The sequence below is a fragment of the Neobacillus terrisolis genome (genome assembly GCF_051233475.1).
Taxonomy (GTDB): Bacteria; Bacillota; Bacilli; order Bacillales; family Cytobacillaceae; genus Bacillus_BU.
On sequence record NZ_JBKFGH010000043.1, the window covers coordinates 1 to 57,671 of the forward strand.

Sequence of the window (57,671 nt, forward strand, 5' to 3'; positions counted from 1 at the left end):
GTCACCATGGACACCCTTGCGTTAAGCTAACCACTACAACTGCCTTCGTGGCTCGGGACTTACACCCTATAGACTGCACCCATGCCGGGCGCACAACAAAATGGGCGGCCAAATCGGCCACCCATTTTTTATTAAAATAATATTCTACTCGTTTTTCCTGATAAAATTTTGCGTATAATCTTTGTGGTATACGCCAACCCCAATATAGGTAAATTTATTATTAAGCAAATTTTTTCGATGCCTTTCGCTGTTCAGCCACCCTTCCATAACTGCAGGAGCATCAATATAATTTGCCGCAATATTTTCATCGGCTATTTCAAATTGAATATTAGCATTGGAAAGACGATAAGATAATTCCTCATTTTGTTTTTCCTGTTCTGGCAGTGTATCTTTTTCATACATAAACTTGCTGTTTACATACGCAATATTTGCAAGATCCTGATCCCATTTTAACCGTTTTAAATTATACCGTTTTCTCATTATATTGGTTATATCAAAAATTTGCTGTTTACTACCTTCATCAATACGAGTCCAACTCTCATCAGGGACGGGTTGCGCCTCCAATAATTCCCCATTATAAACAAGTTCATACGGCCTTTGAGTAATCAGCGTCTTTTTTGTTAAGTACCGGACGCTTGACAAAGCTCCCGTAAATTTATCTATATATAGCTGTAAAAAGATATCGTCCATTTTGATTAAAGGTCTAGAATTCATGTCCTCTTCAGTCATTTCAAATCGATAAGAAGTTCCTTCATATTCAAAATTCATGTCGGTTTCAATTAATACTTTTGAGAAGATTTCTTCAACCGATTGTCCTATTTTAAAGGGAGAAATATCGACATTCTCTCCAATAGCATACAGCGTTTCTATTTTTCCGTTTTCTACACCCACTTGCATATAATGCTTTTCATCATTATTATATATCCACCAATCATAACCATAAGAGGATGGTTCAATACGACTTGGTTCTCCGTAACCCTCTTTAAGAAGATTGACTTGCTTCCCTATTAGAGTAGAGAGACCGTTTTCTGGACGATGTAGATCGGCAAATCCTTGTTCGGCCGATTGTTGCTTATTCCCACCGTTTGGTTGTTGATACGTGCTTTCTTCCATATATAATACATCAGATTGATTGGCGTTTTGATCTATTAAGTAATATCCTACCAATAAAAAAAGGACTACTAAAGATAAGATTCTAATAAGAGCAGCCAGGTCCTACTCCTCCCCTCTAAAAAAAGATTTCTACTATTATATGACAAATAATAAAAGTTATTATAGCACCAATACTATTATACATTTAGAAACAGGAAAAAAGCAGTAACAGTTAATAATGTTGCCAATAAATATTAATCTAGAATAACATTGAAAAGACCCACGCTTCCGTGAGTCTTTTCTTGATGTATTTCTTAAAACGTTTTCTCCGTTTAATGCTGCAACTCACTATGACCTGGTTCAGAGATTTCCGTTAAGGCCACCTTAGCTTGATCGTCCGTAAGTTCATGAACTGCAAAGTCCCCTAAAGAAACAATTCCAACTAAGCGATCACCTTCAACGACTGGCAGGCGGCGGATTTGATGTTGTGCCATAATTTTGGCAGCTTCTTGTGTTGCAGTATCAGGACGAACCGTTACCATTTCCTTACTCATAATGTTCTCTACCTTTGAAGAGCCTGGATGTTTTTCAGCAACACCCCGAATTACGATGTCCCGGTCTGTGATCATCCCTACGAGCTTTTGGTTGTCGACAATTGGTATGGCACCAACATTCCATTCTTTCATCTTTACTGCAACTTCAAAAACATTATCTAGTAAAGAACAAGTCTCTACATTTTTTGTCATGATCTCACTGATTTTTCCCATTTCAATCACTCCTATTTTGTTTCAATCATAATAGTTGTCCAATAATGGCCGTGTAAACCACCTTTTGCATACCCAATACCAACATGAGTTGCATTTTTATCGAGAATATTATTCATGGTAACTTGAGAATTCATCCAAGTCAGAACCATTTCCTCCGCTGTTTTTGGTCCTGCCCCAACGTTTTCAAGAACCTGTTTAAACGGGATCTGAAAAGTTTCTAGCATAGTTGTAGGATTTCCATAAGAAGGTGAAGTATGCGCAACATATTTATTTACCCTCATATCAACCGATTTTTTCTCAGCAATCATAGAAAGGCGAGGATCCAAATATACCGGTGCAAGACCTCGTTTTTTTCTTTCATCATTAAGTAAACTCAGCATTTTTTGCTGTTCTATGTTGATTTGCTTACCTACACCAGGAACAAAAATCATCTGACCAGGATAAATAAGCTCAGGATTATTCACTTGTGGATTGATTCTGATTAGCTCATCAAGTTCTACACTATGTAAAACAGATATCTTCCATAACGTATCACCGGGTTTTATTGTATATTTGGACATAGCCATAAAATCTTTTGCATTGCTAAAACAGATAATAAGCACGGAAAACAAACTGACAAAGCTCCTGATAAACATTTCATTTCCTCCTTAAACAGCTTCTAATAATAGATTTTCCAATTCATAAAATAAAAATCAGAAAATATAGTAAAATACTCTCTTTTCGAATTGCAACTTCCTCTTTTTTCAACTATTATTAGAATGAGAAAAGTTGTTGTGGTTGTTAATATATACCAACTCAACAATAGTTCGTGTATAGTTTGGGGAGGGACAGAAATGAAGTTAGAAAATACTGGTCTTGAAAATGTTAAGGCAGATTTAAATCGCCTCGACGAAGCAATGGAGGAGCAAGGATTTGTTCGTGAAGGTACATGGGATTATGATCGCCTTACATATGACAAAAAGTTCGAGATGAAAGAAGGGGTCTTTTATCTTCGCGTTCAAGGAAATGCTGTGGAAGGGGATATCGGTGCACATAAAGCGGTTATTCAGTTAATGACACCTTTATTAGGAAAATATTATTTTCCTCATGGTGTTGAATATGGGGAAGGAGAAAATTTCCCTAGCTCACTTGTATCTCAGTGCCAGAAAATTTTATCAGACCTACAAAAAACAATTGTTAATTTTGCATTATAGAGAAATTATCGACTATAAAAAGGAAAGACGTATGTTAATCATCATACGTCTTTCCTTTTTTCAATATCATTATTATCTTATAAAGCCCGCTGTCTGACTGTTTACTTTTTTAATTGGTTATTTACTTGATTCCATACTATAATTATAAAGAAAGAATCCACAAAATCTTTTCCTGGTCATATGTGAGGAAAGGGGGCTACCTTTGATTAGGCTCATTACAAAACGAAGATTATTGATTACCATTTGGTTGGTTATTCTTGCTGCAATTGCATACATAATTGTCCCAGTTTCCCTTCCGTTAATCCTTGCATTTATAACGGCGCTTTTACTGGATCCGATTGTAAAGTTTTTTTCAAAAAATTTTAAAACAAAACGTCAGCTTGCAGTTCTTTCCGTATTTATTCTGTTTATTTTATTTATTGGAATGTGTGGTTATTTCATTACTACTAAGGTTATTGCCGAAGTAATAAGAATCATTGACAATTCCCCCTTATATTTTAACGAAATATCAAAAATATGGTTCAAGATTGAGATTGAATTGGTCAATGTCGCCAAAGATTTACCCACAGTGGTTGTAAACCAATTTACCTCTCAGACACAGGAGTTTTTACAAAATGCTAGGGAAAGTATTCTTTCCTACGTTAATATTAATAATTTGAGAGCAATCCTTACCAATATACCTAATTATTTGGTTAGCTTTATTATTTACTTAGTATCATTATTTCTATTTATGCTTGATTTACCCAAAATATCAGAAAAACTTTATCTATATTTAACAGAAACTACCGCCAAAAAAGTAACCCATATGACCTCTCGTCTGTCTTTTGTTATTTTTGGATTCCTTAAAGCTCAGATTTTGATCAGTATCATGATATTTATTATTTCAATCGTATGGCTTCATTTTATTAACCAGGAAATTGCTTTTTATATGTCCATTTTAATTTGGGTCGCTGATTTTATTCCGATTTTTGGCTCTTTAATTGTCCTAGGGCCCTGGGCATTGTTTTATTTACTAACAGGAAAAATCCTTTTGGGCTTAGTATTAGTTATTTTGGCCGTTATTCTACTAGCTGTTAAAAGAACTGTAAAGCCCAAATTATTAGGGAGTCAATTTGGATTATCTCCATTAGCCACTCTAATAGGGATGTATTTAGGCTTTAAAATAATAGGTTTGTTAGGGATTATCATCGGTCCCCTTCTGTTAATTATTTTTTATTCAGCCAAAGATGCAGGGATTCTAAAATTTAAATTTAAGCTATAAAGAAAGAGCGAACTTTGAGAGTCCGCTCTTTTCTTATGTTTAAGTTTCCCTGATCCATGGGGCTGTTAAAAACCTAATATTGCTTTAATAACAGATGTGGTTTCCCCTCCGTGGTAAAAAACGTAAAGCAACAAATAAACAGCCACTCCAGTTATACCGGTGAAAAACCAAATAATACTTGTAATTGGACCTATTTTTCTATGTAATTTCAAATTATTTTTATAACCACTAACTAAAGAAACAATTCCCATCACAGCCCCGACTGTTGCTAAGGTAATATGAAAAATTAAAAAGATCGTATAGTAAATTTTAATATCATCCGGTCCACCAAAAGCTGTATTTCCGATGAAAATTGTTCTGCTTGCATAAATCAAAAAGAAAATGATTGCGAAAATTGCAGCTAAGTTCATCGTTTTTTTATGTGTTTCTTTTTTCCCTTGCTTTATTTGTACCCACCCGATAGCCACGGTAATCGCACTTAGAACGATAAATGCAGTACTAATCGTAGGCAACCATTGCACTGAATTCATAAATTAACCCCTTTTCATTGAAATAACTGTCAAAAACAATTTTATGGTAATACTTCCTATTTTTCAACGAATAACTGCTTTTTCAACAATATTCTCTATTTTTCCACTTTAAAAAAGAGGCATCTTAGTTGATGCCTCTTTTTCGATTAATATTCAGCTAAATTTGGGTATAAAGAAGGGTTTTCTTCTTGCTCAGATTCCGCAGAATCCTTGCGATACCATTTGAAAAATACTTGTGCAAGAACGGTCCCATATACAACTTCTTGAATAATTTTCATTAATACTCCACCAAGCTGCTGGTCTTGAATTAATGGCAATGAATTAAACATTTCCGGCCCACTCAAGTTAAGTGAAGATAATGTTGTAGTTGGAACACATAATCGCAATGCCTCTAACCATGAACTTGGATCTGAGAAGGTTTGATACATTGGGCTGTCAGCAAAAATGATTAAGGCACATGCCGGGGTAATTAAGATCCCATTGGCAAAAATGTAACCGATTTTCTTAATCCCGTTTAAGGATTGCTGTTCTGGTATGTCATTGACTAAAGGCCACCACATAAACACCGAAATAATAAATAAAATCGATGTATAGGACGCATGTAACCACATATCTGTCTTGATAAAATCAAAAATTAGCGGAATATGGTAAAAAGAAAACATTCCATTAAATAAAATCAAGGCAATTAACGGGTTTGTAAAAAAACGAAACACATGCTTTATCATTCGAATGTTTAATACTTTTCTCCAAATCCATTTCGGTATCCCCACAATGAATAATGGAGCAATCACCAAATATAGCATCGCCATCTGAATCATGTGTGCATAAAACATTAGATGACCCATTAAATCGATTGGTGAACCTTTTATAATGTATAAAAGAACAATGGCAACCGTGAACAAGACTGCTTCTTTTTTGGTCAGCTGCTCACTATCCGAGAATTTTCTTTGAAACGTGACCGTTAATAAAAAATATCCGACTAAAACGGCTATTAAAACTAAAAGAAAGTACGGACTCCATAATGCACGAAAGCCAAAAATATCTAGGACAGGCATTTTTGTTTCACCTCTAATTATTTATCCAACATAAGCTGGAATTGGATTGGTTCACATAAAACTGGAGTGCCACAAGAATAATTTCAAAAAGGAAACCGGCTTTAAGCCGATTTCCTCAAACCACAAAAATGTTTTACCACCAAACAACGGTCATAAAAGCTAGTACTGTAACTGCTCCAACAAATGCTCCAGAATAGAGGAAAAGTGATGGGGCTTCATGGCCCTTATGACTCATATGCATGAAATAATACAATTGGAAAATTAATTGAACTACCGCTAAAAGAATGATAAACGGAACCGTAAACCATTTTGAAAATCCATCATATGCAACCGCTCCAAAAGCTACTAAAGTAAGGAAAATCATTAATGCAAATGATGTTACTTGATATTTCATTTCTTCTGCATTTTTCTTGCGACGATATTCAATGTCAACTCTAGGGTTTCCTGAGCTTGTTTGTTGATTTGCCATCAGTTTATCCCACCATTCCCATTAAATATACTACTGTAAAGATAAAGATCCATACAACGTCAATGAAATGCCAGTAAAGGCTTGCTAAATAAAATTTTGGAGCATTGTATAGACTTAATCCTCGATTGGCATTGCGAATCATTAAGGTTGTAATCCACAATAAACCAAACGCGACGTGTCCACCATGGAATCCTACCAGGGTGTAGAAGGCTGAACCAAAAGCACTGCTTGTAAAGGTATGGTGAAATTCATGGACATAATGATTAAATTCATAAATTTCAAGACCTAAGAAACTAGCACCTAGTAAAACAGTAACTCCAAGCCAAAGTTGCATTTTTTTGAAATCAAAATTCTTCATATGATACATTGCGTAAACACTTGTTAACGAACTGAATAATAAGATCATCGTTGCAGCAAATGTTAGTGGAATTTCGAATAAATCTTTTGCTAACGCATGGTCAGCACTTGGAACTTTATCTTTTAATGCTAGATAAGTAGCAAACAGTGATGCAAACAGCACTGTTTCCCCTCCAAGGAAAAACCAAAAGCCTAGGAATTTATTTTTGCCTTCAAGGGTGGCTTTTTCGGGCGAAGCAGGCCAAGTTTCTAACGTCATTTTTTGTTCATGAGCAGCCATTATGCCTTAACCCCCTTATCTTCATTTTCTAATTCTTCTTTATGAATGTGGTAGCCATGGTCATCCTTAATAGAACGGAAGAACATAGAACCTAAGGTTATCACGAATCCACCGATTAATACTGGAAGTCCCCAGCTATAATCAGCGCGGTACATTGCACCGAATGCTGTAACAAACAAACCAAAAGAAATCATAAATGGAATAAATGAATTATTTGGCATGTGAATGTCACCAAGTGGTTCTGCTGGTGTCATTTCAGTTTTCCCATTCATTTTTTCAATCCAGTAAGCATCCAAACCACGAACTAGTGGAAGCTGTTTGAAATTGTAATATGGCGGTGGAGAAGGGATTGCCCATTCAAGCGTACGACCGTCTCCCCATGGATCGTTGCCAACCTTCTTGTTTTTCACTTGAGTAATTACAACATTTACCAACAATAGTGTCACAGCAACAGCCATGAACGCAGCACCAACGGAGCTTACAAAGTTTCCAGTTTCCAGTCCTTGTCCAGGTAGGAATGTGAAGATACGACGTGGCATCCCCATTAACCCTAAGAAATGCTGAATAAAGAATGTTAAATGGAAACCGATTAAGAATAACCAGAAGGTAATTTTACCTAAAGTTTCATTTAAAATAGTACCAAACATTTTTGGCCAGTAAAGGTGTGCACCGCCAAGTAATGCTAATACTACCCCACCAACGATAACGTAGTGGAAGTGAGCAACAACGAAATAAGTATCATGGAATTGATAGTCCTGTGCAGCTGCAGAAAGCATAACTCCAGTTACCCCACCGGCTACAAACGATGGAATAAATGCAACAGCATAGTGCATCGCTGCCGTGAACTTAATGCTACCGCCCCACATCGTAAATAACCAGTTAAAGATTTTAATTCCAGTAGGTACAGCAATCGCCATTGTTGCAACGGCAAAGATTGCATTCGCAATAGGTCCCATACCTGTTGTAAACATGTGGTGAGCCCAAACCATGAATCCTAAGAAACCAATTAGGACAGTGGCAAACACCATGGATGAATAACCGAAAAGTCTTTTTCTTGAGAAGATTGGGATAATTTCTGAGAAAATTCCAAATGCCGGTAAAATAAGAATGTATACTTCAGGATGACCAAAGATCCAGAAGAAGTGTTCCCAAATAATCGTATTACCGCCATTGGCCACATCAAAGAAATTAGCGCCAAATAAACGGTCAAAAATCATTAAGAATAAGCCAATCGTTAAAGGTGGCATTGCAAATAAAATTAATGCTGAAGTTACAAATGTAGTCCAAGTAAATAGTGGCATACGCATGTATGTCATTCCTGGTGCTCTCATAGTAATAATCGTAACAAGGAAATTAATCCCCCCGATAATCGTTCCAGCACCGGAAATTTGTAAGCCAAGTGCATAAAAATCTATTCCGTGACCTTTTGACGCTAATGATAAAGACGCATATGAAGTCCAACCAGCATCAGGCGCACCGCCTAAGAACCATGAAAGGTTCAAGAAAATTCCACCGAATAAAAACAACCAAAAACCTAATGCATTTAAGAATGGAAACGCGACGTCACGCGCACCTATTTGCAACGGCATAACCGCGTTCATAAATGCAAATACTAGTGGCATGGCGGCTAAAAATATCATCGTTGTTCCGTGCATTGTTAATAATTCATTAAACAGCCCGGCACTAACAAAATCATTGTTAGGAACTGCAAGCTGAATGCGGATAAACATAGCTTCTATACCGCCAATAACAAAGAAAATTCCTCCGGCGATTAAATACAAAATCGCAATTTTCTTATGGTCAACAGTTGTTAGAAAGTCCCATACTGTTGCTCCGAACCCCTTTTTCTGAGCATAGGTACTCACATTTTTACCTCCCTTTTCAACCAAAATCCCCTGTTATTCCTGAACCTTTAAGCCCATTAAGTATTCAGCAACAGCATCAATCTGCTCTTCCGTTAATTGTCCGTATGTTCCGGTCATTTTGTTCGCAGGCTTATAGCTTTCAGGATCTCTTATCCAATTTTTTACTTCTTCCTTTTTATGATCTAAGATACCGGCAACTCGTGAACGCTCACCAAAGTTCGTTAAGTTTGGTGCAAGTCTGGCTGCTTCAGGTGTTTTGTTTGATGGAGTAACCGCGTGACATCCAATACAGCTGTTATTAAATACTTCTTGTCCTTGTTGAGCTAATGCTGTATCTGCCTTTGCAGGTTCTTTTACTGCTTGCATATCTTTGACCCATTGATCAAATTCAGCACGTGAAACGGCTTTCACTTTAAAATCCATTAAGGCATGTGACGGACCACATAACTCCGCACACTTACCATAGAATAAATTGTTTGCTTCTTCTGCTTTTTTGCTGTCAAATTCTAGCCAAAACTTATTAACATTATCGACGTTGGTGTCCATTTTCCCACCAGCTGGCGGAATCCAAAATGAATGTTTTACATCTGAAGCTTTCAAATTGAAGTAAACCTTTTCATCTGTTGGCACTACAAGCTCCTGACCAGTAACAATACCTAAGTCAGGGTATTCAAATTCCCACCAATACAAACTAGCTCGAACATTTACAACAAGTTTTCCTTCTGAACCATCATTCTTTTTCTCCATTTGCGTTACATCAGCAAATTTAAATGTTGCCGCAACAGTCGGAACTGCCAATATAAGCAATAGGATAATAGGAATAACTGTCCAAAGAATTTCAAGTGTATGACTTCCTTCAACCTGCTTAGGGATGCTTTCATCCTTTCGACGGAATCGGAACATCACAATTAAGAAAATGATTGTGACAACAATTATGACTCCCACCATGATGAGCGTACTTAGCTTCATCAGGTCAAATTGCGTATCCGCAACCTCACCTGCAGGCTTTAGTGCGGATAAAAATGGTTCTCCACAACCGGAAAGCATGAGTACTAAGACGGAAAATAATGAGATCAGTTGCCATTTCGCAAGTCTTTTCATTGCTTTACCAAACCCCTCTTTCGTAAAATAAAAATTTCAAAAAAAATATGATATACCCTTTCTTCATTTCCCCTTTTAATAAAGAAAGGATTACCTAATAAATTAAATAAGGGTAACAATTACCATTGCAACAAACATAATCGTTAAGTACTGCAAAGAGTAAATAAACATCAGTTTGGCCCATTTCATATCATCCTGCATCTTATATCCTATTAAACCTAGTGCTAGCCATCCTACATTTAGCAAGGTAGCTAAAATGAGAAATGCCATTCCTAAAGATTGTAGGAAGAATGGAAGCGGTAGCAAAGCTACAATCCATAAAATGATATGTTTTTTCGTTGTTTTAAACCCTTTCACAACAGGAAGCATCGGGATTCCAGCAGCCCGATATTCTTCAACTCTTCTCATGGCAAGCGCATAAAAATGCGGTGGCTGCCATGCAAACATAATAAAGAATAAAAGCCAAGCGACAATATCTAGATTTCCATCCACAGCTGCCCAACCGATAAGTGGTGGAACTGCTCCAGAAATACTTCCCACTATTGTATTTGAAACATATAACCTCTTTGACCACATAGTATAGAGACCTACATAGCTAATAACACCTATTAATCCAATAACTGCAGCCGAAACTGTCGTTAAAAGTAAAAATAATAACCCTACGACAATTAAGGAAACTCCTAAGGTAATAACCCAATGAGACTGGATTTTTCCAGTAACAGTCGGTCTATTCTTTGTTCTTTGCATTAGATGATCAATATCACGGTCGTAAACATTATTTATAGCACAAGACCCGGCTATAATTAATGATGAACCTATAAGTGTGAACAATACTAGATCTAAATGATCAAGGAACCGGTTGCCTGTAAAATGGAGTGCAAGCCAAATCCCTGTAAACGTTGTAATAAGGTTTGAATTTACTATGCCAATTTTAATTAGTGCTAAGAAATCCTTCAACATCGTTGTTTGTGGAATATCAGTATGTTTAGAATCAAGTGTTACTTCACCAAAAGCCTTTGGATTCGACATATTCCTTCCTCCTTTTCCCTTTTAACCGGAAAACATTCGAACTATTTATACCAGCACATTGTAAGTTTTTAGATAATCTGAAAACCTATTAAACAGTCTTTTGTTTTAACACCATTTACAACATGCGAATAATATTAATTATTTACCTATATCAAAAATATTTCATTTCTCACTGTATATTAAATCACACTTTTGGTCATTTTTGTGAAGTTTTTTTGAACATTTTTATTTTTTTTGTAAAAACTTAACAAAGATAGCAAAAGATACTCTTTCATTCTATTGAAAAAAATTCGTTTCTTTTCATGTTTTTATTAGTTTTTTGATAGTATTTGAATATAGAACTTTTCTCTATAAAATCTTCTATTATTTAGCTTAGAAAGTTCCTAATAGTTGTAAAAATCTAATTAATTGTGTACTATCAAAACTGCATTCATTTCTTTTTTTTGTGAATTTTCCCGAAATTTGTCTTTTACATTATACATGTCAATCTAATTTTTTGACAATTTTTTAAACTTTATAGGATGTGATTTTTTGTGCGAAGGTCTTTAAAATGGTTAGCGGTTTTAACGACGATAGGAATGTTGTTGGTTCTCCTTGGGGGAGCCTTAGTAACGAAAACAAACTCAGGGTTAGGTTGTGGGAGATCATGGCCTTTATGTAATGGCGAAATCATCCCTAGTGATATTTCCTTCGAACTTATCATTGAACTTTCTCATCGTGTTGTTTCAGGTTCTGTGGGCATTATGGTCCTAGTTTTATCGATTTGGACTTGGCGTTCGATCGGCCATATAAGGGAAACGAAATTCCTTTCCTTTTTATCTTTTTTCTTTCTTGTATTACAAGGCTTGATCGGTGCAGCTGCCGTAATATGGGGACAAAACAGTTTCGTTAGAGCCCTCCATTTTGGGATTTCGCTTATTTCATTTGCAGCTGTTTTATTATTAACGCTCCTTATTTTTGAGGTTGATAAGAAATTTCAGGCAGAAAAGCTTGTCATCGATAAACGAATGCAAAAGCATATGATTGGTGTAACCATTTATAGTTACCTTGTTGTATATACCGGAGCCCTCGTTCGCCATATGAAAGCTAGTCTCGTATGTCCGGACTGGCCATTGTGTAATAATCAGTCATCCTTTTTCCCTACCAATTTGAACGAATGGGTGCAAATGGGACATCGATTTGCAGCTGGTCTCATTTTTTTATGGATAGGTTATATAACTTTTCTAGCCGTTAAACATTATAAACAACAAAAAGTCATTTATTGGGGATGGATTATTTCCTTTATTCTTGTATGCTTACAAGTGATCGCCGGGGCACTCGTCATATTTTCTCAGCTAAATTTATATATTGCCTTAGCCCATGCCTTTTTCATTTCCTGCTTATTTGGTGTTTTATGTTACTTCCTACTGCTGGTATCAAGAAGCAAAAAAAATGCTCTTGAATCTAAAAAAAGTCAACCGCTTACGCCTGAGCAACAAACTACCACAAACATATAAAAAAAAGGTCTGAACCAAGTTCAGACCTTTTTTTTATGTTTTAAACTAACTCATTATGTTTTTTTGTTACTTAACCAATTCAATTAACAAGTCACCTGTTTGAATGGCTTCTCCGTTCTTAACATAAATATCTTTAATGATACCAGAAAACGGAGCTTGGACGGTCGTTTCCATTTTCATTGCTTCTGTAATAATGAGATGGTCACCACGGCTTACCTTTTCACCTTTTTCAACAAGAACTTTTACGACTGTTCCCGGCATGGTCGCAGCGATATGATTTTCATTGCCTGGATCCGCCTTAATTTTTGCCGAAACTGTCACTTTAATACTTTCATCCTTGACGACAATTTCACGTGGCTGTCCATTTAATTCAAAATAAACGATTCTTGTTCCATCAGTTTGTGCTTGACCGATTGAAACAAGCTTAACCATAAGAATTTTTCCTTTTTCAAGCTCAACTTCTATTTCCTCACCAAGACGTAATCCATAGAAGAAGGTTGGTGTATCAAGAACAGAGATATCCCCAAATAATTCAACCTTTTTCGTATAGTCAACAAATACTTTTGGATAAAGAGCATAGGCAAGGACGTCAAAATCTGAAGCTTCTCTGCCAATTTCTAAAGAAAGTTTCTTTTGTAATTCATCAAAATTTACAGGCTCCAAAAGCTCTCCTGGGCGGACAGTAATCGGTTTTTTATCTTTAAGAATGACACGTTGGAGCTCCTCAGGGAATCCTCCATAAGGCTGTCCTAAATACCCCTCAAAAAACTCTACAACAGAATCCGGGAAATCAAGGATACTACCTTTCGTGATTACATCTTCTTCCGTTAATTCATTCTGAACCATGAACAATGCCATATCACCGACAATTTTTGAAGAAGGGGTTACTTTCACAACATCCCCAAACATTGCATTGACGCGGGCATACATTCTCTTTACATCATCCCATTTATCTCCTAAGCCAACTGCCTTTGCCTGTTGTTGTAGGTTACTGTATTGACCACCCGGCATTTCGTGCTGATAAACCTCAGTATGTGGAGCCATCATTCCAGACTCAAAGTCACGGTAGAACTTACGTACATCTTCCCAATAATGAGAAAGTTGTTCGAGCGCTTCAACATTGACATTCGGTTTACGGTCATTACCCTCAAGCGCGTAATAAAGTGAATTTGCACTTGGCTGCGACGTTAGTCCGGCCATCGTTCCTAATGCTACATCCACAATATCAACACCAGCTTCAATTGCCTTTGCATACGTATAAATTCCATTTCCACTTGTATCATGCGTATGAAGATGAATTGGAATATCGACCGTTTCCTTTAATTCGGAAATTAAGCGATAAGCAGCTTGTGGCTTTAACAAACCTGCCATATCCTTAATACCAAGAATATGAGCACCCTGCTGTTCTAATTCCCTTGCTAGGTTTTTATAATATTGGAGATCATATTTCGATCTAGACGGATCATTTATATCACCTGTGTAGCAAATCGCGGCTTCGGCAATTTTTCCATTTTGGCGAACGGCATCGATTGCGACCTCCATACCTTTTACCCAGTTTAAGCTGTCAAAAATTCTAAATACATCAATTCCCGTTTCGGCTGACTTAGCTACAAATTCCCGAATAACATTATCTGGGTAATTCTTATAGCCAACAGCATTGGAGGCACGGAGAAGCATTTGGAATAGGACATTTGGTATTTCTTTTCTTAATTCCTGCAAACGAACCCATGGGTCTTCATTTAAAAAGCGGTAGGCAACATCAAAGGTAGCTCCACCCCACATTTCAAACGAAAACATTTCTGGAAGAAGTTTTGCAGTTGGTTCTGCAATATGTTTGATATCCGTTGATCTTACCCGTGTTGCTAACAGTGATTGATGAGCATCTCTAAACGTTGTATCGGTTAACAATACTTGATTTTGAGCCTTAATCCATTTAACTAATCCTTCTGGCCCTTCTGCATCAAGGATTTGTTTTGTGCCGTTATGATAGTCAAAATCATAATTCAATTTTGGAATTCTTGGCTTATCAAAAACAGGCTGTTTTTTCTTTTCAATCCCCGGGAATCCATTTACTGTTACATTCGCGATGTAAGACAGCATTTTTGTTCCACGGTCCTTACTTGGCGTAAATTGGAACAATTCTGGTGTTGTATCAATAAACGAGGTATCATATTCTCCTGTTTTAAACTTTGGATGCAACACAACATTCTCAAGGAATGGGATATTCGTTTTAATGCCACGAATCCGGAATTCTCTTAGGTTACGGACCATTTTCGATGCTGCCAGCTCAAACGATGGACCAAACGTCGTTAATTTTACCAAAAGCGAATCATAATAAGGAGTAATAACAGCACCTGTATAAGCGTTACCAGCATCCAATCTTACACCAAATCCGCCACCTGAACGGTAAGCCATAATTTTACCTGTGTCCGGCATAAAATTATTCAACGGATCTTCCGTTGTAACACGAGACTGAATCGCATAACCATGAACTTTAATATCCGATTGAGCAGGAATTCCAACTACATCTCCATGAAGTTCATGTCCCTCGGCGAGCAATATTTGCGAAATAACAATATCAACACCTGTTACCATTTCGGTAATCGTATGTTCTACCTGAACACGAGGGTTTACCTCGATAAAGTAAAATTCATTCCCTGAAACTAGAAATTCAACTGTTCCGGCATTTACATAATCAACGTTTTTCATTAATTGAACAGCGGCATCACAAATTCTTTCCCGCAAGTCATTTGAAATGGACACACATGGCGCCACTTCAACGACCTTTTGATGACGTCTCTGAACAGAACAATCGCGCTCGTATAAGTGAACAATATTCCCATGATGGTCACCTAAGATTTGGACCTCAATATGCTTAGGATTAATAATTAATTTCTCAACGTATACTTCATCACTACCGAAAGCAGCTTTCGCTTCAGATTTTGCTCTAGTATAAGCTTCCTGAACTTCTTCTTTATTGTTAACGATCCGCATTCCACGTCCGCCGCCGCCTAATGCAGCTTTAATAATGATCGGATAACCATGCTGTTCTCCAAAAGCGCTGACCTCGCTAACATCTTTAGCCGGCCCATCACTACCTGGAATAATTGGAATATTAGCAAGTTCAGCCTGTGTTCTTGCCTTTACTTTATCTCCAAACATGTCCAAATGTCTTGTTTCTGGTCCAATAAAGATAATGCCCTCTTCCTCACAACGACGAGCGAAATCAATATTTTCAGATAAAAATCCATAACCAGGATGAATCGCATCTACTTCACTATGTTTAGCAATTTCGATTATCCCTTCAATATCTAAATAGGCATCAATCGGTTTCTTACCTTCCCCGACTAAGTATGCCTCATCGGCTTTATAACGATGGTAAGTACTGGAATCTTCTTTGGAATAAATCGCAACAGTCCGAATATTTAGCTCATTACATGCCCGAAACACCCTGATCGCAATCTCGCCACGATTGGCGACCAGCACTTTGCTGATACGTCGCTTCAAAAAAATCACTCCACCTTTGTTTTTTGTTTAGAGAAAAGCGCAAGGAATGACCCTCGCGCTTATGAAGGAAAATTAATAGAACCAGCGATTCTCTTTTTTGAAGGAGCTGCCTGCTTTTCACTTTCCTTATGTTTATATTTTTGTTCGTAATTTACGAACATTGATACATTGACTAAAATCCCCATCGCAAATGACAGTTGAAGAATCGATGAGCCCCCATAGCTTACAAATGGCAGTGGAACCCCTGTTAATGGGATTAATCCGGAAATACCAGCTAGATTTGTAAATGACTGAATTCCGATCATACTGGAAATACCTATTGCCAGCAAAGTCCCAAATGGATCCTTGCACCTTAAAGCAATGTATATCCCCTTTAACACAATGAACCCTAAACAGATAATAACAAACCCTACACCCCATATTCCCAACTCTTCGGCAATTACCGCCATAATAAAGTCCGTGTGGGATTCAGGTAAATAACCAAGCTTTTGAACGCTTTGTCCCAATCCTAAGCCATTAACTCCGCCTGAACCAATTGCTAAATATGAATTAACCAACTGGTAGCCAGACCCTTGTTCCACTGAAAAGGGATCATTAAACGCTTCAAATCGACTAAGCCTAGTTTTAGAAAAAATCTCATCTTTTAACATTAAAACAAATGGTAAGACCAACAAGGAACCAATAATAATTAGCTTTGTTATATTTTTAATATTCATTCCAGAAGAAATAATAATCATCGCTGCTATCGCAAAAATGATGGCTGCCGTTCCAAAATCGGGTTGAATGGCAACTAAAACACAAACAATTACTAAATATACAACTGGAGGGACAACCCCATGATTAAATTCATTAATATAGGATTGTTTCTTTGCGTATACAGCAGATAGATAAATAATGACACCAATTTTTACAAATTCCGAGGGCTGAATACTCCTGCTTCCTACTTGGAACCAGCTTTGAGCATTTCCGGCAACATGTCCAAAAATAAACAAGGATACCAGTCCAAATAAAGAGCCAATTACAATAATGGCAAGTATTTTATTACTTTTCATTATTTTGTAAGGGAAAATTGACATAAAAGTAAAAACAAGGAGTGCACCCATTAAGTGGAGTTTTTGCTTTTGGTAGAAAAAATCACTGCTTACATCATACCGTTGAACAGCAGAAACCATACTTGAACTGTAAATCATGACCAATCCAAATAAAGACAAAAGGATCAAAACAATAATTAAGGAATAATCATACGACTTAATGATTTTTTTTACCATTCAACCTCTTCCTCATCTTCTAGGTTGTTTAAGTTATTCTATCATTCTATTCAATATCCTGCATATGAGGGAAGAAAAGATAGAATTATTTTAGCATAAGAATACTTTACTTCCTATACTATTTATTATTTTTTTGATTAAAATTGTTTTTTAAATTTTAATATTCTAAAATTATAATGGTATAAAAAAACTCAAACATTATTCTGTTTGAGTTTTAACTTACTATTTTTTTTGTGAAGCTTCATGCAGTGCGGAAAGCTCTCTTTCTAATTGATCTATAATATCTTTACCGTCTTTATCTTCAACTAAACCTAGTCGGACTGCAAAGTCAATTTCACGAGATAAACCAAACATTTGTGTATCTAATACCTCTTCATAAAGTGGACACTGAGGCATTGTAAGGTTGTCCATTTGCACCTTAATAAGCTTCAATATCTTATCAGCGTCCGCCTTTAGTAAGGCGTTTGCTTTTTCTCGATGATCAATAATCATTTCTGACGCCAACATTGATCCCCCCGTTTCCGAGCGATTACCTATACTTCTTTAAATTTTACTCGCTTGCACGACAAATTGCAACAATAATCACAAGGTAGTTTATATTTCATTCAAGACTTATTTTTCCAAAGTGAAAAAGTGTCAGAAAAATGACAGTGGTACAAATAATCGTTATACTTAAAATATTGCTAAAAAGGGAGGGCGTTAGAATGGAAAATATCATTCAAATTAGTGGGAAGGTAAAATTCCCAATTACTTTAGACCCAGGTGTTTGGATATTTGACGATCGAAAAATCGATTTAAATACATATTTCCAGCTTAAAAGCGAAGAAAAGCCCGATGAATTAACAGAGTATAAAAAAGCGATCTCTAAACAATGGGACCGTGAAATTGTCGAAGGAGCTGTTGTTCCGCCTACCTTATCTTCTGAGCGGGTATTCGAAAAAGAAAAGCTGCTAAATGGTTCGTTTGCGATTAGCTTAAAACCTTTTTTAACCAATGCAGAACCTTTAGATGACGCAAGCGCCTTGGTTATTGAAATGAATAATCATGAAGTTGAGGTTGCTTTGGATGAGGCATATCAGCTTTTGCTTGGCTTTTCTATGGAAGGAAAACCGCTTAAAGATGACGGCCCTATTCATGTTTATTATGGCGATGGTTCCAATCAGCATCAGCCACTAAAAAATGTTAAAAGACTTATTGTAAAATAAGACTTACCGAAAGGGCTGATCATAATCAGCCCTTTTTCGTCTTTATGGGGATAGCTGATGTTTTATAGGAGATCAGCTGCTAGCTGGGCTAAGCTTGATCTTTCTCCCTTCACCAACTTAACGTGTCCTGAAATATTTTGATCCTTAAACTTTTCAACGACATATGTAAGGCCATTGTTGTATGCATCTAAATACGGATGATCAATTTGTTCAGGATCTCCCATTAATACAATTTTACTCCCCTCTCCAACTCGTGTTAATATCGTTTTTACTTCATGCTTTGTTAAGTTTTGAGCCTCATCAATAATAATATATTGATCAGGTATACTTCTCCCACGTATATATGTGAGCGCCTCTACCTCAATCGATCCCATCCCCGCAAGAATTGCATCAAGTTCCCCGGGTTTTTTTGCGTTAAATAAATACTCTAAATTATCATATATCGGCTGCATCCAAGGCCTCAATTTCTCTTGTTTTTCTCCCGGAAGAAAGCCTAAATCCTTACCAACTGGTACGATTGGTCTGGCCACTAAAAGCTTTTTATAATCACCTAAATCCTCTGTTTGCATTAAGCCCGAGGCAAGGGCAAGAAGGGTTTTTCCCGTTCCTGCTTTTCCTATAAGAGTGACAAGCGGTATGTCTTTCCTTAATAAAAGCTCAATCGCCATTGTTTGTTGAACATTGCGAGGGCGAATCCCCCAAATATGTTCATGATCAAAGATTAATTTTTTTATTTTTTTCCCTTTAGAATCAACTACGCCCACGGCCGAAGCAGAGCTCCCTAATGCATCCTTTAAAACAACAAATTGATGGGGATAATAAGGGTGATTCGATATATCAGAAAGTAATAATTCATTTTTTTCATAAAACTTCCCAATAAGACCAACATCGATATACTTTTCTAAAAATCCGGTATAAATATGGTCAAAATCAACGACGCGGTCACTCAAGAAATCTTCAGCAAATAATCCAATCGCATCTGCCTTGACTCGTACAAGCGCATCTTTGCTCACAAGAATGACTGGTCTCCCTTTTTCTTTCGTTTGTTCTTCCAGAAACAAATTTTTGGCTACAGCAAGGATCCGATTATCATTTGTTTTTTCAACAAAAATTTCTTGTAATTGGTGAAAGGAACGATGGTTTAGTTCAATTCTTAAATTGCCACCGTTCTCAAGCGGAATCTTTTCATGCAGCTTCCCAGATTCTCTTAAGCTGTCAATAAGGCGTGAAACCTGTCTTGCATTCCTCCCAATTTCATCCATATACCTTTTTTTTGAGTCCACTTCTTCAAGAACAACCGCTGGAATAACAACCTCATTGTCCTCAAAGGAGAAAATGGAGAAGGGATCTTGTAACAAGACGTTTGTGTCTAACACGTATATTTTACTCAATCTGATGCCTCCCGCTCTTCTTGATCTACTCGTTCCTATATTGAACGAACCGCTTGTCAGATGAACTTTGATAAAATATATGATTCTTCGCATAAAGATAGAAGAAATTTTGCACAATAATCGTAAAGGGTACTAGTTATTTATTTTTCAACAAAATCACCATTCCCGCTTATTTTAGGAGAAGCTTTTGAATTGTTTTTGGAGGTGACCAATAATCATGATAAAGAATTGTTTAGCAATTGCTTTAATATTTATGTTGGCAGGCTGCGGAGCGCAAAATAAAGCAGTTGATAATGGAAGGGATAATTTAGTCAAAGTTAAAAATAGTACAATACAGGAAGTGGACAGAGAAACAGGCCAGCAAATTTCCAAGCATTTAGTCGATTTAGCCACCGGAGTCCCTAATGTACGGGATGCAACAGCAGTGGTCTTAGGAAACTACGCCATTGTTGGAATTGATGTTGACCAAAATATTGACCGGTCTCAGGTAGGGTCCATAAAATACTCCGTTGCCGAGAGTATGAAAAACGATCCACATGGTGCCAGAGCCATTGTCATAGCCGATCCAGATCTTAACGCCCGCTTAAGGGAGATTGCAGGGGATATTCGTAATGGGCAGCCCGTTTCCGGGATTATGAATGAGCTTTCGGATATAACCGGCCGCTTAATGCCGGAAGTTCCTGCAGATATGTTAAACCCAAAAGGACGAAATGCAACAGAAAATCCAAAAAAAGAAATGAACACCCAAGATTCACGCAAACTCGAAAAAGAACAGGATGACCAGTCAAAAGGACATAAGGATTAACCTTGAAATCGAACCCCTTAAAAAATACAAAAAGTGGCTGACTTTGGGTCAACCACTTTTTTATTATTCATTGCTTGCTGCCTTAATGGCATCCATTACTTGCTTGTCTAACTTTGCTGCAGCATTTTTATCATAAGTCTTGTCATATTGTGGCTCTACCGTAATTTTTGAACCATAAAACATTACATCACGGACTTCATTGATTTTGATTTCAACTAAGGCAAGTTTTAATGGCACACCTTCAAGTTTTTCTTGTTTGACTGAAGCATATCCGCTAATTGCATAAGTTGATTCATTCGCAATCACATTCACAACAACGTGTTTGTTTTTGTTAATATTCTGGATAATTCTTGAGCGATTATCAACCGCAAAGAAAACGGAATCGTCATTAGGTGCTAATACCCAAGAAATCGCGGTAACATTTGGACCGCCTGTTTCAAAATCTACAGTGGCAAGAGTGACAAAACGTTCTTTTTGTAATTCATCATACAAAGGTTTAATTAATTTTGCTTCTACTTGGTTCACCATCACATTACCTCCCTTAAACTACCACCATATTACTACTTTCCTATTTTTTCATCAACTTTAACGTATTAACTAAATGCAACTTAGGTCGACCATTTAACAATGGTATACTATAATATAATAAATTGAATTAATGGATAGGATAATTTAGATTTAGGATAGAGGTGTCTAGATGAGAGTAAAATGTTTCATTTGCGATAAAATAGAATCGATTGAGGATTATTCACCATTGGCAAAACGATTAAGAAATCGGCCAATTCACACATATATGTGTAAACCCTGTGAGGAACGAATCGCCGAGAAAACAAATCTGCGGCATGCGTCAGGGAATTTCCGGCTTTATAAACCTGCATCTGAAGAAGATAATTGGTAAAAAAAAGGTGGCAAATCGGTTCGGTAAAGAACCCATTAGCCACCTTTTCTTATTCATTCGGGTAGATTTTCCATTTATCAGGCTCGGCTTTAATTTGATTTAGCATGACTTCAATATATTCGATTGGGAATTGAGAGATTTTTTCCTCTCCATCCTTTTCGTATTGAACGAAGTACATTCTTTCATCTTTTGAAACATGGATATTGTTAATCCCATGCTCCATTGTCAAGATGGTCTCAAAAAGCTCTGTCGTTTCGATTGCTGACAGATCATCTGGTCTTTCATCGCTGACAACTTTTATCGAAAGCCAGTTATACAAGGCATCCTGTAGTGATTTCACGCCTAGACCTCCAAATTAACCAAGATTTGCGTCTTGTTTTTTTTGTTGGTGCAAACGTACCTTGTAAATGATAAGAATCAGTGCAGCAACCACTAACCCTTCCGTTATTGGTAGAAAGACACCTAGAAATGTAAGAACTGTACAGCCTAAAATCAAAAACAAGTAAATAATGATTGATTTTCCGATAGGCAGTTTTTTTGCAAACCCTAACTTATAAACAAGAATCGATAATCCAACAATTGTTAAATACAAAAGCGGCGTTCCAGTTTCTGGATTCTGATCAACACGGTACAAGGCTGCAAAAAAAGATAAATGCTCCGCTACATCCATTTCCGGTCACTCTCCCTTTTTTTAGCTTAGTTCAGCATATTTCTTTTTCTTTGCAAGTCTTTCACGTTCATTTTTATCAAGGATTTTCTTGCGCAGGCGAATCGATTCCGGTGTAACTTCACAATACTCATCATCATTTAGGTATTCTAACGATTCCTCAAGCGTCATGATTCGAGGCTTTTTAATGACCGAAGTTTGGTCCTTGTTAGCTGAACGAATATTTGTTGCTTGTTTAACCTTAGTAATATTAACGGTAATGTCGTTCTCTCTAGTATGTTCCCCAACAATCATACCTTCATAGATTTCAGTACCTGGATCCACAAAAATGGTTCCTCTATCTTCAACTTGCATAATTCCATAAGTCGATGCTTTCCCTGATTCCATTGAAACAAGGACCCCTTGACGTCTTCCGCCAACTTGACCTGGCTGCATTGGCTGGTAGCTATCAAAGGTGTGGTTGATAATTCCGTAACCACGAGTTAAGGTTAAGAATTCGGTTGTATAACCAATTAAGCCACGTGCTGGGACATTGAATATTAAACGAACCTGTCCTGTCCCATTATTAATCATATCAAGCATTTCACCTTTTCTTGCACCAATCGATTCCATAACTGCACCTGTGTGCTCTTCTGGAACATCGATTTGAACGCGCTCGATAGGCTCACACTGAACACCATCTACTTCTTTTATGATAACCTCTGGCTTTGAAACCTGAAGCTCATAACCCTCACGACGCATATTTTCGATTAAGATAGATAGGTGTAGCTCACCGCGGCCGGAAACAATCCAAGCATCAGGTGAATCGGTGTTGTCGACACGAAGGCTTACATCAGTTTGTAATTGAGAACGAAGACGCTCTTCAATTTTTCTAGAAGTAATAAATTTACCTTCTCTACCGGCAAATGGACTATTATTCACAACAAATGTCATTTGTAAGGTTGGTTCATCAATTCGTAAAACCGGTAAAGCATCTTGATGTTCCACTGGACAAACCGTTTCACCAACGTTAATGTCTTCCATTCCAGATAAAGCAATCAGATCCCCTGCATGTGCCTCTTGAATCTCTTGACGCTTTAATCCAAAGAAACCGAACATTTTTGTAACACGGAATTGTTTTACTGAACCATCAAGCTTCATAAGCGCAACTTGTTGACCGACATTAATGGTTCCGCGGAATACACGGCCAATACCAATTCTTCCAACATAATCATTATAATCTAACAGGGCAACCTGGAATTGAAGCGGTTCTTCACTATTATCAACCGGTGCAGGTATATGTTCGATAACCGCATCATATAATGATTGCATGTTTTCATCTTGGTTGGCAGGATTTGGATCTGTACTTGCTGTTCCGTTAATAGCTGAAGCATAAATTACTGGAAAATCAAGCTGATCTTCATTGGCTTCAAGTTCGATGAACAAATCCAATACTTCATCCACTACTTCTTCTGGTCTTGCAAAATCACGGTCAATTTTATTCACGACAACAATGGGGGTTAAATTTTGTTCCAAAGCTTTCTTTAATACAAAGCGGGTTTGTGGCATACACCCTTCATAAGCATCAACGACTAATAATACACCGTCGACCATTTTCATTATCCGCTCTACTTCTCCACCAAAATCAGCGTGACCTGGTGTATCTAGAATATTAATTTTTGTATCTTTATATTGAATGGCAGTATTTTTCGCTAAGATTGTAATTCCTCGTTCTCTCTCGAGGTCATTTGAATCCATTGCACGCTCTTCTACATGTTCGTTCGACCGGAATGTACCAGCTTGCTTCAACAGCTGATCGACCAATGTCGTTTTCCCATGGTCAACGTGAGCAATAATGGCTATATTGCGAATATCTTCTCTTAATTTCAAAAAATTCACTCCTCATATTTTCGTGAAACCCCATTGTCTTTGGATAACTGAAATATTATAACACAAATGATTAGAAACCAATAATCATTTTGTAGTACAATAGAAAATAACTTAAATTGAAGTGTTAAACAAAGGGGAAAAATCGATGAAACAAATTAAATGGTTATTTTTATTATTTGCTATCATGGCCGCAGCATGTATTGCAGGGATTGGCATATCTATTGCAGAAGGCAGTGTGATTGGCGCACTTGCAAGTACGATTGCGACCGTGGCAGCATTTGGACTAGGGTTTTCATTTAAAAGAAAATTATTAAAATAATCTGTAAAAAAATCCCTTTAAAGAAGGGATTTTTTTACGTACCTTAGTTTTTACCAATTTCCATCGTTAAGATACTTTTTTAAGATCTCTTGGTGAAGGCCTGGCTTAGCTACTAAAACGGTATTTTCTCCAATAAGGTTTAATTCCTTGCCTCTTAAAGTTGTAGCTACCCCTCCTACTTCTTCTAAAAGGACCTTTCCACCTGCAAAGTCCCATGGGGAAAGTCTTAAAGAGATATACGCATCAATTCTTCCGGAAGTAACGTATGAGATTTCCAAAGCGGCCGAACCTAATGATCTAGATCCCCTGGCATCTTTGACAAGCTCTGCTAACAAAGACGGATCTATGCTTCGATTTTCAGTCACCCACGTGGCATTAATCCCAATAATGGCATCCTTCACCTCTACATGATCTAATGGTGCGAGCCTTGTGTCATTTAAATAAGCCCCTTTTCCCTTAATCGCATGATAAAGCTCATCGTGAACCACGTCATAAATTAATCCAATCTGTCCGATTCCATTTTCATAAATTCCGATCGAAATAGCGAAATTGCGCTGCTGATGAACAAAGTTCGTGGTTCCATCAATCGGGTCGATAATCCAAACGACACCGTTTATTTCCTGTATTCTATCACCTAATCCTTCTTCTCCAAGAACCGAGTGATCAGGGAAAGTCGTTTTAATTTTTTCGATAAAAAATTGTTCTGTTTCTTTGTCCATGTTGGTAACAAGGTCATTTCGGTTTGATTTCGTTTGGATATCTAAAACTTTTGAAAAAGAAGCTCTGATCATCGCTCCAGCTTCCTTCACCCATGTCTTTGCGTATGTATCAACATCCTGCCAGCTTGTCATATATTATATCCTCCCAATTAGGGCATATTTTCCAATTAATTCTAGATTGATTAAATTATACTATTTAAATTCGACCTCTTTCAAACAAAAGCGCTTAGTTTTGCACTTTCATTCTCGCCTGAGCCTGAACTCCGTCAACTTGTCCTATCATTAAAAAATAAGGCCTTACTTATATTTGGCTGTTGATTTCCACTCCAGGTGCTCGCTTTCCGCGGGGGAGTCCGGGAGCCTCCTCGGCGCCATTGCGCCTGTGGGGTCTCCCGTGACACCTTCTCCCGCAGGAGTCTCGCACCTTCCGCTCCAATCAACAGAGTGCTCAAAGTCAAAACTGTTCTATAACACATCTAAAAATAATAAACGAACTCCATTTTGGATATTGGAGTTCGTTCTTAAAAAACATTGTATAAACCTAGATTGACATCCATTTTTTTCTTTCATACTCCTTTGGTGTCTAAAAAATATTTCACTTTCTATAATGCCTTAAGTCTTATAAGTTCAGTTCTAATTTTCTCAAGTTTCTGCTTACAGTCTTTTTTCTTTGCATCATTTTGTTCGCCCATAGCTTCAAAAAGAGTTGCAAGTTCATAATCCATCTCCAACCTTAGGACAGCAGCTCTTTCATTTTCAATTGTCTTTTTGCGATTTGAGTTCACTAATTGTTTCAATAGCATGATCTCCCTTCATATTAATTTAATTAAATTTTCTGATTATTTTTACTATTATAATATGAGGAATTTGCTTTTGATGCAACAAATTTGTGCTGAAACCTAGCAGGATAAATATTTTCTAACAACAAGCAACAAATTTCATCTTGTCTGTCATGTATGCTACAATGTTTTACAAATTCCGGCTGGAGGTTTTCTAATGTCGTTTTCTGGATTTACCAATGAGGATTTTGATGTTTTTAAAATTGATGGATTAGAAGAGCGGATGGGAGCTTTAATTAAAACAGTCCGCCCAAAGCTTGAAGATTTAGGGAAACATTTTGCCCCAAGCTTAACAACTTTAACTGGCCAAGAAATGTTTGCTCACGTTGCCAAACATGCTAGAAGAACAAAAAATCCGCCAAAAGATACTTGGGTTGCCTTTGCAAATAATTCCCGAGGGTACAAGATGGTCCCCCATTTCCAAATAGGACTATGGGAAAGCCATTTGTTTATCTGGTTTGCCATCATATATGAATGTCCTCGGAAAGAGGAAATCGGAATGAAATTTAAAGAGAATCTCGATTCCCTTTTCAACAATACTCCTGTAGATTTTGTCTGGTCTATTGACCATACAAAACCTGAAACAATACAACAACAAATGCTTTCAAAGGAGGACCTTGAAGCATTATTTGAACGTCTTACAAAGGTTAAAAAGGCTGAGGTCCTTTGTGGGTTCCAAATTCCCCGTTCAACTGCTGTTGAAATGAATTCTGAATCATTGCTGAATCAAATTGATTTCGTTTTCCGAAAACTGAATACATTATATGAAATTAGTAGTCAATCGTAGAACGCTTTTGAGTTTGATCCTAAAATATTTATGGATCAAACTCTCACGTTTCTATTCACTTTTAATTCATTTTAATTATTTTGGAGCTGTCTGTTTCTTTGGCCTTTTTTACTACCAAATAAGAGGAATAGTTGCTGCTCTCTTCGAAATCATCGAAAATCCGCTTCTCTTGTGCCTTACCGGGAACAATCTCTTTAAAACGACGATATACACTTAATAATTCGTCACGTTCAATTCCAGTTTCATACCCTTTTTCAACACATTCAAAAAATTTGATAACATCAACAATCTCTTCTGTTGACCAGTCAGGGTCAATCGGATATTGATATTCCATGCTTTTTCACCTCCATTTTTTTCATACAACAAGCTACTATTATTTTATCCATTTAGCTGAAGTGTCTTTCGCTTCAAGTACCATTCGATTAATTAGTTCCTCTACTGATGGAATATCCTTTATTAAACCTGCAACCTGACCTGCCCACGCAAAACCTTCATCCATTTTTCCTTCATATATATAACGTTTATTAGAAGTGCCACTAATATAATCCTTTAAGCCTTCATAGCCAACGTTTTCATTTTCTAAGGCCAAAATCTTTTCCGTCCAAGAGTTAGCTAATGCCCTTGCAGGCGCACCAATCGATCGTTTAATAATGACGGTGTCATTTTCAGAACTGTTAACTAAAGCTTGTTTATAAGCTTCATTTGCATGGACACATTCCTTTGTAGCAATAAACCTTGTACCCATCTCAATTCCTTCCGCTCCGAGAGCTAACGCAGCAAGAAGCCCTCTTCCATCACCAATTCCTCCTGAAGCAATTACCGGAATATTGACCGCATCGACCACTTGAGGAATTAACACAAATGTACCAATGTCGTCCCGACCAAGATGCCCGCCACCTTCTTGTCCAACGACCATCACTGCATCCGCTCCTAGCTCTTCGGCTTTTTGTGCTTGACGTTTTGCAGCAACTAATACAAGTTTTTTTATATCGGTTCCCTTTAGCTGTTCAAAAATTGGGGCAGGATTCCCTCCCGTCATGGATACAACAGGAACCTCTTCTTCTATCGCAACTTCGAGCATATGAGAAAAAGGACGTCCATGTTGGCCAATAGCGTAATTGACGCCGAATGGCTTTGAGGTCAACGAACGAACCTTGCGGATTTCTTCACGTAGCTGTTCAGGCGTTTCTAAAGACATCGCAGTAATCTGCCCTAAACCTCCTGCATTAGATACAGCTGCAGCTAGTTCAGAATAGGCTAAATAGGCTAGTCCTCCCTGGATGATGGGATATTCAATCTTTAAGCTTTCTGTCACTCTTGTCTTGAATTTCATCATTCACACTCCCCTTATAAAATTATCTTTAAAACTTCTATTTTTCTCGGTTATAATCCTGTTTTTTTAGAAAACTAATTAATGACACGTGCAAACTCTTGTCTCGTTTATAATAATTACTATGCAAAGAGAATGAATAATGCTATAATTCATGTGTTTTTAATTTTTTACCTTATTATCATATTTTCAGTAAAGAGGTGTGGGAAAAAGTTGTCTCAATACGATACACCGTTATTTAGCGGGCTCATTAAACATGCCCAAAAAAATCCAGTCCAATTTCACATTCCTGGTCACAAAAAAGGGGCAGGAATTGATCCAGAATTTAGAAACTTTATCGGTGATAATGCTCTTTCAATTGATTTAATTAATATTGGACCATTAGATGATCTTCACTCTCCAAAGGGAATCATTAAACAAGCTCAAGATTTAGCGGCAGAGGCTTTTGGCGCAGATCATACCTTTTTTTCAGTGCAGGGGACAAGTGGAGCAATCATGACAATGATTATGGCTGTTTGTGGACCAGGTGAAAAAATCATCGTTCCAAGAAATGTTCACAAGTCAGTTATGTCGGCAATTGTCTTATCTGGTGCAATCCCAATTTTTATTCACCCAGAAATTGATAAATATTTAGGGATTTCCCATGGAATTACCGTCGAATCGGTGGAGCATGCCCTTGAACAACATCCGGATGCAAAAGGTCTTCTTGTTATAAACCCGACTTATTTTGGAATTGCTGCCGATTTAAAGAAAATAGTAGAATTAGCCCATTCTTATCATGTACCGGTTCTTGTAGATGAGGCGCACGGAGTTCATATTCATTTTCATGAAGCACTCCCTATGTCAGCGATGCAAGCAGGGGCAGATTTAGCGGCAACCAGTGTTCACAAGCTAGGAGGCTCGATGACGCAAAGCTCGATCCTTAATATGAAGGAAGGACTTGTCTCAGTAAAACGAGTTCAATCGATTTTAAGCATGTTGACTACCACATCAACCTCATATCTATTGCTCGCCTCTTTAGATGTTGCTCGCAAAAGATTAGCAACAGAAGGAAAAGAGCTGATTGGCAGAACGATTGCTTTAGCGCAAAAAATCAGATCAGAAGTTAATGCCATTGAGCACCTTCATTGTGTTGGAGAAGAAATTCTTAATGCGAAAGCAGCGTTTGGCTATGACCCGACTAAGATGATTATTTCCGTTAAAGATTTAGGTCTTACTGGTTATGAAGTAGAAAAATGGTTGCGCGAAAACTATAATGTCGAAGTAGAAATGTCAGATTTATATAATATTCTTTGTATTATTACACCTGGAGATACGGAAGAAGAAGGAAAAATTCTTGTAGAAGCACTTAAACATTTATCAAAGGATTTTCACCATATGGCAGAGAAAGTCCATACAAAAGTTCTGCTTCCTGACATCCCATTGTTATCGTTAACACCAAGAGATGCATTTTATGCAGATACTGAATCGGTGCCTGTGGAGCAGGCTGTAGGCAGAATCATTGCAGAATTTGTTATGGTCTACCCACCAGGGATTCCAATCTTTATCCCGGGCGAAATTATTACCGAAGAGAACATAACCTATATTACAAAAAATCTCGAGGCTGGGTTACCAGTACAAGGTGCCGAAGACGATGAATTAAAATCATTCCGTGTGATTAAAGAACATCGAGCGATAAAATAAATAGAAACGAGGCCTAACGTCTTGTGGCCTCGTTCTTGTTTTTTAAACCAATTGGAAAAAGCATGCCTTTGCATGCTTTTTTATTAGGATCTATTAATGTGGCTGTTCTTCTTTTTTGTCTTCATTACAACATTGGCACTTGGCATAGAGAACCGTTACTTTTTCATCTTCGAAATGATCAATAGTCATATCACATGATTGACAAACGATTGTACCCATTTAAGGATCTCCCTTCCTTCCGGAACATTTTCACCAATTTTTTGAAAGCGTTTTAAATTCACTTCCTAATTAAATAATAATATAACACTTTTCTAATTTCAACCCCAATTTGTATAACACATTAACTTTTTTTAAAGTAAATTATGGAAACGACTGATAATTCCAGCCGCGCCCATTCTAATTAGTATAACACATTTAAAAGGATGCAAAAAAACAGACCTTTAAATAAGGTCTGTTCTCTCACTATGTTTAAGTATTTATTCATATTGTGGTTCAAATGGAGTTCCAGGCAATGCATCTAGGAAGAATTCCACTAAATCGGCAGCTTGTTGTTCATCGGTAATTTTAAAAGCAGTCTTTAAATATTCAGTGTCTTCAAGGTCTTTAGGGTCGAGGAGAGCTGAGCGGCCAGTCTGCATGCAGACTACGAGGGGCTTGCCAAAAAACAAATTGGTGTAGATAATCCCAAAATCAAAGCGGGTTTGTTCCGTGGTAAAACCAATAAATCTAACCTTCACTTTTTCAGATTCATCATAAAGCTTTCCAAAGATCTCCATAAATTACCTCCCTTTTGTTTGAATATTTAGAATTTTATTATAACTCAACTTTATTGTTTTAGCAAGAGCGATTTTGTCTATCGAAGAACGTTCCTTTCGTAATAAATTATCGACACATGATATAATAGAAACGAAAAAATTTACAGAACAGAGAAATTGGGGGATATAGCATGACACAAAACGCTTATATTAAGCTGGTATCTGCGTCTACACAGCAAAATATTACAACTGATGAGCTTATAAACTTATTTAATTATTATAAGGAAATTACTACAAAAGCTGGTGAACAATTAAAATGGGATTATAACCATTCCGCATTTCCATATGAAATTAAGGAGCAAGCAAATAGTGAAGGAAAATGGTTTTACTTATCTGCGATCAACGATGGTTACTTTGCTATTTTAATCGGTATTGACAAGGAACAAGTAAAAAATGAAGATGGCACTGAAACAGAACAAATGTATATTCAAATGACATTACCCGAAAAATCTACCGCTGGTGATAAGGGTAAAGCAAATGAATTTTGTAAATTCATCGCTAAAAAGCTTCAAGGAGAACTTCATTTATTTAATGGTAGGGTAATGTATTACTATCCAAGAAAATAGGGATTAGAGGATATTTGCATACATAAAACACCCCCTCTTTTTTGGGGAATTTAAATAATTTACTGGCGACCGTAATATGGTCGTCTTTTATTTTGTCTATGTTTAACTTGCCTGTTGATTTCCGTTACAGGTGCTCGCGCACCTTAGGGGGAGTCCGGGAGCCTCCTCGGCGCCATAGCGCCTGCGGGGTCTCCCGTGACACCTTCTCCCGCAGGAGTCTCGCACCTTCCACTCCAATCAACAGAGTGCAAACCAACATTTTTCTTTATCTCAGCGTTTATTCTAAGTCCATTCCCCTTAAAAAGGAACTCTATTTTGCATGGAGGATGGTTAAGGTAAAATGCACAGAGCTGTATAGTATGAGACTAAAAAAGGTAATGGCTACCGTTTTTTTTGTTGATTTTAATAAGGTGTTTCCGATCATAAAAGCGATATATATAAAAATAACAAACATTAACCCGTTATAAAGTGGATGATCGTGTTTTGAAAGCCATTCAATCACTGTATATCCACTCCAAATAATTAACTGTAACATAATCACAACGTATCCTTTCATCCTCATCCCCATTACCTGCCTAGATTATTTATCTCTCTTATTGTCATTATATGTACTCTATCTTAAGGATATTTTTCATTTGTGTTTCATTTAAATGACAAGTCCTTTTTTTTATTTCCATTATGATAAAATATGGCTACTACTCAATAGGTCGTGTGACCTAGCATTAACCGTTAAGTCATTGTTTAAGAATAATAAAAAAAGTGAGGCTGCCCGTGATGAAAGGTCTGCCATTGATATTTCTTGCTTCATTTATGGTGATGACTGGTTCCTGCAGTAAAGCCGATGATGAAGGGATCGAGTTAAAACAGAATGTTAAACAAATCCTATTTTTCTCAGATGACACTGATTATTCTGAGGAAGCAGCCTACTATGATGCTTTAATAGAATTAAAAGAAAATTTTCCAAAGGAAATTAAAAATATGCTGGTCCTTTCACCTACCAATGCAAAGCAATATTTCAAAGCTTATCAAATAAAAGCATGCCCTGCCCTACTGGTGGTTTATAATGAGACTGTTGTCGTAAAAATTACCGGTAATGTCTCAAAAGACGAAATTATTCATCCTATTTCTGAAGTTCTTTCCAATGATTTAGCAATAAAAAAATAAAAAGTCCTTTTCCGAAAATGAAAAGGACTTTTTTATTAGGCTCTGTTAAATTGGGCTGTTGATTTCCGCTCCAGGTGCTCCAATCAACAGAGTGCTTAAAATCAACATTGTTCTTTAACACTGCCTTTTATTAAAAAAATAAAAATGTAGTGTTGTGTTACTTAACGATATGAATTGGGTGACCTAGTGCTACTTCAGCAGCCTCCATCGTAATTTCTCCAAGAGTAGGGTGGGCATGAATGGTCATAGCTAAATCCTCTGCTGTCATTCCAGCTTCGATGGCTAAACCTAATTCAGCAATCATATCAGAAGCACTTGGCCCTGCGATCTGTGCCCCAATGACAAGTCCATCTTCTTTACGAGTAACGAGTTTCAAGAAGCCATCCGTTGCATCTAATGCCAATGCGCGGCCATTTGCAGCAAATGGGAATTTTGCAGCCGTAACATCAATACCCTCTTCTTTAGCTTGTTTTTCCGTGTAGCCAACAGAAGCAAGTTCCGGATCTGAGAAGACTACCGCTGGAATAGCCAAATAATCGATTTCCGATGGAAGTCCAGCAATGGCCTCTGCAGCAATTTTCCCTTCATATGAAGCCTTGTGGGCAAGCGGCGGACCTGGCACAACATCACCAATTGCATAAATATTGCCTACACTTGTGCGGCATTGTTTATCAATTTTGACAACACCGCGATCGGTCATTTCGATACCCACTTGTTCTAATCCAATCTCATCACTATTCGGACGGCGTCCGACCATTACAAAAACATAGTCTGCCTCAACCGTTTTCGCTTCACCGTTTACTTCGTATTTTACGGTGACACCTGTTTCAGTTTCCTCCACACCTTTAGCGAAAGCCTTCGTAATGATTTCTGCGCCCTTTTTCTTAAGGTTCTTTTTGACAATCGCAGACATTTGTTTTTCAAATCCGTTAAGAATTTCATCCATACCTTCTAAAATGGTAACTTGAGTTCCAAAGTTTGCATAAGCTCCACCAAGTTCTGTCCCGATGTAACCACCGCCGATTACAACAATTTTATTCGGAATTTCAGTTAAGGCTAAAGCACCAGTTGAATCAAGTACTCGTTTAGAATATTTAAACGCAGGAAGCTCAATTGGGCGAGAGCCTGTTGCGATAATTGCATGTTTAAAAGTATAGGTTTGCGAAGAATTTTCATCCATTACTTTAAGTGTATTAGCATCAACAAAGTATGCTTCACCACGAACAATATCAACCTTGTTCGCCTTTAATAATCCCTCAACACCGCCAGTTAATTTATTCACAACACTAGCTTTCCATGCCTGTACCTTTGTAAAGTCAACTCTTACATTTTCAGCTGTAATTCCAATTGACTCAGAGTGTTTTGCTGTTTCATATTTATGACCAGCCGCAATTAAGGCCTTTGAAGGAATGCAACCGACATTTAAACAAACGCCACCTAAATGTTCCTTCTCTACAATGGTTACTTTTTGTCCTAGCTGTGCAGCTCGTATAGCAGCAACATAACCGCCAGGACCTCCACCAATAACAATTGTTTCTGTTTCAATAGGGAAATCTCCTACGACCATTTTTTACGCCTCCATTAACAATAGTTCCGGATCGTTTAATAACTTTTTAATATGATTTAGAGCATTTTGCGCAGTTGCTCCATCGATCATTCTGTGGTCAAAGCTAAGTGATAAAGCAAGTACTGGAGCAGCGACAATTTCTCCATCTCTTACAATCGGCTTTTCAGCAATTCGGCCGATTCCAAGGATTGCAACCTCTGGATGATTAATTACTGGAGTAAACCACTGACCGCCAGCAGAACCAATATTTGTAATCGTGCATGACGCACCTTTCATCTCATCAGGAGCCAATTTTCCGTCTCTTGCTTTTGCTGCTAATTCATTAATCTCATTAGAAATATTAAATACTGACTTTCTGTCCGCATCCTTCACTACAGGAACAAGAAGACCTTTTTCAGTATCAGCTGCAATCCCAATATTATAGTAATGCTTATGAATAATTTCTCCAGCAGCATCGTCTAGGGAAGTGTTCAAAGCCGGGAATTCGCGAAGTGCACTAGTTAATGCTTTGACAACATAAGGTAAGAACGTTAGTTTTATTCCTTTCTGTGCTGCTACTTCCTTGAACTTTTTGCGATGTGCGACGAGCTTAGTTACATCTACCTCATCCATTAATGTAACATGTGGTGCCGTATGCTTTGAGTTTACCATTGCTTTAGCAATAGCTTTGCGGATTCCACTCATCTTTTCACGCGTTTCAGGGTATTGGCCTTGCGGAATAGCTTGTACTGCTACCTTTTCAACTGTCTTAGTTTCAGTTTCTTCTGCTGTTTCAGTAACGATTGGAACATCAACAGCAGGTACTACTGCGGAGCCAACTGAAAGATACGCATCAATATTTTCCTTTAAAACACGGCCATTCTTGCCTGTTCCATTAACAAGACGAATTTCTACGCCCTTTTCACGAGCATATTTCCGAACTGATGGCATAGCAATGACTCGTTTGTTACGGTCGACCGCAACTTCAGCTTCTACAGTAGGTACAAATGCAGCTTCTGCTTGCGTAACTCCAACTTTTGCAGGCTCAGCTTCCACTTTAGGAGCCTCTGCTTGCGTTTCCTCGTGATCACCTTTAAACTGTAAATTTTCATATCCTGGTGCATCAAAGGTCACCAAAACTTGGCCCACTGTAGCAACCGTTCCTTCTCCTACTAGAACTTCCTCAACTGTTCCTTCTACGGGGGAAGGGATTTCAACTACTGCTTTATCGTTTTGGACCTCACATAATACGTCGTCCTCTTGCACTTTATCTCCTGGTTTCACAAACCATTTAACTATCTCACCTTCGTGAATACCCTCACCGATGTCAGGCAATCTAAATTGAAATGCCACTGGATTCACCCTCCTAAACTTCATTCTGAATCATTTTGTACAAATTGTTCACGGAAAACACGGGATTGCTGGAATAATCCTTAATATCCCAGCATCTTACCCGATTTATTTAAAATGACAATACTTTTTTTGCAGTTTCAATTACATCTTTATAATTAGGAAGCCAAACAGATTCTGCTTGTGGGAACGGGAATATCGTGTCTGGTGCTGCAACACGCAATACAGGCGCCTCTAAACTTAAAATCGCACGATCGTTAATTTCAGCAACCACGTTTGCTGCCACACCAGCCTGTTTTTGTGCTTCTTGAACGACAATAGCGCGACCCGTTTTTTCAACCGAACCAATAATCGTCTCAATATCAAGCGGGCTCACAGTACGTAAATCAATCACTTCAACAGAAAACCCTTCTTTCGCTAGCTCTTCTGCCGCTTTAAGTGACTCATGAACCATTGCACCATAAGTAATAATAGAAAGATCTGTTCCCTCACGTTTAATATCAGCTTTTCCTAAAGGGATAGTGTATGATTCTTCGGGCACTTCTTGCCGGAAAGAACGGTATAATTTCATATGTTCTAAAAATACAACTGTATCATTATCGCGGATCGATGAAATGAGAAGCCCCTTTGCATCATATGGTGTTGAAGGAATTACAACTTTTACTCCAGGATGTTGAGCCATCATTCCTTCTAAACTATCAGCATGCATATCAGGAGTGTGTACTCCCCCACCGAATGGGGAGCGTATCGTAACCGGTGAATTATATCTACCGCCTGAACGAAAGCTCATACGGGCCAATTGACCGCAAATAGAATCCATTACTTCAAATACAAATCCAAAAAATTGAATTTCTGGAACTGGACGAAATCCTTGCAGTGCCAGACCTACCGCGAGACCGCCGATTCCTGATTCCGCAAGGGGCGTGTCAAACACACGATCTTCACCAAATTCTTTTTGAAGGCCTTCTGTCGCACGGAACACGCCTCCATTAACCCCCACGTCTTCACCGAAAATTAATACATTCGGATCATTTTGTAATTCTGTACGTAGGGCATCGGTTATTGCTTGAATCATTGTCATTTGAGCCATTGTCTACTTCGACTCCTTTGCTTTATATATTTCATATTGTTCTTTTAAGTTATAAGGCATGTCTGAATACGTAATGGACATTAGATCTGTTACCTTTTGTTTAGGAGCAGCGTCTGCTTTTTTGATTGCCTCTTTAATATCTTCTTTTGCTGCTTCAATTACTTCACTTTCCTTTTCCTCGCTCCAAAGCCCCTTCTTCTCAAGGAATTTACGGAAACGAACAAGAGGATCTTTCTTTTCCCATTCATTATCAAGGTCTGCCGTACGATAACGAGTTGGATCATCTCCAGCCATTGTATGAGGACCGTAACGGTACGTTAATGTTTCAATTAATGTTGGCCCCTCACCATTAATGGCACGCTCACGTGCTTGGTGAGTTGCGGCATAAACGGCTAGCGGGTCCATGCCATCTACCTGGATACCAGGAATACCAGCTGCCACTGCCTTTTGTGCTAGTGTCTTTGAAGCGGATTGTTTTTCAACAGGAGTTGAAATGGCAAAGCGATTATTTTGAGCTATAAATATTGCCGGAGCTTTGAACGCTCCTGCAAAGTTCATTCCTTCATAGAAGTCACCTTGGGAAGTTCCACCGTCTCCTGTATAAGTAATCGCAACTGCTTTTGCTCCACGCTTTTTCATTCCGAGGGCAACACCTGCAGCTTGCACGTATTGAGCACCAATAATAATTTGCGGGTGAAGTACGTTTACCCCTTCAGGAATATTCATCCCTTGATAATGACCTCTTGACCATAAAAAGGCTTGATATAAAGGCAATCCATGCCAAACTAGTTGCGGAACATCACGATAGCCAGGTAGAATAAAATCCTCTTTTTCCAGTGCAAATTGTGATGCTAATTGTGAAGCCTCTTGGCCAGCAGTTGGAGCATAGAAGCCTAACCGTCCTTGACGATTCAAGGAGATGGAACGTTGATCGAGAATTCTTGTATATACCATTCTTCGCATTAATTCTTGTAATTGATCATCACTTAGCTCCGGCATTGCAGCTTCATTCACTACATCGCCTTCTTCATTTAATATCTGTAATGTTTGAAATTGTTCCTCTACAGCTGCGAGCTGTTTCTTCACGTCCAATTGTTCCTTAGTATTGGAAGCCATAAGAGTCACCTCTTCCTTTCATATGAGAAAATAATTATTCATTAAACATATCAAAATTAGGATACCCAAAAACTTTATAGAATAATAATCGACAACCGAAGACAAATTCTGTATCACTAATTTTTTATTTTTTACTAATACAACACTTTCTATGTTTTTAAGTTTACAACATCGAAAATACGCAAGTCAATCATAATGATTCAAGTTTTTCACATTTCGTTCACATTTTTTATTTCCAAACTGTATTACCTAATATCCTTCATCTGTATTATAAAAAGGTGAAGAAAATGGCGGTTGTTATAATAAAGTGACAAAAATCACTTTAGTGAAATAACTTTTTTCTATTCTTTTAAGAAATAATAAACTTATAGATGAAAAAAGAACCGACATAATGTCGATTCTTAGTTACGTAATTATTATTTCGAAACACTTAATCCTGCTTTTTTGTAGAAAGCCAGCTTCGTTTCATTGTATTTCTTTGTCTTATCATTAAATTTCTCGTTTGCTTGAAGAACTTTATCATATGTATTATTAATTTTTGTTACTTGGTCTGTTAACTGTTCTAGGGAAACATCTTTATTTTTAAGCATTTGGTATAATTCAGTATCATATTTAATACCTAATAAATAGTATTCATACAATTGATCATGAATCTTATATCTTGAGCTCATCATTTCATCTAATTCTTTTGCTTCATTTTTCAGCTCTGCATCCTTCAGTTCGGGTATCATTGCAGAAAAACTTTTGAATTTGTCTTCACTGGACTTTATACTTTTTTGTTCTGTATCCATATGCTTCTTACGGTTAGAAACCATTGATATAGCCTCATCAGCTAGTTTTACAATTTGATCATAATCCTGACTTCCTAAAGAATTAATCTCTTTATATAGTTCTCTCTCTTTCTTTTCAAGCTCCATTAACGGCTCTTGTTGTTCTTCAAAGCTTTTTTCTTGTTTTACTACATCCTCCAATATATCAAACATTTTTTCTTCAGTAGATTGTCCAATACAGCCGGTTAACAAGAAAAAAATGAATGATATAATAGTAACCAAACTCATTTTCCGAATGCTCAATCGCTTTACCCCCTAACTGCTACCAATACTTACTATATCGATTGTAAAGTCGTTTGACAATAGTACTTGACCGGCTTTTATTGTTAACTTTTTTACTATTCTTTGTTAGACTACTTACATAGTCAGATAATAATAATTCAAGCCAAAGTTGAAATAATCATGTAGAAGTAAATTAATATATAGGAGTGTTTTTTCATTATGCTAACTATGGAAGATATTATTAGGGATGGACATCCTACATTACGCCTAGTGGCAGCGGATGTGCCATTGCCCGCTTCAGATGAGGACAAACAAATACTGGCTAGTTTAATGGAGTTTGTTCAAAATAGTCAAAATCCTGAAATTGCTGCAAAATATGGTCTTCGTCCCGGCATTGGACTTGCAGCACCTCAAATAAACGTTTCAAAAAAGATGATTGCGATTCATGTTCGAGATGAAAAAGGCGAACTGTACAGCTACGCTCTCTTTAACCCAAAAATTATTAGTCATTCCGTGGAGCAATCCTATCTATCTTCCGGAGAGGGCTGTCTTTCCGTCGATGAATCTATTCCCGGTTTCGTGCCCAGATATGCAAGAATTACAGTTAAAGCCACAGATCTAGACGGAAATGATCTTAAATTACGGTTAAAAGGATTACCAGCTATCGTGTTCCAACATGAAATTGACCACCTTCACGGAGTAATGTTTTATGATCACATTAATAAACAAGATCCGCACCATCGTCCAGATAATTCAATTGAAATTGAAAGATAAATAATTAAACAGGGTAGCCATACCACCGGATTGGCTACCCTAAATTAATTCTAAGACTGCTTATTTAATTAGTCCCAATTCCTTTAATCCATACCATATTCCGTCTTGATCGACATCTTTTGTGATAAAATCTGCCTGTTGCTTTAATTCATTTACGGAATTTCCCATTGCAACCCCAGTTCCAACCGCACTCAGCATTTCCATATCATTAAGTCCATCACCAAAGGCATAGACATCTTCCAATTTGAAACCAATTCGCTCTACCATCCTTTTAACCCCTTCTGCCTTCGATCCTCCCTTTGGGATAACATCAACTGAATACGGATGCCAGCGTACAAAATTAAAATGTGGGTAATTCCCTTGATAGAGATCTTCATGTTCCTCTTCAACAAACAGCAGCGCTTGTAGAATTTCTCGATTATGATAGAACGATTCATCTTGCTCTGGATGGTCCATTTGTAAACTACTCATACTTTTTTCTATATAGTAATGATGAGGAACACTCGCCTTCATCGTTTTTTCATCCATAAACACTAATGGATGATCGTTTTGCTCTGAATGGTTGTGGAGACGTTTTAACTCATCATTATTTAAAGGGTTAGTATAAATTACTTCATTTTCAAATACGACATATTGGCCATTATAAGAGACAAATGAATCTATATCTAACTCTTTTCTTAACGATTCAAACATAAATGGTGCTCTGCCGGTAGCAATCGCAACAAATACTCCATTTTCCTTCAATTGCTGGACAGCCTGCTTTGTTTTAAAAGGCAGCTTTTTTTCATGATCTAATAATGTTCCATCAATATCAAAAAATATAATTTTATTCACTTTTAGCCAATCTCCTTTACGATGTAGATTCTATGTAGGAAAGATTTTTTACATCTTTTAAGTAGTATAATAACACGAAGAACCTTTTTGACAAATTTCTTCATAAACCTTTCTATCGTTTCATATTGGGCAAAAGTTCATTTCCATGTTTATCCATGATAAATTCATACAAATCCAACATATAATAGTAAGAAAGAACTGTGAAATTTACGACATTTTTTTAAACGATCTATATTTACTTTACTTTGGACAAGGATTGTTTAAAATAAGAAGTGAGGAGATGATCCACTATGTTAAAGAAGCTAAGACAAAAGCTTTTAAAACAGTGGAAAGATTTACTTCGTAAAAAATCAATCGCGTGAATTTTTGAGCCCTTCAAACTTGCGAAGGGCTTCTTCCTTGTTGTACAGTGGTAATTAATAAATCTTTTACATAGCTTAACAGCCTATCCAAACCATTCCTTTCGATGAATAATTTGTTAACTTAAGAAAAAACATGAAAAACCTGTTAAACTTATATATAATAAGAAAAAGCTGCAACTTTATATTGAGGACGCATTATTACTTTAACGAAGATGTTAAAGTATCAATTTTTATATAAAAAAGTGAAATTAAGGAGAGAAATAACATGATTTATAAAGTTTATTTTCAAGAATCAAATTTACAGGTACCTGTACGTGAGAAAACAAAAACTCTTTATGTAACAGCTGATTCTGAACGAGATGTACGGAAAAAATTAGCAGATAAGTCATACAATATTGAGTATGTGGAAGCTGTACAAGGTGCATTTTTAGAATATGAACAAAAAAATGAAGACTTTAAAGTATTGGAGATTGGATAATTTATGAAATTTGTAAAAAATGATCAAACAGCCGTGTTTGCCCTCGGTGGTTTAGGGGAAATCGGAAAAAACACCTACGGAGTTCAATTCCAAGATGAAATAATTTTAATTGATGCTGGAATCAAATTCCCTGAAGATGAGTTACTTGGGATTGATTATGTTATTCCAGATTATTCATATTTAATAAAAAATGAAGAAAAAATTAAAGGCTTGTTTATTACCCATGGTCACGAAGACCATATTGGCGGTATTCCATATCTCCTTCGTGAAATTAACATTCCAATCTACGGCGGCAAACTTGCCCTTGGATTGATTCGAAATAAACTTGAAGAGCACGGTTTATTAAGAAATGCTAAGCTGTATGAAATTAAAGAAGAAGACATCATTAAATTCCGAAAGACATCTGTTTCCTTTTTCCGAACCACACACAGTATTCCTGATTCCTACGGTATAGTTGTAAAAACTCCGCCTGGACAAGTCGTTCACACTGGAGACTTTAAATTTGATTTTACCCCTGTAGGCGAGCCAGCAAACTTAACGAAGATGGCTGAAATCGGTAAAGAGGGAGTTCTCTGTCTTTTATCAGATAGTACAAACAGTGAAATTCCACACTTTACAATGTCTGAGCGTCGCGTAGGTGAAAGTATCCACGATATTTTCCGTAAAGTTGACGGAAGAATTATTTTTGCAACATTTGCTTCCAATATCCACCGACTTCAACAGGTAACTGAAGCGGCAGTTTTAAATGGCCGAAAAATTGCTGTGTTTGGGAGAAGTATGGAAGCTGCAATTGAAATTGGGTTGGACTTAGGCTATATTCGTGCACCAAAAGATACGTTTATTGATGCCCAATCCATCAACCGCATGCCTGCTAATAAAGTAACGATTTTATGTACAGGAAGCCAAGGTGAGCCAATGGCAGCACTTTCCCGTATTGCCAATGGAACTCATCGTCAAATTCAAATCATCCCTGGGGACACGGTTGTTTTCTCTTCGTCACCTATTCCAGGTAATACAATTAGTGTCTCAAGAACGATCAATATGCTTTTCAAAGCTGGTGCAGAAGTAATTCATGGTCCTCTCAGTGATATTCACACCTCTGGACATGGCGGACAAGAGGAACAGAAATTAATGCTCCGATTAATTAAGCCAAAATATTTCATGCCTATTCATGGTGAATACCGGATGCAAAGAATGCACGTAAAATTAGCTGTAGACTGCGGTGTACCTGAAGAAAATTGCTTCATTATGGATAATGGTGAAGTATTAGCTTTAGGAGAAAACATTGCACAAGTAGCCGGTAAAATCCCTTCTGGTAATGTTTATATTGATGGTAGCGGAATTGGGGATATTGGTAATATTGTTCTACGCGATCGACGGATCTTGTCTGAAGAAGGGTTAGTTATTGTTGTTGTCAGCATCAATATGAAGGACTTTAAGATTGCGGCAGGGCCAGATTTAATATCCCGCGGTTTCGTGTATATGAGAGAATCAAGTGATCTAATCAATGATGCACAAGTTTTAATTACTAAGCATTTAAATAAAGTAATGGAACGCAAAACGACACAATGGTCAGAAATTAAGAATGAAATAACAGACACACTTGCTCCATTCCTTTATGAGAAAACAAAACGCCGTCCAATGATTTTACCGATTATCATGGAAGTGTAATATGAAAAGCCGGGCATTTGCCCGGCTTTCCTTATGTATTTAATGCATTGCTTTTTTCTCGAAACGATTAATATCTACATCTGCTCCTATAACGATAAGGACATCACCCGTTTGAATGACTTCATTTGCTTGAGGAGAGACAATTATATTATTTCCTCTTTTAATCGCAACGATGGTAATCCCATACTCTGCCCGAATATCTAAGTCTATAATCGAGTGACCGTTTAACTTATGATTTGCTATTATCTCAACAATACTATGTTCCTCTGATAGCTCCAGATAATCAAGAACATTGTTGGATGCGATATGATTGGCAATCCGTCTTCCCATATCTCTTTCAGGATGGACAACATGATTTGCCCCTATTTTCCGTAATACCTTTTCATGATAATCATCTTGTGCCTTTACAGTAATATTCGTTACTCCGAGTTCAATTAACATTAGCGTTGTTAATATACTTGATTTAATATCATTTCCAATTGCAACAATGACGTGATCAAAATTTCTTATTCCTAAACTTTTTAAGACTTGTTCATCCGTACAATCTCCTACGACAGCATGAGATGCAATTGTTGAAAATTCATTTACTAAATCCTCATCATTATCAATTGCCAATACTTCCATTCCTTGTTCTGCAAGGGCACGGCATATACTTCCTCCGAAACGTCCTAATCCGATAACAGCAAACTCTTTTTTCACAATTATGTCCTCCAAGTAACACTATTCTATGTTTCACTTTTTTCTTATTTTAGCACAGAATTGGAAGAATAAAAAAAGGCTGACTAAAAATAAGTCAACCTTTCTGGTAAGTATTTAAAATTAGAAATTATAGAGTAGCTTGTCCTGGACGCCAGTTAGCTGGGCAAAGACCGCCAGTTTGTAATGCTTGAAGAACACGTAATGTTTCATCTACATCACGGCCGATATTGTTGTGGTGAACTACTGCATACATTAATTCGCCTTCTGGGCTGATAATGAATAAGCCGCGTAGTGCGATACCTTCTTCTTCGATAAGGACACCGTATTCACGTGAAACAACATGATTAGTATCTGCAGCTAATGAATATCTAAGATCTCCAAGGCCGTTTTCTTTACGGTCAGTTTTAATCCATGCAAGGTGAGTATGGATGGTATCAGTTGATACACCAATTACTTCAGCATCAAGGTCTTCAAACTCATCGTAGCGGTCAGAAACAGCAACGATTTCTGTTGGGCATACAAAAGTGAAGTCCATTGGATAGAAGAAAAGAACTGTCCACTTATCATTTTTCATGTTTTCTTCTAAGCTTACTTTTCCAAATTCTTTGTTAGGTAATACTGCATCCATTTCAAAACGAGGTGCTTGTTTTCCTACTAAACGTTCTGCCATTATTAATCCCTCCGATTTTAATTTAAATGAAGATTGAATCCTCATGGATTTCCTTAGCACATTTTTAATTATAGGTTGTTTCTATTTTTTAGTCAATATTAAATTATAATTAATTTAAAAAAGGATTAATTATCATCAAACTATGAAGAGCGCCTTTAATGTTTTATCCACTTAAAAGAATTATTAAACAAAATTAGACAGAAAAAAAAGAGGATTCAAACAAATTTACTAGTATATTTTACCACGCAAATTTGCCAAATCCAAATGATAAGCCTTGTCTTATCAACGATTTCCTTTATATTGAATGTACTTTATTATTCCATTTATCCCCTTTTCGATGGCAGCTTCATTAGGAAGTAACCTTGAATGGTGCAAGCCAAAATCTGATTCGACTCCCAACCAAAACATGAATCCAGGAATCTCCTTCAGCATATACCCAAAATCTTCCCCGGTCATCGCTTCCTTACACTCTACAACGGTCAAATCAGAGTGTTTTTCCATATACTCCATAAACTCTTCGGTTAATTCATGCTGGTTATACACTTGGTGATACATGGCTCCAAAATCGATATCGGCTTCACACTGAAAGCCAGTTGAAATTCCATTAACAACTGCCTGAACCCGTTCTTTTACTTTAACCATCGATTCTTCAGACAGGGTTCGAATCGTCCCTTCTAGGCGTGCTGTTTCAGCGATAATATTTTGGACAGTTCCCCCGGCAATCTTCCCAATCGTAATCACTGCACTATCTAGGGGATCCACATTTCTAGCAACAATCGTTTGAAGCTGGGTTACTAACGAGCATGCGGCCACTACCATATCGTTTGTATGATGCGGATAGGCAGCATGTCCACCTTTACCTTTTAAATCAATAAATAATTCAGAGGTATTAGCAAAAAGCAAACCAGGTTTAATGGCAATTGTTCCAACAGGGTATTCAGGTGCGATATGAAGTGCAAATATCAAATCTGGGTGCCATCCACTAAGACAATCTGAATTTAACATCGGTTCAGCACCGCCTGGTCCCTCTTCTGCCGGCTGGAAGATAAATACTAGATGATCATCTATTGGATTTTCAACGAAATAGGTAAGTACCCCTAAAGCAATACTCATATGAAAATCATGCCCGCATGCGTGCATATTCCCCAGGTGCTGAGACTTAAACTCGAGGTCAGTTTCTTCTGTAATCGGCAGCCCATCAATGTCGGTCCGATAAGCGATGGTTTGCGATGGCGCTCTCCCTTGAATTTTAACGACTAAACCCGTTTCCCATGTTCTTATTTCAAGTCTGTCCTGTGGTAAACCGTGTAAGTAATTAAGTAAGTATCCCTGCGTTTTAAACTCTTGAAATCCCAGTTCAGGTATTTGATGCAGGTCTCTCCTAATTTGCACAAAAGGGTATAATGACATCGTATTGGTCTCCTCTCTAAAGAAAGCGCGGATCTGGGACCCACGCTTTTTGCTCCTACCATTTTACAATTGACGAAGCTCCATCATTATTTCAGTTTTAGATTTTGTTTTATCATCAATTTTCTTGATGAAACGAGCAGGTGCTCCAGCAACAACTGTATACGGTTCAACATCAGCCGTTACAATTGCACCAGCAGCAACTACTGAACCTTCCCCGATACGAACACCTTCTAATACAACGGCATTTGCTCCAATTAGTACATTATCCTCTAAAATAACCGGAGTCGCTGAAGGGGGCTCGATAACGCCTGCAAGTACTGCTCCTGCGCCAACGTGGCAGTTCTTTCCTACTGTAGCACGCCCACCTAAAACAGCGTTCATATCAATCATTGTGCCTTCTCCAATGACAGAACCAATATTAATAACGGCTCCCATCATAATGACAGCATTGTCACCGATTTCGACATGTTCACGAATTAATGCCCCTGGCTCAATACGAGCTTTAATATTTTTCATATTCAGTAGGGGAATAGCAGAATTTCGACGATCATTCTCAACAACAAAATCTTCGATTTGTGCTTGATGCGCTTCTAAAATTGGATTGATTTCACTCCACTCACCAAACACAACTCCAGAATTACCATTAATAAATGTTTTAGAATTTGCACCAAAATCTATTCCAGTTAGGTCCCCTTTAACATAAACCTTTACAGGGGTAGCTTTTTTACTGTTTTGAATAAATGAGATAATTTCATTTGCATCCATCATTTTCATGGAAAGTTCCTCCTTTATGTACATATACAAACAATTTATCAGACAACTGTTTTTAAGACAAGAAAAACACTACTCGACATCTTCGGAAATATGTTCTTGAATCAACTCTACAAAAGCTTGTACTTGTTTAAGCTGAAAAGCTGATTCATAACCTAGGAGCCAAGTATCCCTTTTAATCGGCTTCCCATTTTCATCCATTAGGGGTATCTTAAATATATTCTTCTCTGTACCATTTAAGGTTATGCCCGGTAGGATCGCATAGCCAATCCCATTTAAAGTCATTTGCTTACAAGTTTCAATTTGATCAACGACGATCGTTCTTCTTGGAAGGGTTTGAAATTTCCGGTGTAGCCAATTGTGGATCTCCTGATAATAGTTTGAATCACTTTTGAATTGGATAAACGGGCGATCCGTTTCTAACACTTGTTCGAGCCGATTGATTTCAGTATCAACTAAATAAAGATTATCCTCAAACAAATGGACCTTTACACCTTTCCAATCAGGTGTCCCACGGATAATGCCTATATGGGCTTGGTCTTCATACATCGATTTTAATATTTCACTGCTCCAGCCGGTTATTAATGATATTTTAGCCTGAGGATAGCGATTTACAAATTTCTTTAACACGATTGGAAGCCAGTTTTGACCAACGATAGAAGCAACTGCAATTTTCAAAGTACCATGAACTTGTGAATTCATTGCATGGATGGATTCCCGCACTTTTTCTTCTTTATCCAAAACATCGTTGACAAATTTGATAACTGTTTCCCCTGCTGGTGTTAAGGTTAATCCTTTTTGAGAGCGTACAAATAATTTTGTTCCCCATTCCTTTTCAATGGTTTGCAACCGCTGTGATAAAGCCGGCTGCGAAACAAATAAACGCTCTGCAGCCCTTCTCATATTCATTTCTTGGGCTAAAACTGACAGAAAATGAAATTCTGATAAAGAGGACACTCGTATACTCCTTTAATGATTAATTTTATGGATCGTTATTTGGCACTAGCTGACTTTTTGGGTAAAAACATCATAAATATTAAGCTTAGAATCGCAATTATAAATACAACAAAATAGACAGTATGCAGCGATAATGTTAATCCCTCCTGCAAAAGCAGCTTTACGTTTTCAGCCAAACGATCTCGTTCATTTTCATTTAATAGACTATTAATTGAATCAACTGTTAACTTTTCGGTTTCTTGTTGAGCTTGTAAAAAATGAAACAATTGACTATTTAAGATTCCGCCGAGCAATGCTGCACCAACAGTATTTCCTAGGTTTCTCATAAACATATTCGCGGCTGTAGCAATACCTCGTTGTTCCCAACTAACAGTGCTTTGAATAGAGACGATGAAAGCGGTGCTTGTTAAACCCATTCCAACCCCTATAAAAAATGACCCCGCCGCTGCCCATATTGGACCCAGCTCCGGTTTTAACATAATAAACATTGCACTGCCGAGAATTAACGAGATACCACCAATAATGGACGTATTCCTAAATCCGTATTTAATAATCAATCTTCCTGAAATAGTGGATGCAATCGGCCAGCCGATTGACATCGTTGTAAGAGTGAATCCTGCGATAATCGGAGACTGCTCCATCACTCCTTGCACAAAAGCGGGGAGAAAACTTGAAATCCCAATTAGCATAATCCCTGTACTTAAAGAAGCCATATTCGCGATAAAGATAGAACGTTCTTTCCAAATAGCAAATGGCATCACAGGCTCAGGAGCACGTTTTTCTTGCCATATAAATAAAGCAAAGGACAGCAAACCGAGAAAGAGAAGTCCAGCTACCTTAGTTGATAACCAATTCCAATTGGTTCCTCCTTGCACCAGTACAACCATTACAGAGCTAATCGCTACTGATATTAGAATTGCACCGATATAGTCGATCTCTCGCTTCTTTTTCTCAATCGATTCATGAAGAAACAGCCATAATACAATCATCGATAAAAGTCCGAGCGGTACATTGATCCAAAATACGAATCGCCAGCTTACAAATTGTACAAGGAAGCCTCCTAGCGCCGGGCCCATAATCGCCGAAATTCCCCAAACACTCGCCAGATATCCTTGAATCTTTGCCCTTTCTTCCGTTGTATAAATATCTCCAACGATTGTTGTAGCAATAGGGGTAACAGCTCCTGCCCCAAAGCCTTGAATAAAGCGATAGATAATGAGCATTTCCATAGTATCAGCGAAGCCACAAAGAATGGATCCAATTAAGAAGAAGGTAATCCCAAAAAGTAGAATCGGTTTTCGACCAAAAAGATCTGCTAATTTCCCATAAATGAGGACTGTCACAGAATTCATTAGCAAATAGGCAGAAAAGACCCAACTATATAGCGTAAATCCACCAAGTTCGGCTACGATGTCGGGCATTGCTGTTGATACAATCGTCGCTTCAATTGCCCCCATAAACATTGCCAGCATGATAGCAGCTAATACAAATGGACGTTTCGTTTGTTTACTTCCTTTTTGTTTTGGCAAATGCTTTTTATAAACATCTTCCATTGCTCCACCTCGACTCACAAATTCCCCACCGAAAAAACAAGCTCCAACAATTTAGGAGCTTTAAGTTTAAATTACCTGTTATTTAACTGTATGTAATTTTTTTAATATCGCTCGTCTTGTCAGGATTCCTTCAAAAACCCCATCCTTATCTTCAACACATAAAAATGGATGATCGACTAATAGTGAAATACTTGCCTGTAAACTTGACTCAGTCGTTAATCTCGGAATATCTACTACCATTACCTCTTCAACACGTTTATTTTCCAACGTTTCAAATTCTATTCTTTCTAGGCCCAAGATCGATTCCATAATGATCGGAGTGCTAATTAAACCATGCAACTTATAAGCAGGATCTAAAACAGGAATAGCGGAATATCCACTTTTGGTTAACACTAAAAGAGCATGTTCTAAATTATTTCCGATTTGTACATGAGCCACACGTTCAGAAGGTATTAAAAGATTCTTGATTGTTAGCTCTGAAAACTCATCCCCATGAAGTTTGATCATTTCCGAAAATCTCCTCATCTTTGATTTGAATCCTTCTCATTTTACCATAGATTTCCGGATTTTTCCCTGTGAGAAAGTCGAAAAGCTGATAGAAAAGCGGAAGCGCCCGGGTAGCGCACGACAGGACTGGAGCACATCGACTGAGATAAAGGAAACACGAAGAGCGAAAGCGATTCGATGTTGACTTATCGTAGGGAGGTGGGCGAAGTCCACTAGGCGCTGGGCGATGGAGCTAGACACTCATTTATTTTTACAACTTTTTTTATTTGATAAAATAGGAAAAGGAACCTTCTCGGTCCCTTTTCTTTTTACTGAATTAAATCAAAAATTTCAATGGCAATCATATCAATGTTATCAAACTGATAGCGCTTTGGTTTTTCCTTCTCATTGTATATTTCAAGTTCAAAGGTTGATGATTTTGGATTGTATGTAACCTGACATTTTCTCTCGCCATTTACCTCAAAAAAGCGTTGCGCTGGTTCACCTCCATTTGCCTGTTCATGGAGGTTCTTCAACCTAGTTAATATACCTTGAAGCTGTGACATGCTCCCTCTCCTTTCGACGAAAACATACATTTACTATAGTTTTCTCATCTGACATGATTCTATCCAAATGGATTGAATTCAGAAAATTCTCTCCATTTTTCTTTACATGCCAACATTAACAGAATAAAATAATGAGAGACATAGTACAAGTAAAAGGTTGCAAAGGAAGTGATTTTTTGTCAAAACCCCAACAATTAGCAGAAAAACTTTTCTTAATTGATGACTTCGATTTAAACTGGCATGAAAGAACAGGTACCTACGTGTTAGTCGAAGAAGAATTAACGATTATTGAAACATCAGCAAGTCCATCTATTCCTTATTTACTTCAAGGGTTAAAGGATTTACAGCTTGCTCCAGAAGATATTAAGTACATTATTGTTACCCATATTCATTTAGATCACGCTGGAGGAGCAGGACTTTTGCTTCAACACTGTCCTAATGCAACTGTCGTTGTACATCCTAAAGGGGCGAGACACCTTGCTGATCCTTCCCGCTTAATTGCTGGCGCGCAAGCGGTTTATGGGGAAAAGTTTTCTGAGCTCTTTGACCCAATCCTTCCGATTCCAACCGATCGACTCATCGTAATGAATGATCAAGACCAATTAAAAATTGGTCCGAACTGTTCATTAACTTTTTTCGATTCACCTGGACACGCTAATCACCATTTCAGTATATATTATCCTTCCGGCAACGGAATATTTACCGGTGACACGGCGGGAGTATTTTATCCACAGCTAAAACGTGATGGCGTTGAATTATATTTACCATCAACATCCCCTAATCAATTTGATCCAGAAAAAATGCGGGAATCTCTATTAAAATTTGAAGAAATGAACTTGGATCGTATTTATTTTGGTCATTATGGAATGTCAACACGTCCAAATGAAGTTTACAGCCAAGTTAGGATGTGGTTAAATATTTTCGTGGAAGCTGCAGAGCAAGCTTATCAACAACACACAAAGTTTGAGACCCGCGTTGAAGCAACCATCCAAAAAATTCTTGCGCAAGTATCCGATTATATTCAAACAAAAGGAATCGCAGAAGATCACCCTGCTTATGAAGTGATTAAACTGGATATTGATATTTGCTCAAAGGGTCTAATTGACTTTCTCGACAGAAAATCAAGAAACTAATTTAATGGATATTTGGAGGAAACTTTTTGAAAGAAATTATTTTGTACTCCCAACCGGAGTGTCCGCCTTGTGAAATAGTAAAAAAATTTCTAAAGGAATACGGATTTGCTTATTTAGAAAAAAATATTAAAACAGATAAAAAAGCTCGTAATGATCTTATCAACAAATATCAATCCTATTCTACCCCAACCATCGTGATCGATGAACAGGTAATCCGCGGGTTTGATATAAAAGCATTAATGGAAGCCCTTAATATTAAAGAATAAATGTAGCTGACTCAAGTTTGAGTCAGCTTTTTGTTTACCTTTTTACACTGTTCCTCACTATAAACATACATAAGTTTATAAAAAAATGAAAAAATACTTTAAGTAAGCTTAAATCAAATACGAAAGAAGGATGACAGACGATGACAGTAGGAACTCAAGTTAAAACTGCTATTGCTAGTTTAAAAAGCGTTCAAGCAAGCCTAGAAACATTTGCATTAGGAACAGAAGATAAAAACGCCAAGCACCTTTACCAAAATGCAGCAAAGCAAACTCAATCCATTATTGACAGTATTGAACCTAGATTAGCGCAAATCGAGCAGGAAGAACCGCAATATAAGCAATGAGATGTTCATATGGTTGGCTTTTGCCAACCTTCATTTTTATTTTTAGGAAATGAGGTGACAAAAGGTGCAAAATTTTCCAGAGTGGACTCTTATTATCTTTCGGTCATTTTTATATATCCTTATTTTAATCTTTATAACAAGAATGCTAGGGAAAAAACAAATTTCAGAAATTACTTTTTTTGAGTATATTTCAGGGATTACCATTGGTAGTATTGCTGGTGAAGTAATCATGGGTTTGGATCGAAATATAATGCACGGTGTTCTTGCTATCTTAGTGTTCGGTGCTATCACTTATTTGGTAGATTACATTACCTTAAAAAGCAAAAAATTCAGGGATATGGTTGAAGGCAAAAGTAGCCCGTTAATAAAAGATGGAAAGATATTGGAGGATAATTTAAAAAAGGAGAAGTACACATTAGATGATTTGCAATCCCTACTTCGAGGAAAAAATGTTTTTAATACTGCCGAGGTAGAATTTGCTGTTCTTGAACCAAATGGAGATTTAAGTGTACTTCTTAAAAAGGAATATCGCCCCCTTACGCCAAAGGATCTAAATCTAAATGTAGCAAATGATAAAGAGCCGCAAACGGTTATTATGGACGGACAAATTCTTGATAATGCACTATCGTCTACCGGTAAGGATCGCGGCTGGCTTTCTATCGAATTAGCAAAGCAAGGCGTTACATTAGATAATGTATTTTGCGGACAAGTCAATTCCTATGGGGATTTAACCATCGATATTTACGATGATAAACTAACGATTCCTGCACCACAGGAACGTCCTATGCTCTTGGCAATGATTAAAAAATGCCAAGCCGATCTCGAAGCTTTTGCGTTAGAAACGGATTCGGAAACAGGAAAACAAATGTATCTAAAAAATGCTGAAAAAATTAAAGGACAGATTGATAAGTTAACACCGTATTTAAAATAAGAAAAACTCCAGGACCAGTCAGATAATTCGACTAGGTACTGGAGCTTGCTTTATTTAAAAAATGAAAAAAGGTCAAGTGGATAATTTATTGTAAACCTTGTAAAAAGAAATTGTGGTAAGCTTTGGCTCTCTGTTTTTCCAAGTGAAGTTCCCTTTTTTGGCGTTTTTTCTAGCTTGATTATTTCATCCGGAACAGTGAAAAGATATTCCACAACTTTTAAATCTCCATTGACTTCCTTTAAAAGAACTCCTTCATAATGGCTTTCATAGCTAACTGGTCCTTCATTATTGCCTGGGAAAAATTCAAATACGTATATTTCATTATCCTTAGAAACTATTTTTGTTTTTGGTGAAAAATGAAAAAACGGAATGTAATAGAGTGCAAAATCTGTTCCGAGTGTAAAATATTTTCCATTATCCTCAACTAGGTTTTCTTCTAAAAACAAATTTATATAGTCTTTAGTAAAATATGGTGACAGCAGCGCGTTTACTTCTTCAAGACTCCGGTCCTTTTCGCTCAAAGCAACTTGAGCATGAAATGCCTCTTTTAAAAAGTCCAAGATGAAATCACGGTTGTAGACCGTTTCATTTGCATATGTATGTGCTGGGAGTAACAGTAGAGAAACAGATAAAAAAAATACTTTCAAAATATTTCTTTTCATTGCTTGCCACCTCCAATTACACTCTATGTCTTCATTGTATCAATTAATATTCCTATTTTACGAAAAATTCGTTCGTTAAATACTTTCATAATTTGACACAAAAAGTCAGAAATACAAAAAAGACCTCAGATGAGGTCCTTTGATATTTTCCAGCATTTTTTAAATTTTATTAGAATCAAAAAACTAATTTGTGATTGACCTGCAAATGGGCCTGTTGATTTCCGCTCCAGGTGCTTCGCTTTCCGCGGGGCGGGCGGTGAGCCTCCTCGTCGCTAACGCTCCTGCGGGGTCTCACCTGTCCCGCTTCTCCCGCAGGAGTCTTCGCACCTTCCGCTCCAATCAACTGTGAGGTTTCAATACAGATCTTCCACTCACCAATAAATAATAAAAATTAAGTACAATATATTAATTTTCCTCTTCTAAATAAAATTCGTCCTTATTATGTGAGGATAATGGCAGCAGAACTATTTATTTTTTAAAAAAAAAATGATGAGGCAAGTGAGCTGCCAAAATATAAAAAAGATTGCAACACACTCAGCAGGGTTAGAAAAAGTGTGTTGCAATCTTTTAGATTGATTTGCCTCCCTGTTGATTGCAGCGGAGGGCACTCGACTCCTGCGGGAAAGAGAGGTCACTGGAGACCCCGCAGGCGCTCCAAGCGCCGAGGAGGCTCCAGGAGCTCCCCGCGGAAAGCGAGTGCCCGGAGCGGAAATCAACAGGCCATTAGCAGGTTATTAAGATTTAATCGGTATATTTAATTTAGACAAAATAAAAAATTGCCGAGAAAAAGCCTTTTCTCGACAATCTGAAATCCTCATTGAGGTCTTTACCAATTATTTGTTCCTGCAAAGTAGACAATGATTAAAATTATCAAGACAAAAAAGATGGCATATGTTAAAAAAACGGGATTTCTTATATAAGCATGCTCTTGAACGGAATGGGGGATCTTTGTATCCAGCTCACCCTTCAAAGCCTTCTGACCTCTGGCTAGTATCATTGTGTATATTAGTGACAAAGCCAGAATCGCCATTGCCAACCCCAATAATAAATTTATTAACGAACTCATGCAAGACTCACTCCTTTAAATTTAAAGTTCCGCGTTGCATGGTTTTTTATTCATTTTGTCCTAGTTATAGCAATCCATCATGCTGATATAAGAAGCTATATGAAAAATCAATAAACAAATAATCATTAGCATTCACAGGATAGGAAAAAGTTCGAATAGTTTCCCCCGTTTCAATATCACTATAAAGATCGGATAAGATTCCCTTTTGTTCATATCTCATCTTTATTATATTTTCGAGAAAATAAGGGCGCCAGCTCCAATTTTTTTGTAAATATTCCCGTTGAATTTTCCATTCTCCACCAGTAAAAAAGAAATTTGGAGTTTTTTGAAATCCGTCCTCATCACAAATATATACGCGAAAAGCGATATCATTCATATGCTTGACTAAAGCCTTCAACAGTTCTTCATAATCAATAATTTTCCGGTATCTTGTTAAATATTCCTGCATCGTAACTTGAAAATTTTCTGTCATGGAGTATAGGGATTCCAATTTTTTCTTTTCACTTACAATGAAGGAATGAAATTCATTTTTCAAACGGTCTTTAAGTATGTCTCGGCCAACAAAATGATCACAAGGTGTGCATAAATAAAAGCCTTGATAATATCGACCGCCATTTTTCCATGCAAATTGAAGTTGAAAAACCATTTCTATATTTTCAAATAACAAGGTGGCACCGATTTTCCTAGCCAATAACGAAAGAGAATACAAAACATCCTGAAAAGCTGGACCAGTTGCCGTAGATCTTAGCGCTTTTAAGTCCACTTTAATAATATCAGGACCCAATTGACCAATACGGTCTAATTGATTATTGTCATTAGCTACATTATCGATGGCAACTTTCATCCCAAATGTTTTGTAATAATTCAATAAATGATCTAAATGATCAAATTCCCCTTTATAGTTGAGCTTTGAAATTTCCAAAACAATCCGGTTCAATGAGATTCCCTTTTCCTCATATTGCTGAAGCATCTGTAAAAACTGTTCCCCGTGATCTTGCATAAGAATATCAGCATCACGATTTATAAAAAGTAACACATCCTTATCAAGATCCACTGCCATATCTAAAGCTTTTGATAACACTGTATTATCAACTTCAAGACGATATTCATCTGGAATTTGATCATCCAGGAAAAACGGTCCTAATGATTCAATTTCTTCATTACCTTTATATCTTCCTAATATTTCGTACCCAATTACACGGTGCTCATCTGCACTGAATATCGGTTGAAAAAAGGGTATAACATTATCTAAATCAGTGATGATATCCAATGCGTCCATTACAAAAACCTCCAAGATCAAACCTTTAATAAATTAAACATCGATGGCAACATAATACCATCATAAATGCTGATTGAAAATCAAAAAATAATGTAGAGCCGGTAAGAAATTGAATAGGAAGAAGGCAAAACAAAATGAAGAAAAACCTTTTTGTAGCGATTCTCTTACCGTTGCTCGGATGCAGTCACCAGTTATCCGCAGAATCGATTCATGAAAAAAATAAACCAAAAATAGACCAAGCAGCCAAAGTACAGCATATGGATGATACTCAAACCACCCCACTCCAAGTGGTAAACCATAAATATTTATTAGATGTTCCATTGATTCGGCAGAATCCGGAATTAAAGTACGGTTGTGAAGTAACAAGTCTGGCGATGGTACTTCAATACGCAGGTGTAAAAACCAATAAAATGGAATTGTTTACAGCCATTAAGAAAGACCCTGACCCGATTCAAAGATCACGCTCTGGCGATATTTTACGTTGGGGAAACCCAGCTGATGGTTTTGTAGGTGATATGACTGGAAGAACAGCTGGCTATGCTGTATTTGACAAACCAATGGAAGTACTGGTTAATCGATATTTACCCGGAAGAGCCGTCAATTTAACGAATCGGACCTTTGAGGAGATATTACAACATATTGCTAAAGGCTTTCCGGTTGTAGTTTGGACAACTGGAGATTTCCGCCTTCCGGACCGTCCAGAGTCTTGGTTGCACGGCAATCAAACCATTACTACTCCACTTGATCTACATGCAGTAGTGTTAGTTGGCTATGATGAACAAAACATATATATTAATGACCCTTTATCAGGAAAAAAACAAAACCCTGTTAATAAACAGCAATTTATCGCTTCTTGGAAGGCGCTGCAATCAAGAGCGATTAGTTATCAATAATTCATTTTTCCTCACTTTATGTGGGGCTTTTTTTTTGCCAAAGAGCAGAAGCTGACACTGTCTGATTGATCTTAAGTAGCTACAATTGAAACACCATTACCAATTTTAGCATGAGAATAGACCCCCCCATCAGTATGAAAAGGGATTTTTAATTCTTTTCTATTCTTTTTAATCCTTTTTTTTGCTAGTATTAAAAAGACTTATGATTTGACGGGAGTATTTAGAATGCCAAAGAAAGTATCGAGAAGGTCCTTCCTTAAAAAATTAATTCAGTTTGCCCTAATCAGTGTTGGTTCAGGTACTGGAATTTATTATTATGCCCGCGACATTGAAACAAAAATGTTAAAAATAACCGAGCAGAAAATTGCTCACCCGCTAATCCCGTCTGGTTTTAATGGATGTAAAATCGTACAATTTAGTGATACACACCTAGGGTTCCAATATACGATTAAACAATTTGAACGGTTAATCGCAAAAATAAATTCGTTATCTCCAGATATTATTCTGTTTACAGGTGATTTAATGGATGAGCCTAATAAATATGAAGAACGAGTGCAGATTTCACCTATTTTAAGTTCGTTATCAGCTCCATTAGGAAAATATTGCATTTATGGAAACCATGACCACGGCGGTTACGGTTCTGAACTATATCACTCCATTATGACACAGTCTGGCTTCCAAGTACTTAAAAATGATTCCGTAACAATAGAATTGAATGACGAGAGCAGCATTCAAATTATCGGAATCGATGATGCAATGCTTGGCAAGCCCAATTTTGACACAACTATGGCCAATGTACCCTCAGATACCTTTAAGATGTTGCTTAGCCATGCACCTGATATAGCCGACCTTGCTCTTAAATATGGTATTGATTGGCAATTAAGTGGTCATAGTCATGGAGGGCAAATTAAAATTCCCTTTGCAGGTGCACTTGTAACTCCACCATATGCTGAGAAATATAACGAAGGGCTTTACCATTTAGAGAATCAAAACCATTCGTTAACACTTTATGTTAATAGAGGAATTGGAACAACAAGACTTCCTTTCCGTTTTTTATCACAGCCCGAATTAACAGTTTTTCAACTCACTTCGGAGGATAAGCTTTCCTAGTTTAATGTTTTTGTTTCTTATCTAAACATAAAAAGGGTATAATAAATTATAATTATTGAAAGGAGATCTTAACATTGAAGCAGGAAAGCGATCGTCCTCAAAAACTGATTCCGACAGTTGAAAACCTCTCACAAGCAATCTTCATTGTCAATCGGCACGCTAAAACCGCTCCAAACCCAAAATATTTGTATAAACTTAAGCATGAAGCTCTAAAGAAAATGCTGCGCGAAGGTAAGGCCAAAAAGGTTGGGCTCCATTTTTCTGCAAACCCAAAG

The 57,671-nt window shown here is 37.3% G+C and carries 63 protein-coding genes and 1 pseudogene (1 of these 64 running past the window's edge); 21 read left to right on the forward strand and 43 right to left on the reverse strand.

The features are described from left to right. Positions 1-144: 144 nt before the first annotated feature. The 3 genes from ACI48O_RS21390 to ACI48O_RS21400 all read right to left on the reverse strand — a co-directional run bounded on the left by ACI48O_RS21390 (position 145) and on the right by ACI48O_RS21400 (position 2,494). Complete coding sequence (locus ACI48O_RS21390; protein ID WP_435563859.1) at positions 145-1,167, reverse strand: CAP domain-containing protein; 1,023 nt, start codon at positions 1,165-1,167, stop codon at positions 145-147. 257 nt (positions 1,168-1,424) lie between these two features. After that, positions 1,425-1,859, reverse strand: coding sequence for a CBS domain-containing protein (locus tag ACI48O_RS21395; RefSeq protein ID WP_435563860.1), 435 nt, complete (start codon positions 1,857-1,859; stop codon positions 1,425-1,427). Positions 1,860-1,870: 11 nt separating this feature from the next. Then, positions 1,871-2,494, reverse strand: coding sequence for a CAP domain-containing protein (locus ACI48O_RS21400; RefSeq protein WP_435563861.1), 624 nt, complete (start codon positions 2,492-2,494; stop codon positions 1,871-1,873). Positions 2,495-2,692: 198 nt separating this feature from the next. Here ACI48O_RS21400 and ACI48O_RS21405 point away from each other — a divergent pair, with 198 nt between their 5' ends. Both ACI48O_RS21405 and ytvI read left to right on the forward strand, forming a co-directional pair. After that, positions 2,693-3,052: a YugN family protein gene (locus ACI48O_RS21405; RefSeq protein WP_435563862.1), complete on the forward strand. Its 360-nt coding sequence runs from the start codon at positions 2,693-2,695 to the stop codon at positions 3,050-3,052. A gap of 202 nt (positions 3,053-3,254) precedes the next feature. Beyond that, complete coding sequence (gene ytvI, locus ACI48O_RS21410) at positions 3,255-4,313, forward strand: sporulation integral membrane protein YtvI (RefSeq protein ID WP_435563863.1); 1,059 nt, start codon at positions 3,255-3,257, stop codon at positions 4,311-4,313. A gap of 65 nt (positions 4,314-4,378) precedes the next feature. Here the strand turns inward: ytvI and ACI48O_RS21415 are convergent, their stop codons facing one another. The 7 genes from ACI48O_RS21415 to cyoE form a co-directional block, all read right to left on the reverse strand. Beyond that, entirely contained in the window at positions 4,379-4,843 is a 465-nt protein-coding gene (locus tag ACI48O_RS21415; protein WP_435563864.1) for a DUF420 domain-containing protein, read from the reverse strand. A gap of 146 nt (positions 4,844-4,989) precedes the next feature. Further along, positions 4,990-5,898, reverse strand: a complete 909-nt coding sequence (ctaG, locus tag ACI48O_RS21420) for a cytochrome c oxidase assembly factor CtaG (protein ID WP_435563865.1) — start codon at positions 5,896-5,898, stop codon at positions 4,990-4,992. A 133-nt stretch (positions 5,899-6,031) separates the two neighbouring features. Then, positions 6,032-6,367 carry a cytochrome c oxidase subunit IVB gene (ctaF, locus tag ACI48O_RS21425; protein ID WP_435563866.1) on the reverse strand — a complete coding sequence of 112 codons (336 nt, stop codon included), beginning with the start codon at positions 6,365-6,367 and terminating at the stop codon, positions 6,032-6,034. Between the two features lie 4 nt (positions 6,368-6,371). After that, entirely contained in the window at positions 6,372-7,004 is a 633-nt protein-coding gene (locus ACI48O_RS21430) for a cytochrome (ubi)quinol oxidase subunit III (protein WP_435563867.1), read from the reverse strand. Continuing rightward, positions 7,004-8,869: a cytochrome c oxidase subunit I gene (gene ctaD / locus ACI48O_RS21435; RefSeq protein WP_435563868.1), complete on the reverse strand. Its 1,866-nt coding sequence runs from the start codon at positions 8,867-8,869 to the stop codon at positions 7,004-7,006. Before ctaD ends, ACI48O_RS21430 begins: the two co-directional genes overlap by 1 nt. Before the next feature lie 33 nt (positions 8,870-8,902). Further along, positions 8,903-9,970 carry a cytochrome c oxidase subunit II gene (coxB, locus tag ACI48O_RS21440; RefSeq protein WP_435563869.1) on the reverse strand — a complete coding sequence of 356 codons (1,068 nt, stop codon included), beginning with the start codon at positions 9,968-9,970 and terminating at the stop codon, positions 8,903-8,905. Between the two features lie 102 nt (positions 9,971-10,072). Next, entirely contained in the window at positions 10,073-10,999 is a 927-nt protein-coding gene (cyoE, locus tag ACI48O_RS21445; protein WP_435563870.1) for a heme o synthase, read from the reverse strand. A 533-nt stretch (positions 11,000-11,532) separates the two neighbouring features. Here cyoE and ACI48O_RS21450 point away from each other — a divergent pair. Further along, positions 11,533-12,495, forward strand: coding sequence for a COX15/CtaA family protein (locus tag ACI48O_RS21450; protein ID WP_435563871.1), 963 nt, complete (start codon positions 11,533-11,535; stop codon positions 12,493-12,495). 66 nt (positions 12,496-12,561) lie between these two features. On the opposite strand, the gene pyc is transcribed toward ACI48O_RS21450, so the two are convergent. The 3 genes from pyc to ACI48O_RS21465 form a co-directional block, all read right to left on the reverse strand. Beyond that, positions 12,562-16,002 carry a pyruvate carboxylase gene (gene pyc / locus ACI48O_RS21455; RefSeq protein WP_435563872.1) on the reverse strand — a complete coding sequence of 1,147 codons (3,441 nt, stop codon included), beginning with the start codon at positions 16,000-16,002 and terminating at the stop codon, positions 12,562-12,564. Between the two features lie 59 nt (positions 16,003-16,061). Further along, positions 16,062-17,270 (reverse strand): FtsW/RodA/SpoVE family cell cycle protein, encoded by a 1,209-nt coding sequence (locus tag ACI48O_RS21460; protein ID WP_435563873.1) that lies wholly within the window; start codon positions 17,268-17,270, stop codon positions 16,062-16,064. A 222-nt stretch (positions 17,271-17,492) separates the two neighbouring features. Continuing rightward, complete coding sequence (locus ACI48O_RS21465; RefSeq protein WP_435563919.1) at positions 17,493-17,774, reverse strand: Fpa/YlaN family protein; 282 nt, start codon at positions 17,772-17,774, stop codon at positions 17,493-17,495. Between the two features lie 200 nt (positions 17,775-17,974). Between ACI48O_RS21465 and ACI48O_RS21470 the strand changes: the two genes are divergently transcribed. Next, positions 17,975-18,475, forward strand: a complete 501-nt coding sequence (locus ACI48O_RS21470) for a peptidyl-prolyl cis-trans isomerase (RefSeq protein ID WP_435563874.1) — start codon at positions 17,975-17,977, stop codon at positions 18,473-18,475. A gap of 62 nt (positions 18,476-18,537) precedes the next feature. Here ACI48O_RS21470 and ACI48O_RS21475 read toward each other — a convergent pair whose 3' ends face one another. Further along, positions 18,538-19,866, reverse strand: a complete 1,329-nt coding sequence (locus ACI48O_RS21475) for a PhoH family protein (protein ID WP_435563875.1) — start codon at positions 19,864-19,866, stop codon at positions 18,538-18,540. 217 nt (positions 19,867-20,083) lie between these two features. Here ACI48O_RS21475 and ACI48O_RS21480 point away from each other — a divergent pair, with 217 nt between their 5' ends. Further along, entirely contained in the window at positions 20,084-20,671 is a 588-nt protein-coding gene (locus tag ACI48O_RS21480) for a YhcN/YlaJ family sporulation lipoprotein (protein WP_435563876.1), read from the forward strand. A gap of 63 nt (positions 20,672-20,734) precedes the next feature. Here the strand turns inward: ACI48O_RS21480 and ACI48O_RS21485 are convergent, their stop codons facing one another. Continuing rightward, positions 20,735-21,199, reverse strand: coding sequence for a pyridoxamine 5'-phosphate oxidase family protein (locus tag ACI48O_RS21485; RefSeq protein WP_435563877.1), 465 nt, complete (start codon positions 21,197-21,199; stop codon positions 20,735-20,737). Positions 21,200-21,368: 169 nt separating this feature from the next. Between ACI48O_RS21485 and ACI48O_RS21490 the strand changes: the two genes are divergently transcribed. Continuing rightward, complete coding sequence (locus ACI48O_RS21490) at positions 21,369-21,569, forward strand: YlaI family protein (RefSeq protein WP_435563878.1); 201 nt, start codon at positions 21,369-21,371, stop codon at positions 21,567-21,569. 49 nt (positions 21,570-21,618) lie between these two features. Here ACI48O_RS21490 and ACI48O_RS21495 read toward each other — a convergent pair whose 3' ends face one another. From ACI48O_RS21495 to typA, 3 genes are read right to left on the reverse strand one after another with little or no spacing between them, the layout of a single operon-like run. Further along, a complete protein-coding gene (locus ACI48O_RS21495; protein ID WP_435563879.1) occupies positions 21,619-21,909 on the reverse strand; it encodes a hypothetical protein in 291 nt (96 codons plus the stop codon). 15 nt (positions 21,910-21,924) lie between these two features. Beyond that, positions 21,925-22,239: a YlaH-like family protein gene (locus ACI48O_RS21500; RefSeq protein WP_435563880.1), complete on the reverse strand. Its 315-nt coding sequence runs from the start codon at positions 22,237-22,239 to the stop codon at positions 21,925-21,927. A gap of 21 nt (positions 22,240-22,260) precedes the next feature. After that, complete coding sequence (typA, locus tag ACI48O_RS21505) at positions 22,261-24,105, reverse strand: translational GTPase TypA (protein ID WP_435563881.1); 1,845 nt, start codon at positions 24,103-24,105, stop codon at positions 22,261-22,263. A 145-nt stretch (positions 24,106-24,250) separates the two neighbouring features. Between typA and ACI48O_RS21510 the strand changes: the two genes are divergently transcribed. Further along, positions 24,251-24,424, forward strand: coding sequence for a DUF5325 family protein (locus tag ACI48O_RS21510; protein WP_435563882.1), 174 nt, complete (start codon positions 24,251-24,253; stop codon positions 24,422-24,424). A gap of 50 nt (positions 24,425-24,474) precedes the next feature. Here the strand turns inward: ACI48O_RS21510 and ACI48O_RS21515 are convergent, their stop codons facing one another. Both ACI48O_RS21515 and ACI48O_RS21520 read right to left on the reverse strand, forming a co-directional pair. Further along, positions 24,475-25,275 (reverse strand): inositol monophosphatase family protein, encoded by an 801-nt coding sequence (locus ACI48O_RS21515; RefSeq protein WP_435563883.1) that lies wholly within the window; start codon positions 25,273-25,275, stop codon positions 24,475-24,477. Positions 25,276-25,745: 470 nt separating this feature from the next. Then, complete coding sequence (locus ACI48O_RS21520; RefSeq protein ID WP_435563884.1) at positions 25,746-25,940, reverse strand: hypothetical protein; 195 nt, start codon at positions 25,938-25,940, stop codon at positions 25,746-25,748. A 199-nt stretch (positions 25,941-26,139) separates the two neighbouring features. Between ACI48O_RS21520 and ACI48O_RS21525 the strand changes: the two genes are divergently transcribed. Continuing rightward, positions 26,140-26,769 carry a DUF1054 domain-containing protein gene (locus ACI48O_RS21525; protein WP_435563885.1) on the forward strand — a complete coding sequence of 210 codons (630 nt, stop codon included), beginning with the start codon at positions 26,140-26,142 and terminating at the stop codon, positions 26,767-26,769. 61 nt (positions 26,770-26,830) lie between these two features. Here ACI48O_RS21525 and ACI48O_RS21530 read toward each other — a convergent pair whose 3' ends face one another. Beyond that, positions 26,831-27,103 (reverse strand): UPF0223 family protein, encoded by a 273-nt coding sequence (locus ACI48O_RS21530; RefSeq protein WP_435563886.1) that lies wholly within the window; start codon positions 27,101-27,103, stop codon positions 26,831-26,833. Between the two features lie 39 nt (positions 27,104-27,142). After that, complete coding sequence (locus ACI48O_RS21535; RefSeq protein ID WP_435563920.1) at positions 27,143-28,102, reverse strand: NAD(P)H-dependent flavin oxidoreductase; 960 nt, start codon at positions 28,100-28,102, stop codon at positions 27,143-27,145. Positions 28,103-28,312: 210 nt separating this feature from the next. Here ACI48O_RS21535 and ACI48O_RS21540 point away from each other — a divergent pair, with 210 nt between their 5' ends. After that, positions 28,313-29,782, forward strand: coding sequence for an aminotransferase class I/II-fold pyridoxal phosphate-dependent enzyme (locus ACI48O_RS21540; protein ID WP_435563887.1), 1,470 nt, complete (start codon positions 28,313-28,315; stop codon positions 29,780-29,782). Positions 29,783-29,875: 93 nt separating this feature from the next. Here ACI48O_RS21540 and ACI48O_RS21545 read toward each other — a convergent pair whose 3' ends face one another. Together ACI48O_RS21545 and ACI48O_RS21550 are read right to left on the reverse strand one after the other, a co-directional pair. Continuing rightward, entirely contained in the window at positions 29,876-30,001 is a 126-nt protein-coding gene (locus tag ACI48O_RS21545) for a GapA-binding peptide SR1P (RefSeq protein ID WP_435563888.1), read from the reverse strand. A 257-nt stretch (positions 30,002-30,258) separates the two neighbouring features. Next, on the reverse strand, positions 30,259-30,558 hold the full coding sequence (locus ACI48O_RS21550; RefSeq protein ID WP_435563889.1) for a DUF3055 domain-containing protein: 300 nt from the start codon (positions 30,556-30,558) through the stop codon (positions 30,259-30,261). Positions 30,559-30,728: 170 nt separating this feature from the next. On the opposite strand from ACI48O_RS21550, the gene ACI48O_RS21555 reads away from it, so the two are divergent. Next, complete coding sequence (locus ACI48O_RS21555) at positions 30,729-31,163, forward strand: DUF1885 family protein (RefSeq protein ID WP_435563890.1); 435 nt, start codon at positions 30,729-30,731, stop codon at positions 31,161-31,163. Between the two features lie 310 nt (positions 31,164-31,473). Here ACI48O_RS21555 and ACI48O_RS21560 read toward each other — a convergent pair whose 3' ends face one another. Further along, positions 31,474-31,719 carry a hypothetical protein gene (locus tag ACI48O_RS21560; protein ID WP_435563891.1) on the reverse strand — a complete coding sequence of 82 codons (246 nt, stop codon included), beginning with the start codon at positions 31,717-31,719 and terminating at the stop codon, positions 31,474-31,476. Between the two features lie 218 nt (positions 31,720-31,937). On the opposite strand from ACI48O_RS21560, the gene ACI48O_RS21565 reads away from it, so the two are divergent. After that, positions 31,938-32,327, forward strand: a complete 390-nt coding sequence (locus ACI48O_RS21565; protein WP_435563892.1) for a small peptidoglycan-associated lipoprotein — start codon at positions 31,938-31,940, stop codon at positions 32,325-32,327. A gap of 157 nt (positions 32,328-32,484) precedes the next feature. On the opposite strand, the gene lpdA is transcribed toward ACI48O_RS21565, so the two are convergent. The 5 genes from lpdA to ACI48O_RS21590 all read right to left on the reverse strand — a co-directional run bounded on the left by lpdA (position 32,485) and on the right by ACI48O_RS21590 (position 38,502). Further along, entirely contained in the window at positions 32,485-33,894 is a 1,410-nt protein-coding gene (gene lpdA / locus ACI48O_RS21570) for a dihydrolipoyl dehydrogenase (protein ID WP_435563893.1), read from the reverse strand. Between the two features lie 3 nt (positions 33,895-33,897). Then, a complete protein-coding gene (locus ACI48O_RS21575) occupies positions 33,898-35,226 on the reverse strand; it encodes a dihydrolipoamide acetyltransferase family protein (protein ID WP_435563894.1) in 1,329 nt (442 codons plus the stop codon). 109 nt (positions 35,227-35,335) lie between these two features. Continuing rightward, complete coding sequence (locus tag ACI48O_RS21580; protein WP_435563895.1) at positions 35,336-36,313, reverse strand: alpha-ketoacid dehydrogenase subunit beta; 978 nt, start codon at positions 36,311-36,313, stop codon at positions 35,336-35,338. Between the two features lie 3 nt (positions 36,314-36,316). Beyond that, positions 36,317-37,429, reverse strand: coding sequence for a pyruvate dehydrogenase (acetyl-transferring) E1 component subunit alpha (gene pdhA, locus ACI48O_RS21585; RefSeq protein WP_435563896.1), 1,113 nt, complete (start codon positions 37,427-37,429; stop codon positions 36,317-36,319). 416 nt (positions 37,430-37,845) lie between these two features. Next, positions 37,846-38,502, reverse strand: a complete 657-nt coding sequence (locus ACI48O_RS21590) for a YkyA family protein (protein WP_435563897.1) — start codon at positions 38,500-38,502, stop codon at positions 37,846-37,848. A gap of 198 nt (positions 38,503-38,700) precedes the next feature. Here ACI48O_RS21590 and def point away from each other — a divergent pair, with 198 nt between their 5' ends. Next, positions 38,701-39,255 carry a peptide deformylase gene (def, locus tag ACI48O_RS21595; protein ID WP_435563898.1) on the forward strand — a complete coding sequence of 185 codons (555 nt, stop codon included), beginning with the start codon at positions 38,701-38,703 and terminating at the stop codon, positions 39,253-39,255. Between the two features lie 60 nt (positions 39,256-39,315). Here def and ACI48O_RS21600 read toward each other — a convergent pair whose 3' ends face one another. Then, a complete protein-coding gene (locus ACI48O_RS21600; RefSeq protein WP_435563899.1) occupies positions 39,316-40,089 on the reverse strand; it encodes a Cof-type HAD-IIB family hydrolase in 774 nt (257 codons plus the stop codon). Between the two features lie 627 nt (positions 40,090-40,716). Here ACI48O_RS21600 and ACI48O_RS21605 point away from each other — a divergent pair. Continuing rightward, positions 40,717-40,929 (forward strand): DNA-dependent RNA polymerase subunit epsilon, encoded by a 213-nt coding sequence (locus tag ACI48O_RS21605; protein ID WP_435563900.1) that lies wholly within the window; start codon positions 40,717-40,719, stop codon positions 40,927-40,929. 3 nt (positions 40,930-40,932) lie between these two features. Beyond that, positions 40,933-42,600 (forward strand): ribonuclease J1, encoded by a 1,668-nt coding sequence (gene rnjA, locus ACI48O_RS21610; protein ID WP_435563901.1) that lies wholly within the window; start codon positions 40,933-40,935, stop codon positions 42,598-42,600. Between the two features lie 39 nt (positions 42,601-42,639). Here the strand turns inward: rnjA and ACI48O_RS21615 are convergent, their stop codons facing one another. The 8 genes from ACI48O_RS21615 to ACI48O_RS21650 all read right to left on the reverse strand — a co-directional run bounded on the left by ACI48O_RS21615 (position 42,640) and on the right by ACI48O_RS21650 (position 49,712). Next, positions 42,640-43,299, reverse strand: coding sequence for a potassium channel family protein (locus ACI48O_RS21615; RefSeq protein WP_435563902.1), 660 nt, complete (start codon positions 43,297-43,299; stop codon positions 42,640-42,642). Positions 43,300-43,426: 127 nt separating this feature from the next. Continuing rightward, on the reverse strand, positions 43,427-43,969 hold the full coding sequence (locus ACI48O_RS21620; RefSeq protein WP_435563903.1) for a peroxiredoxin: 543 nt from the start codon (positions 43,967-43,969) through the stop codon (positions 43,427-43,429). A gap of 282 nt (positions 43,970-44,251) precedes the next feature. After that, positions 44,252-45,379, reverse strand: coding sequence for an N-acetyldiaminopimelate deacetylase (locus ACI48O_RS21625; RefSeq protein ID WP_435563904.1), 1,128 nt, complete (start codon positions 45,377-45,379; stop codon positions 44,252-44,254). Positions 45,380-45,442: 63 nt separating this feature from the next. Further along, positions 45,443-46,153 carry a 2,3,4,5-tetrahydropyridine-2,6-dicarboxylate N-acetyltransferase gene (dapD, locus tag ACI48O_RS21630; protein WP_435563905.1) on the reverse strand — a complete coding sequence of 237 codons (711 nt, stop codon included), beginning with the start codon at positions 46,151-46,153 and terminating at the stop codon, positions 45,443-45,445. A 69-nt stretch (positions 46,154-46,222) separates the two neighbouring features. After that, a complete protein-coding gene (locus tag ACI48O_RS21635) occupies positions 46,223-47,107 on the reverse strand; it encodes a LysR family transcriptional regulator (protein WP_435563906.1) in 885 nt (294 codons plus the stop codon). Positions 47,108-47,142: 35 nt separating this feature from the next. After that, positions 47,143-48,660, reverse strand: a complete 1,518-nt coding sequence (locus ACI48O_RS21640) for an MDR family MFS transporter (RefSeq protein ID WP_435563921.1) — start codon at positions 48,658-48,660, stop codon at positions 47,143-47,145. Between the two features lie 78 nt (positions 48,661-48,738). Then, positions 48,739-49,167, reverse strand: coding sequence for a cyclic-di-AMP-binding protein CbpB (gene cbpB / locus ACI48O_RS21645; RefSeq protein WP_435563907.1), 429 nt, complete (start codon positions 49,165-49,167; stop codon positions 48,739-48,741). A gap of 308 nt (positions 49,168-49,475) precedes the next feature. Further along, positions 49,476-49,712, reverse strand: coding sequence for a YkuJ family protein (locus ACI48O_RS21650; RefSeq protein ID WP_435563908.1), 237 nt, complete (start codon positions 49,710-49,712; stop codon positions 49,476-49,478). Between the two features lie 176 nt (positions 49,713-49,888). Between ACI48O_RS21650 and ACI48O_RS21655 the strand changes: the two genes are divergently transcribed. The 4 genes from ACI48O_RS21655 to ACI48O_RS21670 all read left to right on the forward strand — a co-directional run bounded on the left by ACI48O_RS21655 (position 49,889) and on the right by ACI48O_RS21670 (position 52,386). Next, positions 49,889-50,845, forward strand: a complete 957-nt coding sequence (locus tag ACI48O_RS21655; RefSeq protein ID WP_435563909.1) for an MBL fold metallo-hydrolase — start codon at positions 49,889-49,891, stop codon at positions 50,843-50,845. Positions 50,846-50,871: 26 nt separating this feature from the next. Next, complete coding sequence (locus ACI48O_RS21660; protein ID WP_435563910.1) at positions 50,872-51,111, forward strand: glutaredoxin family protein; 240 nt, start codon at positions 50,872-50,874, stop codon at positions 51,109-51,111. Between the two features lie 140 nt (positions 51,112-51,251). Beyond that, complete coding sequence (locus tag ACI48O_RS21665; protein ID WP_435563911.1) at positions 51,252-51,455, forward strand: DUF1657 domain-containing protein; 204 nt, start codon at positions 51,252-51,254, stop codon at positions 51,453-51,455. A 64-nt stretch (positions 51,456-51,519) separates the two neighbouring features. Then, positions 51,520-52,386, forward strand: a complete 867-nt coding sequence (locus ACI48O_RS21670) for a DUF421 domain-containing protein (RefSeq protein ID WP_435563912.1) — start codon at positions 51,520-51,522, stop codon at positions 52,384-52,386. Positions 52,387-52,436: 50 nt separating this feature from the next. On the opposite strand, the gene ACI48O_RS21675 is transcribed toward ACI48O_RS21670, so the two are convergent. The 4 genes and pseudogenes from ACI48O_RS21675 to ACI48O_RS21690 all read right to left on the reverse strand — a co-directional run bounded on the left by ACI48O_RS21675 (position 52,437) and on the right by ACI48O_RS21690 (position 55,393). Beyond that, positions 52,437-53,048 carry a DUF3993 domain-containing protein gene (locus ACI48O_RS21675; RefSeq protein ID WP_435563913.1) on the reverse strand — a complete coding sequence of 204 codons (612 nt, stop codon included), beginning with the start codon at positions 53,046-53,048 and terminating at the stop codon, positions 52,437-52,439. A 125-nt stretch (positions 53,049-53,173) separates the two neighbouring features. Continuing rightward, positions 53,174-53,380 (reverse strand): annotated as a pseudogene (locus ACI48O_RS21680) (hypothetical protein); the annotation flags it as partial. Between the two features lie 494 nt (positions 53,381-53,874). Next, positions 53,875-54,114, reverse strand: coding sequence for a hypothetical protein (locus ACI48O_RS21685; RefSeq protein WP_435563914.1), 240 nt, complete (start codon positions 54,112-54,114; stop codon positions 53,875-53,877). 64 nt (positions 54,115-54,178) lie between these two features. After that, positions 54,179-55,393, reverse strand: a complete 1,215-nt coding sequence (locus ACI48O_RS21690; RefSeq protein ID WP_435563915.1) for an EAL domain-containing protein — start codon at positions 55,391-55,393, stop codon at positions 54,179-54,181. A gap of 134 nt (positions 55,394-55,527) precedes the next feature. Between ACI48O_RS21690 and ACI48O_RS21695 the strand changes: the two genes are divergently transcribed. The 3 genes from ACI48O_RS21695 to ACI48O_RS21705 all read left to right on the forward strand — a co-directional run. Continuing rightward, the gene (locus tag ACI48O_RS21695) at positions 55,528-56,286 is read left to right on the forward strand and encodes a C39 family peptidase (protein ID WP_435563916.1); all 759 of its coding nucleotides are present in this window, start codon (positions 55,528-55,530) and stop codon (positions 56,284-56,286) included. A 225-nt stretch (positions 56,287-56,511) separates the two neighbouring features. Beyond that, entirely contained in the window at positions 56,512-57,396 is an 885-nt protein-coding gene (locus ACI48O_RS21700; RefSeq protein WP_435563917.1) for a metallophosphoesterase, read from the forward strand. 74 nt (positions 57,397-57,470) lie between these two features. Next, positions 57,471-57,671, forward strand: the 5' portion of a protein-coding gene (locus ACI48O_RS21705) for a YkyB family protein (RefSeq protein WP_435563918.1). Its footprint extends 264 nt past the window's final position; the window shows 201 of its 465 coding nt (coding positions 1-201); the start codon lies at positions 57,471-57,473; its stop codon lies beyond the right edge, outside the window.

What these genes read in the sequence shown, in the direction of transcription:
- ACI48O_RS21535 (WP_435563920.1), bottom strand. Translation starts at nt 28,102, where the DNA reads ATGAAATTCAAGACAAGAGTGACAGAAAGCTTAAAGATTGAATATCCC.
- ACI48O_RS21625 (WP_435563904.1), bottom strand. Translation starts at nt 45,379, where the DNA reads ATGTCATTATACCCTTTTGTGCAAATTAGGAGAGACCTGCATCAAATA.
- ACI48O_RS21560 (WP_435563891.1), bottom strand. Translation starts at nt 31,719, where the DNA reads ATGAAAGGATACGTTGTGATTATGTTACAGTTAATTATTTGGAGTGGA.
- ACI48O_RS21400 (WP_435563861.1), bottom strand. Translation starts at nt 2,494, where the DNA reads ATGTTTATCAGGAGCTTTGTCAGTTTGTTTTCCGTGCTTATTATCTGT.
- lpdA (WP_435563893.1), bottom strand. Translation starts at nt 33,894, where the DNA reads ATGGTCGTAGGAGATTTCCCTATTGAAACAGAAACAATTGTTATTGGT.
- ACI48O_RS21605 (WP_435563900.1), top strand. Translation starts at nt 40,717, where the DNA reads ATGATTTATAAAGTTTATTTTCAAGAATCAAATTTACAGGTACCTGTA.
- ACI48O_RS21620 (WP_435563903.1), bottom strand. Translation starts at nt 43,969, where the DNA reads ATGGCAGAACGTTTAGTAGGAAAACAAGCACCTCGTTTTGAAATGGAT.
- ACI48O_RS21500 (WP_435563880.1), bottom strand. Translation starts at nt 22,239, where the DNA reads ATGGATGTAGCGGAGCATTTATCTTTTTTTGCAGCCTTGTACCGTGTT.
- ACI48O_RS21485 (WP_435563877.1), bottom strand. Translation starts at nt 21,199, where the DNA reads ATGGTGAACCAAGTAGAAGCAAAATTAATTAAACCTTTGTATGATGAA.
- ACI48O_RS21545 (WP_435563888.1), bottom strand. Translation starts at nt 30,001, where the DNA reads ATGGGTACAATCGTTTGTCAATCATGTGATATGACTATTGATCATTTC.
- coxB (WP_435563869.1), bottom strand. Translation starts at nt 9,970, where the DNA reads ATGAAAAGACTTGCGAAATGGCAACTGATCTCATTATTTTCCGTCTTA.
- ACI48O_RS21665 (WP_435563911.1), top strand. Translation starts at nt 51,252, where the DNA reads ATGACAGTAGGAACTCAAGTTAAAACTGCTATTGCTAGTTTAAAAAGC.
- ACI48O_RS21700 (WP_435563917.1), top strand. Translation starts at nt 56,512, where the DNA reads ATGCCAAAGAAAGTATCGAGAAGGTCCTTCCTTAAAAAATTAATTCAG.
- cyoE (WP_435563870.1), bottom strand. Translation starts at nt 10,999, where the DNA reads ATGTCGAATCCAAAGGCTTTTGGTGAAGTAACACTTGATTCTAAACAT.
- ACI48O_RS21685 (WP_435563914.1), bottom strand. Translation starts at nt 54,114, where the DNA reads ATGAGTTCGTTAATAAATTTATTATTGGGGTTGGCAATGGCGATTCTG.
- ACI48O_RS21515 (WP_435563883.1), bottom strand. Translation starts at nt 25,275, where the DNA reads ATGACAAGCTGGCAGGATGTTGATACATACGCAAAGACATGGGTGAAG.
- pdhA (WP_435563896.1), bottom strand. Translation starts at nt 37,429, where the DNA reads ATGGCTTCCAATACTAAGGAACAATTGGACGTGAAGAAACAGCTCGCA.
- ACI48O_RS21460 (WP_435563873.1), bottom strand. Translation starts at nt 17,270, where the DNA reads ATGGTAAAAAAAATCATTAAGTCGTATGATTATTCCTTAATTATTGTT.
- ACI48O_RS21650 (WP_435563908.1), bottom strand. Translation starts at nt 49,712, where the DNA reads ATGTCACAGCTTCAAGGTATATTAACTAGGTTGAAGAACCTCCATGAA.
- ACI48O_RS21555 (WP_435563890.1), top strand. Translation starts at nt 30,729, where the DNA reads ATGACACAAAACGCTTATATTAAGCTGGTATCTGCGTCTACACAGCAA.
- ACI48O_RS21490 (WP_435563878.1), top strand. Translation starts at nt 21,369, where the DNA reads ATGAGAGTAAAATGTTTCATTTGCGATAAAATAGAATCGATTGAGGAT.
- ACI48O_RS21525 (WP_435563885.1), top strand. Translation starts at nt 26,140, where the DNA reads ATGTCGTTTTCTGGATTTACCAATGAGGATTTTGATGTTTTTAAAATT.
- ACI48O_RS21695 (WP_435563916.1), top strand. Translation starts at nt 55,528, where the DNA reads ATGAAGAAAAACCTTTTTGTAGCGATTCTCTTACCGTTGCTCGGATGC.
- ACI48O_RS21640 (WP_435563921.1), bottom strand. Translation starts at nt 48,660, where the DNA reads ATGGAAGATGTTTATAAAAAGCATTTGCCAAAACAAAAAGGAAGTAAA.
- ACI48O_RS21415 (WP_435563864.1), bottom strand. Translation starts at nt 4,843, where the DNA reads ATGAATTCAGTGCAATGGTTGCCTACGATTAGTACTGCATTTATCGTT.
- cbpB (WP_435563907.1), bottom strand. Translation starts at nt 49,167, where the DNA reads ATGATCAAACTTCATGGGGATGAGTTTTCAGAGCTAACAATCAAGAAT.
- ACI48O_RS21480 (WP_435563876.1), top strand. Translation starts at nt 20,084, where the DNA reads ATGATAAAGAATTGTTTAGCAATTGCTTTAATATTTATGTTGGCAGGC.
- ACI48O_RS21565 (WP_435563892.1), top strand. Translation starts at nt 31,938, where the DNA reads ATGAAAGGTCTGCCATTGATATTTCTTGCTTCATTTATGGTGATGACT.
- ACI48O_RS21580 (WP_435563895.1), bottom strand. Translation starts at nt 36,313, where the DNA reads ATGGCTCAAATGACAATGATTCAAGCAATAACCGATGCCCTACGTACA.
- ACI48O_RS21510 (WP_435563882.1), top strand. Translation starts at nt 24,251, where the DNA reads ATGAAACAAATTAAATGGTTATTTTTATTATTTGCTATCATGGCCGCA.
- ACI48O_RS21675 (WP_435563913.1), bottom strand. Translation starts at nt 53,048, where the DNA reads ATGAAAAGAAATATTTTGAAAGTATTTTTTTTATCTGTTTCTCTACTG.
- ctaF (WP_435563866.1), bottom strand. Translation starts at nt 6,367, where the DNA reads ATGGCAAATCAACAAACAAGCTCAGGAAACCCTAGAGTTGACATTGAA.
- ACI48O_RS21690 (WP_435563915.1), bottom strand. Translation starts at nt 55,393, where the DNA reads ATGGACGCATTGGATATCATCACTGATTTAGATAATGTTATACCCTTT.
- ACI48O_RS21405 (WP_435563862.1), top strand. Translation starts at nt 2,693, where the DNA reads ATGAAGTTAGAAAATACTGGTCTTGAAAATGTTAAGGCAGATTTAAAT.
- dapD (WP_435563905.1), bottom strand. Translation starts at nt 46,153, where the DNA reads ATGAAAATGATGGATGCAAATGAAATTATCTCATTTATTCAAAACAGT.
- ACI48O_RS21430 (WP_435563867.1), bottom strand. Translation starts at nt 7,004, where the DNA reads ATGGCTGCTCATGAACAAAAAATGACGTTAGAAACTTGGCCTGCTTCG.
- ACI48O_RS21550 (WP_435563889.1), bottom strand. Translation starts at nt 30,558, where the DNA reads ATGGAGATCTTTGGAAAGCTTTATGATGAATCTGAAAAAGTGAAGGTT.
- ACI48O_RS21530 (WP_435563886.1), bottom strand. Translation starts at nt 27,103, where the DNA reads ATGGAATATCAATATCCGATTGACCCTGACTGGTCAACAGAAGAGATT.
- ACI48O_RS21395 (WP_435563860.1), bottom strand. Translation starts at nt 1,859, where the DNA reads ATGGGAAAAATCAGTGAGATCATGACAAAAAATGTAGAGACTTGTTCT.
- def (WP_435563898.1), top strand. Translation starts at nt 38,701, where the DNA reads ATGCTAACTATGGAAGATATTATTAGGGATGGACATCCTACATTACGC.
- rnjA (WP_435563901.1), top strand. Translation starts at nt 40,933, where the DNA reads ATGAAATTTGTAAAAAATGATCAAACAGCCGTGTTTGCCCTCGGTGGT.
- ctaG (WP_435563865.1), bottom strand. Translation starts at nt 5,898, where the DNA reads ATGCCTGTCCTAGATATTTTTGGCTTTCGTGCATTATGGAGTCCGTAC.
- ACI48O_RS21470 (WP_435563874.1), top strand. Translation starts at nt 17,975, where the DNA reads ATGGAAAATATCATTCAAATTAGTGGGAAGGTAAAATTCCCAATTACT.